This window comes from Nocardia sp. NPDC058518 (assembly GCF_042719655.1).
In the GTDB taxonomy this organism is placed as follows: Bacteria; Actinomycetota; Actinomycetes; order Mycobacteriales; family Mycobacteriaceae; genus Nocardia.
The window spans coordinates 51547-108309 of the sequence record NZ_JBHXNJ010000017.1; the positions used below are offsets into that span (position 1 = coordinate 51547).

General features: G+C 67.1%; 54 protein-coding genes (1 of these 54 only partly in view). 28 read left to right on the top strand and 26 right to left on the bottom strand.

The features are described 5' to 3' along the window. Positions 1-223 precede the first annotated feature (223 nt). Positions 224-481 (top strand): hypothetical protein, encoded by a 258-nt coding sequence (locus ACFWPX_RS25985; protein ID WP_378929817.1) that lies wholly within the window; start codon positions 224-226, stop codon positions 479-481. Here ACFWPX_RS25985 and ACFWPX_RS25990 read toward each other — a convergent pair whose 3' ends face one another. From ACFWPX_RS25990 to ACFWPX_RS26025, 8 genes are all read right to left on the bottom strand, one after another. Continuing rightward, on the bottom strand, positions 482-1231 hold the full coding sequence (locus ACFWPX_RS25990) for a DUF427 domain-containing protein (protein WP_378929819.1): 750 nt from the start codon (positions 1229-1231) through the stop codon (positions 482-484). Positions 1232-1316: 85 nt separating this feature from the next. Next, a complete protein-coding gene (locus tag ACFWPX_RS25995; protein ID WP_378929821.1) occupies positions 1317-2537 on the bottom strand; it encodes an MFS transporter in 1221 nt (406 codons plus the stop codon). 16 nt (positions 2538-2553) lie between these two features. Further along, complete coding sequence (locus ACFWPX_RS26000; protein ID WP_378913793.1) at positions 2554-3006, bottom strand: MarR family winged helix-turn-helix transcriptional regulator; 453 nt, start codon at positions 3004-3006, stop codon at positions 2554-2556. Positions 3007-3136: 130 nt separating this feature from the next. After that, positions 3137-4186 carry an acyl-CoA dehydrogenase family protein gene (locus ACFWPX_RS26005; RefSeq protein ID WP_378929823.1) on the bottom strand — a complete coding sequence of 350 codons (1050 nt, stop codon included), beginning with the start codon at positions 4184-4186 and terminating at the stop codon, positions 3137-3139. A 10-nt stretch (positions 4187-4196) separates the two neighbouring features. After that, a complete protein-coding gene (locus ACFWPX_RS26010; protein ID WP_378929825.1) occupies positions 4197-5201 on the bottom strand; it encodes an acyl-CoA dehydrogenase family protein in 1005 nt (334 codons plus the stop codon). Positions 5202-5229: 28 nt separating this feature from the next. Then, positions 5230-6372 (bottom strand): acyl-CoA dehydrogenase family protein, encoded by a 1143-nt coding sequence (locus ACFWPX_RS26015; protein WP_378929827.1) that lies wholly within the window; start codon positions 6370-6372, stop codon positions 5230-5232. Then, complete coding sequence (locus ACFWPX_RS26020) at positions 6373-7248, bottom strand: enoyl-CoA hydratase (protein WP_378913797.1); 876 nt, start codon at positions 7246-7248, stop codon at positions 6373-6375. Beyond that, positions 7245-8798: a FadD3 family acyl-CoA ligase gene (locus ACFWPX_RS26025; RefSeq protein ID WP_378929829.1), complete on the bottom strand. Its 1554-nt coding sequence runs from the start codon at positions 8796-8798 to the stop codon at positions 7245-7247. The genes ACFWPX_RS26020 and ACFWPX_RS26025 overlap by 4 nt, the downstream gene beginning before the upstream one ends. Positions 8799-8877: 79 nt before the next feature. On the opposite strand from ACFWPX_RS26025, the gene ACFWPX_RS26030 reads away from it, so the two are divergent. The 5 genes from ACFWPX_RS26030 (at position 8878) to ACFWPX_RS26050 (ending at position 14870) form a co-directional block, all read left to right on the top strand. Continuing rightward, on the top strand, positions 8878-10065 hold the full coding sequence (locus tag ACFWPX_RS26030) for an acyl-CoA dehydrogenase family protein (protein ID WP_378929831.1): 1188 nt from the start codon (positions 8878-8880) through the stop codon (positions 10063-10065). Continuing rightward, entirely contained in the window at positions 10062-10883 is an 822-nt protein-coding gene (locus ACFWPX_RS26035; protein ID WP_378929833.1) for an SDR family oxidoreductase, read from the top strand. Before ACFWPX_RS26030 ends, ACFWPX_RS26035 begins: the two co-directional genes overlap by 4 nt. A gap of 46 nt (positions 10884-10929) precedes the next feature. Then, a complete protein-coding gene (locus ACFWPX_RS26040) occupies positions 10930-11550 on the top strand; it encodes a TetR/AcrR family transcriptional regulator (protein ID WP_378913801.1) in 621 nt (206 codons plus the stop codon). A gap of 46 nt (positions 11551-11596) precedes the next feature. Continuing rightward, positions 11597-12760 carry an acetyl-CoA C-acetyltransferase gene (locus tag ACFWPX_RS26045; RefSeq protein WP_378930010.1) on the top strand — a complete coding sequence of 388 codons (1164 nt, stop codon included), beginning with the start codon at positions 11597-11599 and terminating at the stop codon, positions 12758-12760. Positions 12761-12905: 145 nt separating this feature from the next. Continuing rightward, entirely contained in the window at positions 12906-14870 is a 1965-nt protein-coding gene (locus tag ACFWPX_RS26050; protein ID WP_378929835.1) for a molybdopterin-dependent oxidoreductase, read from the top strand. 120 nt (positions 14871-14990) lie between these two features. Here the strand turns inward: ACFWPX_RS26050 and ACFWPX_RS26055 are convergent, their stop codons facing one another. Genes ACFWPX_RS26055 through ACFWPX_RS26070 form a run of 4 tightly spaced genes read right to left on the bottom strand, consistent with a single transcriptional unit; the run spans position 14991 to position 18488 of the window. Further along, on the bottom strand, positions 14991-16076 hold the full coding sequence (locus ACFWPX_RS26055; RefSeq protein WP_378929837.1) for an NAD(P)H-dependent flavin oxidoreductase: 1086 nt from the start codon (positions 16074-16076) through the stop codon (positions 14991-14993). After that, positions 16073-16840: a CoA-transferase subunit beta gene (locus tag ACFWPX_RS26060; RefSeq protein ID WP_378929839.1), complete on the bottom strand. Its 768-nt coding sequence runs from the start codon at positions 16838-16840 to the stop codon at positions 16073-16075. Before ACFWPX_RS26060 ends, ACFWPX_RS26055 begins: the two co-directional genes overlap by 4 nt. Continuing rightward, positions 16837-17727 (bottom strand): CoA transferase subunit A, encoded by an 891-nt coding sequence (locus ACFWPX_RS26065; protein WP_378930012.1) that lies wholly within the window; start codon positions 17725-17727, stop codon positions 16837-16839. The genes ACFWPX_RS26060 and ACFWPX_RS26065 overlap by 4 nt, the downstream gene beginning before the upstream one ends. Further along, positions 17724-18488 carry an enoyl-CoA hydratase family protein gene (locus ACFWPX_RS26070; protein ID WP_378913807.1) on the bottom strand — a complete coding sequence of 255 codons (765 nt, stop codon included), beginning with the start codon at positions 18486-18488 and terminating at the stop codon, positions 17724-17726. The genes ACFWPX_RS26065 and ACFWPX_RS26070 overlap by 4 nt, the downstream gene beginning before the upstream one ends. A 70-nt stretch (positions 18489-18558) precedes the next feature. On the opposite strand from ACFWPX_RS26070, the gene ACFWPX_RS26075 reads away from it, so the two are divergent. The 5 genes from ACFWPX_RS26075 to ACFWPX_RS26095 all read left to right on the top strand — a co-directional run bounded on the left by ACFWPX_RS26075 (position 18559) and on the right by ACFWPX_RS26095 (position 23256). Further along, a complete protein-coding gene (locus ACFWPX_RS26075; RefSeq protein ID WP_378929841.1) occupies positions 18559-19338 on the top strand; it encodes an SDR family oxidoreductase in 780 nt (259 codons plus the stop codon). Positions 19339-19396: 58 nt separating this feature from the next. Then, entirely contained in the window at positions 19397-20308 is a 912-nt protein-coding gene (locus tag ACFWPX_RS26080) for an SDR family oxidoreductase (protein WP_378929843.1), read from the top strand. A 283-nt stretch (positions 20309-20591) separates the two neighbouring features. Next, positions 20592-21698 (top strand): hypothetical protein, encoded by a 1107-nt coding sequence (locus tag ACFWPX_RS26085; protein ID WP_378929845.1) that lies wholly within the window; start codon positions 20592-20594, stop codon positions 21696-21698. A gap of 11 nt (positions 21699-21709) precedes the next feature. Beyond that, complete coding sequence (locus ACFWPX_RS26090; protein ID WP_378929847.1) at positions 21710-22225, top strand: ImmA/IrrE family metallo-endopeptidase; 516 nt, start codon at positions 21710-21712, stop codon at positions 22223-22225. Next, on the top strand, positions 22222-23256 hold the full coding sequence (locus ACFWPX_RS26095; protein WP_378929849.1) for a hypothetical protein: 1035 nt from the start codon (positions 22222-22224) through the stop codon (positions 23254-23256). Before ACFWPX_RS26090 ends, ACFWPX_RS26095 begins: the two co-directional genes overlap by 4 nt. Positions 23257-23389: 133 nt before the next feature. Here ACFWPX_RS26095 and ACFWPX_RS26100 read toward each other — a convergent pair whose 3' ends face one another. After that, positions 23390-23806 (bottom strand): helix-turn-helix domain-containing protein, encoded by a 417-nt coding sequence (locus ACFWPX_RS26100; RefSeq protein WP_019044759.1) that lies wholly within the window; start codon positions 23804-23806, stop codon positions 23390-23392. Positions 23807-24171: 365 nt separating this feature from the next. Beyond that, positions 24172-25335 (bottom strand): steroid 3-ketoacyl-CoA thiolase, encoded by a 1164-nt coding sequence (locus ACFWPX_RS26105; protein ID WP_378929851.1) that lies wholly within the window; start codon positions 25333-25335, stop codon positions 24172-24174. 132 nt (positions 25336-25467) lie between these two features. Between ACFWPX_RS26105 and ACFWPX_RS26110 the strand changes: the two genes are divergently transcribed. Further along, the gene (locus tag ACFWPX_RS26110) at positions 25468-26757 is read left to right on the top strand and encodes a cytochrome P450 (protein ID WP_378929853.1); all 1290 of its coding nucleotides are present in this window, start codon (positions 25468-25470) and stop codon (positions 26755-26757) included. Between the two features lie 60 nt (positions 26758-26817). Here ACFWPX_RS26110 and ACFWPX_RS26115 read toward each other — a convergent pair whose 3' ends face one another. From ACFWPX_RS26115 to ACFWPX_RS26135, 5 genes are read right to left on the bottom strand one after another with little or no spacing between them, the layout of a single operon-like run. Beyond that, on the bottom strand, positions 26818-27237 hold the full coding sequence (locus ACFWPX_RS26115) for a nuclear transport factor 2 family protein (RefSeq protein ID WP_378929855.1): 420 nt from the start codon (positions 27235-27237) through the stop codon (positions 26818-26820). Further along, entirely contained in the window at positions 27234-28124 is an 891-nt protein-coding gene (locus tag ACFWPX_RS26120) for a TIGR03619 family F420-dependent LLM class oxidoreductase (protein ID WP_378929857.1), read from the bottom strand. Before ACFWPX_RS26120 ends, ACFWPX_RS26115 begins: the two co-directional genes overlap by 4 nt. After that, entirely contained in the window at positions 28121-29290 is a 1170-nt protein-coding gene (locus ACFWPX_RS26125) for a thiolase domain-containing protein (RefSeq protein ID WP_378929859.1), read from the bottom strand. Before ACFWPX_RS26125 ends, ACFWPX_RS26120 begins: the two co-directional genes overlap by 4 nt. Continuing rightward, entirely contained in the window at positions 29287-30282 is a 996-nt protein-coding gene (locus ACFWPX_RS26130) for a thiolase domain-containing protein (RefSeq protein WP_378930014.1), read from the bottom strand. The genes ACFWPX_RS26125 and ACFWPX_RS26130 overlap by 4 nt, the downstream gene beginning before the upstream one ends. A gap of 46 nt (positions 30283-30328) precedes the next feature. Continuing rightward, positions 30329-31294 (bottom strand): Zn-ribbon domain-containing OB-fold protein, encoded by a 966-nt coding sequence (locus ACFWPX_RS26135; RefSeq protein WP_378929861.1) that lies wholly within the window; start codon positions 31292-31294, stop codon positions 30329-30331. A gap of 60 nt (positions 31295-31354) precedes the next feature. Between ACFWPX_RS26135 and ACFWPX_RS26140 the strand changes: the two genes are divergently transcribed. Continuing rightward, a complete protein-coding gene (locus ACFWPX_RS26140; RefSeq protein ID WP_378929863.1) occupies positions 31355-32392 on the top strand; it encodes an LLM class F420-dependent oxidoreductase in 1038 nt (345 codons plus the stop codon). 21 nt (positions 32393-32413) lie between these two features. Next, a complete protein-coding gene (locus tag ACFWPX_RS26145) occupies positions 32414-33946 on the top strand; it encodes an acyl-CoA synthetase (protein ID WP_378929865.1) in 1533 nt (510 codons plus the stop codon). A 14-nt stretch (positions 33947-33960) separates the two neighbouring features. Here the strand turns inward: ACFWPX_RS26145 and ACFWPX_RS26150 are convergent, their stop codons facing one another. Then, positions 33961-34959 carry a sigma-70 family RNA polymerase sigma factor gene (locus ACFWPX_RS26150; RefSeq protein WP_378929867.1) on the bottom strand — a complete coding sequence of 333 codons (999 nt, stop codon included), beginning with the start codon at positions 34957-34959 and terminating at the stop codon, positions 33961-33963. 149 nt (positions 34960-35108) lie between these two features. Between ACFWPX_RS26150 and ACFWPX_RS26155 the strand changes: the two genes are divergently transcribed. Continuing rightward, positions 35109-35525 carry a VOC family protein gene (locus tag ACFWPX_RS26155; RefSeq protein WP_378929869.1) on the top strand — a complete coding sequence of 139 codons (417 nt, stop codon included), beginning with the start codon at positions 35109-35111 and terminating at the stop codon, positions 35523-35525. A 51-nt stretch (positions 35526-35576) separates the two neighbouring features. Here the strand turns inward: ACFWPX_RS26155 and ACFWPX_RS26160 are convergent, their stop codons facing one another. Next, positions 35577-36359 carry a crotonase/enoyl-CoA hydratase family protein gene (locus tag ACFWPX_RS26160; protein ID WP_378913823.1) on the bottom strand — a complete coding sequence of 261 codons (783 nt, stop codon included), beginning with the start codon at positions 36357-36359 and terminating at the stop codon, positions 35577-35579. Between the two features lie 60 nt (positions 36360-36419). Between ACFWPX_RS26160 and ACFWPX_RS26165 the strand changes: the two genes are divergently transcribed. Then, on the top strand, positions 36420-38063 hold the full coding sequence (locus tag ACFWPX_RS26165) for an acyl-CoA synthetase (RefSeq protein WP_378929871.1): 1644 nt from the start codon (positions 36420-36422) through the stop codon (positions 38061-38063). Here the strand turns inward: ACFWPX_RS26165 and ACFWPX_RS26170 are convergent. Continuing rightward, positions 38060-39052: a LysR family transcriptional regulator gene (locus ACFWPX_RS26170; protein ID WP_378913825.1), complete on the bottom strand. Its 993-nt coding sequence runs from the start codon at positions 39050-39052 to the stop codon at positions 38060-38062. The genes ACFWPX_RS26165 and ACFWPX_RS26170 overlap by 4 nt on opposite strands. Before the next feature lie 167 nt (positions 39053-39219). Here ACFWPX_RS26170 and dnaE point away from each other — a divergent pair, with 167 nt between their 5' ends. After that, a complete protein-coding gene (dnaE, locus tag ACFWPX_RS26175; protein WP_378930016.1) occupies positions 39220-42750 on the top strand; it encodes a DNA polymerase III subunit alpha in 3531 nt (1176 codons plus the stop codon). Between the two features lie 208 nt (positions 42751-42958). Here dnaE and ACFWPX_RS26180 read toward each other — a convergent pair whose 3' ends face one another. The 4 genes from ACFWPX_RS26180 to ACFWPX_RS26195 are packed head-to-tail and all read right to left on the bottom strand — an operon-like array spanning position 42959 to position 45950. Further along, on the bottom strand, positions 42959-43348 hold the full coding sequence (locus ACFWPX_RS26180) for a type II toxin-antitoxin system death-on-curing family toxin (RefSeq protein WP_378913826.1): 390 nt from the start codon (positions 43346-43348) through the stop codon (positions 42959-42961). Continuing rightward, positions 43345-43584, bottom strand: a complete 240-nt coding sequence (locus ACFWPX_RS26185) for a type II toxin-antitoxin system Phd/YefM family antitoxin (RefSeq protein WP_378929873.1) — start codon at positions 43582-43584, stop codon at positions 43345-43347. The genes ACFWPX_RS26180 and ACFWPX_RS26185 overlap by 4 nt, the downstream gene beginning before the upstream one ends. A gap of 52 nt (positions 43585-43636) precedes the next feature. Next, complete coding sequence (locus ACFWPX_RS26190; protein ID WP_378929875.1) at positions 43637-44734, bottom strand: acyl-CoA dehydrogenase family protein; 1098 nt, start codon at positions 44732-44734, stop codon at positions 43637-43639. A gap of 22 nt (positions 44735-44756) precedes the next feature. After that, positions 44757-45950, bottom strand: coding sequence for an acyl-CoA dehydrogenase family protein (locus ACFWPX_RS26195; RefSeq protein WP_378929877.1), 1194 nt, complete (start codon positions 45948-45950; stop codon positions 44757-44759). Between the two features lie 186 nt (positions 45951-46136). On the opposite strand from ACFWPX_RS26195, the gene ACFWPX_RS26200 reads away from it, so the two are divergent. From ACFWPX_RS26200 to ACFWPX_RS26250, 11 genes are all read left to right on the top strand, one after another. Further along, positions 46137-46325 (top strand): ferredoxin, encoded by a 189-nt coding sequence (locus ACFWPX_RS26200; protein WP_378929879.1) that lies wholly within the window; start codon positions 46137-46139, stop codon positions 46323-46325. A gap of 43 nt (positions 46326-46368) precedes the next feature. Then, on the top strand, positions 46369-47271 hold the full coding sequence (locus tag ACFWPX_RS26205; RefSeq protein WP_378929881.1) for a 3-oxoacyl-ACP reductase: 903 nt from the start codon (positions 46369-46371) through the stop codon (positions 47269-47271). Between the two features lie 325 nt (positions 47272-47596). After that, complete coding sequence (locus tag ACFWPX_RS26210) at positions 47597-48361, top strand: MlaE family ABC transporter permease (protein WP_378929883.1); 765 nt, start codon at positions 47597-47599, stop codon at positions 48359-48361. Positions 48362-48365: 4 nt separating this feature from the next. Continuing rightward, positions 48366-49217 carry an MlaE family ABC transporter permease gene (locus tag ACFWPX_RS26215; protein ID WP_378929885.1) on the top strand — a complete coding sequence of 284 codons (852 nt, stop codon included), beginning with the start codon at positions 48366-48368 and terminating at the stop codon, positions 49215-49217. A 4-nt stretch (positions 49218-49221) separates the two neighbouring features. Next, on the top strand, positions 49222-50424 hold the full coding sequence (locus ACFWPX_RS26220) for an MCE family protein (RefSeq protein WP_378929887.1): 1203 nt from the start codon (positions 49222-49224) through the stop codon (positions 50422-50424). Then, positions 50421-51449 (top strand): MCE family protein, encoded by a 1029-nt coding sequence (locus ACFWPX_RS26225; protein ID WP_378929889.1) that lies wholly within the window; start codon positions 50421-50423, stop codon positions 51447-51449. The genes ACFWPX_RS26220 and ACFWPX_RS26225 overlap by 4 nt, the downstream gene beginning before the upstream one ends. Then, the gene (locus ACFWPX_RS26230; RefSeq protein ID WP_378913836.1) at positions 51442-52509 is read left to right on the top strand and encodes an MCE family protein; all 1068 of its coding nucleotides are present in this window, start codon (positions 51442-51444) and stop codon (positions 52507-52509) included. Before ACFWPX_RS26225 ends, ACFWPX_RS26230 begins: the two co-directional genes overlap by 8 nt. Then, positions 52506-53771 carry an MCE family protein gene (locus tag ACFWPX_RS26235; protein WP_378929891.1) on the top strand — a complete coding sequence of 422 codons (1266 nt, stop codon included), beginning with the start codon at positions 52506-52508 and terminating at the stop codon, positions 53769-53771. Before ACFWPX_RS26230 ends, ACFWPX_RS26235 begins: the two co-directional genes overlap by 4 nt. Beyond that, positions 53768-54994 (top strand): MCE family protein, encoded by a 1227-nt coding sequence (locus tag ACFWPX_RS26240; protein ID WP_378929893.1) that lies wholly within the window; start codon positions 53768-53770, stop codon positions 54992-54994. Before ACFWPX_RS26235 ends, ACFWPX_RS26240 begins: the two co-directional genes overlap by 4 nt. Next, on the top strand, positions 54991-56394 hold the full coding sequence (locus ACFWPX_RS26245; RefSeq protein ID WP_378929895.1) for an MCE family protein: 1404 nt from the start codon (positions 54991-54993) through the stop codon (positions 56392-56394). Before ACFWPX_RS26240 ends, ACFWPX_RS26245 begins: the two co-directional genes overlap by 4 nt. After that, positions 56391-56763: the 5' portion of a hypothetical protein gene (locus tag ACFWPX_RS26250; protein ID WP_378929897.1), read on the top strand. 383 nt of this gene lie beyond the right edge of the window; the window shows 373 of its 756 coding nt (coding positions 1-373); its start codon is at positions 56391-56393; its stop codon lies off the right edge, out of view. Before ACFWPX_RS26245 ends, ACFWPX_RS26250 begins: the two co-directional genes overlap by 4 nt.

The following is a 56763-nucleotide window of genomic DNA, read 5'->3' on the forward strand; positions in this document are numbered from 1 at the left end:
GTTGTGCGCTATTTCTCTGGCCCCCCGCCACCATCCCGGGGCGGGGGGCTAATAATATCTGACCCGCCGCCCCCCTACCGCCGCGCGACGCCCGGCCCCCCCCCCCCCCGCGAAACCGGGGTCGGGCGATTCTCCGCAGCGTGCGGAGACTCGCCCGACCTGGGCCAAAGCGCCTGATTTCGCGGATCAGCCCGCGCGACAGGCCGCGGTGCGGGCGCAAACCGTGGTCGACAAACAGCATTATCTCGACACGGGTCTGACACCACTGCGGTGCCAGACGTGCTCGGCGCAGGTGCTGGTGCGCAAGGCGAGCCAGCACCAGACCTCGGTGCAGTGGACCGAACGCCCCGACGCGCACTGCCCGGTCTTCGCGCAGATGTCCGCACACGGTGCGCGGCCGGGTCGGCCGGAATCGTGTCCGTCACTGGAGAAGTCGATCAAATGGGCCGTCGATGAGGGTGTCCTCGAAGTCGGCGAATAGTCAGCTGAACGGTGTGTGCGGGCGATCCTGGAGCACACCGTCGAGGTAGATGTCGACCTTCTCGTTGTAGAAGCACGCCAGGCCTGCCACCTTCTGGCTCTCCGGCAGCGGTGTGCGATAGATCCAGACGATGTCGGAGTGTTCGGTGTCGTCGACGCGCACATTCCAGTAGTCGGCGGTGCCCTTGTACGGGCAGCTGGTGTGGGTGTCCGACGGGGTGAGCAGATCCATCCTGACATCGGTCAGCGGCAGGTAATACCGTGCGGGCAAACCGGTTTCGAACAGAATGCGCGGCGATTGCGAGTCCGCGACGGTGACCCCGTCGATCTCCACCCGCACGTTCCGTGAGCTGCCGAGAATGTCGACGCGCGAATACGGATCGCGCGGATGGACGAAGATCTGCTCGTCTTCCTCGAACCAGTCGAACGCGGCGATATCGAGTCGCACAGCGTCTTTCAGCTCCGACAGTGGCGAGTCGAGATAGCGCAGCGCCGCACCGTCGGCCCGCAGGCCCTCGACCGCCACGTCGTAGCCCGTCGCCTCGCCGCGGCTGGGGGAGTGCTCGGTGATCCCGTTCGGATCGAGATCGGCGTGCACATCGGTGAGTGGCACGTAGTAGGTCGGGTAGTAGGGGATTTCCCAGACCAGCAGCGGCCGCACGGTGTCGGCCACCAGTTTCCCGCGCAGATAGACCCGTACTCGCTTCTGCCCGGTCTCAACCTTGACACGTCCACGTCGGTCCTCGGTCATGCACCAACGCTACCCGAATTCCAAACCCCGAACCCGGACCGGCGGGGCCGCGAACTCGAGCGCGCCAGCGCTCCGAAAATAGAGTTCAATCGCCGACGGTGATGGCCTGTGCTTCCTCGACGGAGTGCGGGGCGGGGTCGTGGTCGTCGATGTGGGCGAGCGCGTCGCGGCCGATGAACAGGACCGCGACCGCGGCGGCCGTGCAGACCGCGCCGAGCCAGAACGGCAGCGACATATTGTGCTCGCCGAGCTTGCCCGCCACCCAGGGCGCGGCCGCACCGCCACCGAACCGGACGAAGCTGTAGGCCGCCGACGCGGTCGACCGCTCGACCGGCGCCGAGATCATCACGGCCTCGGTGATCAGCGTGTTGTTCACGCCGAGGAACGCACCCGCGATCACGACGCCGACGATCAGCACGATCTTGTGCTCGGTGAACATCCCCATCACCGCAAGGTCGATCGCGAACAGGGCAAGCGACAGGGCCATCATCGGCAGGGAACCGAAGCGCGCCTGCAGTTTCGGGGCGAGGAATACCGAGGACACGGCGAGCAGGATGCCCCAGCCGCAGAAGATGAAGCCGATCGCGTAGGTGCCCATGTCCAGCGGGAACGGGGTGAACGCGAGCAGGGTGAAGAAGCCGAAGTTGTAGAGCAGCGCGGTGACGCTGACGGTCAGCAATCCCCTGTGCCGCAATGCCTTGAACGGCGCGGTGATCGAGGTCGGATGCGCAGCCTTCGGCATCTCGGGCAGGAGCACGACGATCGCGATGAAGGCGACGGCCATCAGCACCGAAACCCCGAAGAACGGACCACGCCAGCTGATTCCACCGAGCACGCCGCCCAGCAGCGGGCCGGTCGCGATGCCGATTCCGAGCGCGGCCTCGTAGAGGATGATCGCCTTGGCGACACCGCCGGTGGCCGCGCCGACGATGGTGGCCAGCGCCGTCGCGATGAACAGTGCGTTGCCCAGACCCCAGCCCGCGCGGAAGCCGATGATCTCGCCGATGCTGCCGGACATACCGGCCAGCGCGGCGAACACGATGATGATCGCCAGCCCCGACAGCAGCGTCTTCTTCGCGCCGAAGCGGCTCGAGATCACGCCGGTGACCAGCATGGCGACGCCGGTGACGGCCATGTAGCTGGTGAACAGCAGCGACACCTGCGACGGCGTCGCGTTCAGCTGTTCACCGATCGGCTTGAGAATGGGATCGACGAGGCCGATGCCCATGAACGCGATGACGCTCGCGAAGGCGACGGCCCAGACAGCCTTCGGCTGGCCGGACGGGGAGATGGCCGCGGCGTTCATAGGCGCTCCTGTTGCATCACTGATGACCGCGGGCAACCGCGCGAAGGGCTGTCAGCAGGTCGTTCATGTCGGTATCGAGGCGGATCAGCCGATCGAGATCGAAATCGGCGAGTCCGGGTGCCATGGCGGCGGCGAACGCGCGCCTGGCCTCGGTGAGGCGGGACCGGCCGGCCGGGGTGAGCTCGACGAGCGCTGCCCGGGAATCGTGCGGGTCCTTGGTGCGGGTGGCGAATCCGTCGGTGACGAGTCGGCCGATCAGCGCCGTTGCCGCCGGTTGGGAACATCTGTCGATCCGGGCGAAATCGCTTACCCGCAGACCGCCGTGCTCGTCGAGCACGGCAAGGGCCCGCAGGACCGCGCGGGGCAGATCGTCGTTGCTGATCGCCCCGGCCAGTCGGGTGAGCCGACCAGCAGTGACCAACAGGTCGACCACGATGTCGTCCGCGGATGGCTGCTGTGTCTGCTTCACGAGGGGTAATATTACATAAGCTAACTATCTAATTCTAGGCGGGTCGGCCCCATGGGCTGGTGAAACGGCGCACAACATGCCGAAAGCCCCTGGTCGCGGGGCTGCGACCAGGGGCTTTCGGTGAATTCGGCTAGGCCGCGACGGGGCGTCTGCCGGTGCCGAACAGCTCGGCGGTGGCGTGCGCCCGCTTGAAGTACAGGTGGGCGTCGTGTTCCCAGGTGATGGCGATGCCGCCGTGCAGCTGGATGGTCTCGGCAGCCACCGTGGAGAAGGTCTCGGTGCAGTGCTTGCGGGCGACCCAGGCGTCCTCGGCGGCCGACGGGCTGTCCTCGGCGACCGCCTTGGCGGCGGCCTGTGCCACCGATTCGGCCGACTCGACCAGCACGTACATATCGGCCATCCGGTGCTTGAGCGCCTGGAAGCTGCCGATCGGGCGACCGAACTGCACGCGTGATGCGGTGTATTCGACCGTCATCTCGAGGCAGCGCCTGGCAGCGCCGACCTGCTCGGCAGCCAGTGCCGCCCAAGCGATTTCGCGCAACCGGCGGCGCAGCGCCACCGGGTCGCCGGTGCCGATCCGGGTGGCGGGGGCATCGGTGAAGGTGATGGTGGCGAGTTTGCGGGTGGGGTCGAGCGCGGGAGTCGCGGTGACGGCGACGCCGGGTGCGTCCGCTGTCGTCTCGAACAGCCCGTCGTCGGTGAGTACCAACAGCAGGTCGGCCTGCGCGCCGTGCAGTACGTAATGGGCTGCGCCGCTGAGCTTCCCATCGGTCACGCCGACTCCGGCCGAATCCCAGCCGTCGGCGTCGGCCCAGCACAGAGCCGCGGTGCGTGACCCGTCCGCCAGATCGGGCAGCAGCCGGGCGCAGGAGGGTTCGTCACCGGCCAGCAGAATCGCCTGCACCCCGAGCACCGCCGACCCGAGCATCGGCACCCCGCCCAGCGTGCGCCCCAATTCGCCGACGACCATGAGTGATTCGACCAGCCCGGCGCCCGCGCCGCCCCACTGTTCCGGCACCGCGAGCGCGGCTACCCCGACCTGCTCGCACAGCATCCGCCACAACTTCGGGTCGTACCCGAGGTCGGTGTCCATCGCGGTCCGCAGCGCGGCCGACGGGGCGTGCTTGTCGAGCAGGGCCCGCACCGAGGTCCGGAATTCGAGTAGTTCATTCGATGACATGGGTTCCTCCTCAGACCGCTGCGGCGTCGCGCAGGGCCGCGGCGATGCGGGCGCGATGGAAATCGGCGGTGCCCCACGCTGTCCGCAGCGCGGCGACCTTGGTCAGCCACAGGGACAGGTCGAATTCCGCGGTGTACCCGATGGCGCCGTGTACCTGAAGCCCCGCGCGTGCGGCACGGTGAGCCGCGTCGCCACAGGTCACCAAGGCTGCCGAGACGTCACGGGCGCGGTCGTTCGATTCCAGCGTGAGCGCCGCGCGGTACAGCAGCGGTTCGGCCAGATCCAGGGCGATCAGCACATCGGCGAGTTGCTGTTTCACCGCCTGGAATTCACCGATCGCGCGACCGAACTGCTTGCGCTGCTTGGCATAGGACGTGGTCTGTTCGAGAATCGACCGGCCGGCGCCGAGCAGCTGTGCGGCACAGGCCAGAACGCCGACATCGAAGGCGTAGTCGATAGCGGTTTCGACCTCGGGGCCATCGGCGATCAGTTCATCGGCCGTGACGGGGAACAGTTTGCGCGCGGGGTCGATCGAAGTCACCGCACCCGAGCCGGACGCGCCGAGTGTCAATCGACCGTCGGCGGCCACCAGCACCGGCTCGGCGCTGTCGGCGTCGAGGGCGATGCCGCGCTGCGGCTCGAAGGTGATGGTGCCGAGCGCGCCGCCGCTCGCGAGCGCGGGCAACCACCGCTGGGCTGGCGCGTCATCCGGAAGGCGTTGCAGCAGTGCCGGAATCACGGCGGCGGACTCGATCACCGGACCGGGCGCGGCGCCGCGGCCGAGTTCGATCAGCGCGACGACGAGATCGACGGGCGTCGCGTCCGCCCCGTCGTACTTCTCGTCGACGATCAAGCCGAACACGCCCATGTCGGCGATCTGCCGCAGCAGCGCGCGCCCCTTGGTGGTGTCGCCATCCGCCCAGGCCCGCACCGCGGCGGGCACCTGTCCGGCATCGAGAATCTTGCGGAGCTCGGTGGCGAAGTCGAGCTGTTCGGTACTGAGCGCGAATCTCATCGCAGACCTCCTGTGTTGAAGTACGCGTTCATCGCTTGCTCTCGCGAGGCAAGCCGAGAATGCGCTCGGCGATGATGTTGCGCTGGATCTCGTTGGTGCCCGCGTAGATCGGGCCGGAGAGCGAGAACAGATACCCGTCGGTCCAGTTGCTGCGCTGCTCGGCGGCCGAGCCCAGCAGGTCGAGCGCTGTCTCGTGCATCGCGATGTCGAGTTCGGACCAGTACACCTTGGTGATCGACGATTCCGCGCCGAGCTGGCCGCCGTCGGTGAGCCGGGTGACGGTCCCGAAGGTGTGCAGGCGGTAGGCCTCGGCGCCGAGCCAGGCGTCGACCACCGAGTTCCTTGCCGCGGTGTCGCTCGGGTCGGCCGTCTCCTCCCACAGGTCGATGAGCCGCTGCGCGGTGGCGCTGAACCGGCCGGGGCTGCGCAGCGAGAGGCCACGCTCGTTGGACGAAGTCGCCATCGCGACCCGCCAACCCTCGTTCACCCCGCCGATCACATCGTGGTCCGGCACGAAGACGTCGTCGAGGAAGATCTCGGCGAAGCCGGGTTCGCCGTCGAGCTGGGGGATCGGCCGTACGCTCACGCCCTCGGCGGTGAGCGGGAACATCACGTAGGTGAGCCCGTGGTGACGTTGCGCGTCGGGGTCGCTGCGGAACAGGCCGAAGGACCAATCCGCGAAGGACGCGCGGGAACTCCACGTCTTCTGGCCGTTGAGCAGCCAGCCGCCTTCGGTGCGCCGAGCGGTAGAGCGCAGGCTCGCGAGGTCGCTGCCCGCCTCGGGCTCCGACCAGGCCTGCGCCCAGATGTCGTCACCACGCGCCATCCGCGGCAGGATCCGCGCCAGCTGTTCTGGGGTGCCGTGCTCGAACAGGGTCGGCGCGAGCAGGAAGATGCCGTTCTGCGCGACCCGCCCCGGTGCGCCGGCGGCGTAGTACTCCTGCTCGAACAGCACCCACTCGAGGATCGACGCGTCACGCCCGCCGAACTCGCGCGGCCACGACACCGCGGACAGGCGGGCCTCGGCCAGCTTCGCCTCCCACGCACGATGGGCGGCGAAGCCTTCCGCTGTATCCATCGACGGCAACGGTTCCGCCGGCACGTTGGCCGCGAGGAACTCGCGTACCTCCAGCTGGAATTCCCGGGCAGCCGGGTCGATCTCGAGATCCACTTACTTCGTCCCGTTCTGTTCGGTAGCGGTGGCGGCGCTCTTCATCGAGCGGGCGTTCATCCCGCCGAGGGAATCGGCGCCGACCTCGGCGTTGTGCGCGTGCGCGAAATGATGCAGCCCGAAGACCGAGTCCATGCCGGTGCGCATGCCCATCAGATCCTCGGCCTGGTTGACGGCCTTCTTGGTGAGCGCCAGCCCGAATTGCGGCATGGCGGAGATCTTCTCGGCGAGCCCGAACACCTCGGCTTCGAGGTCCTCGCGCGGCACGACACGGTTGACCATGCCCCACTCCTTGGCCTGCGCCGCCCCGAACCGATCGCCGGTGAACAGGAACTCCTTGGCCGCGCGCGGACCCATCACCCACGGATGCGCGAAGTACTCCACACCCGGAATGCCCATCCGGACCACCGGATCGGAGAAGAACGCGTCATCGGAGCAGACGATCAGATCGCACACCCAGGCCAGCATCAGCCCGCCCGCGATGCACGCGCCCTGCACCATCGCCACCATCGGCTTGGGGATTTCCCGCCAGCGCCTGCACATGCCGAGATACACCTCGGACTCGCGCGCGAATCGCTGATCGCCACCGGGGCGGTCGAGGTGGTCCCACCACAGCGCGGCCTTGTTCTCGTAGTGCACATCGTGGTCGCGACCGGGTGTACCGATGTCGTGCCCGGCGCTGAAGTGTTTTCCGTTGCCGGCCAGCACGATCACCTTGACCTCGGGATCCTCGACCGCGCGCACGAAGGCGGCATCGAGGGCGTAGGTCATCTTCGAGTTCTGCGCGTTGCGGAAATCGGGCCGGTTCATGGTGACGACGGCGACCGATCCGCGCACCTCATAGGTGACGACCTCGGTCTCGGTTTCGGAACTCACGACTTCTCCTCACGTAGCTCACGCTTGAGCACTTTGCCCGCGGCGCTGTAGGGCAGCTGGTCGCGGAACTCGACAAGCCTGGGCACTTTGAAATTCGCCAAGGTGCTCGCGGCGAAGGCGATCACCTCGTCCGCGGTCAGCGCCGATCCGGCCTTGCGGACGACAACGGCCTTGCCGACCTCGCCCATCCGCTCGTCGGGCACGCCGATCACCGCCGACTCGGCGACACCGTCGAGCCTGGCCAGGGTCTGTTCGATCTCGGCGGGATAGACGTTGAATCCGCCGGTGATGTACATGTCCTTGAGCCGGTCGGTGATCTTGAGGTAGCCGCGCTCGTCGACGATGCCGATGTCGCCGGTGTGCAGCCAGCCGTCGGCGTCGATGGCCTCGGCGGTGGCCTCGGGGTCGTCGAGGTAGCCGATCATCACGTTGGGACCGCGCAGCAGCACCTCACCGGCCTCGGACAGGCGCAGTTCGAACCCGGCGATCGGTCCGCCGCAGGTGTTGGCGATGGTTTTCGCGTCGTCCTCGGGCCGGCACATGGTGCCGAAACCCGCCGATTCGGACAGGCCGTAGGCGGTAATGACCACCTCGAAGGCGAGATCGTCGCGCATCCGCTCGATCAGTACCACCGGCACGGTCGCCGCGCCGGTCACCGCCACCCGCAGCGAGGTCAGGTCGCGCTCGGCGCGCTGGGGATGGGAGAGGATGGTCTGGTAGATCGTGGGCGGACCGGTGAGCACGGTGATCCGCTCGGACTCGATCAGCGCCAGCGCCGCGGGCACGTCGAAGGTGGCCTGCGGCACGATCGTGGCCCCGGTGACCAGGCACGCGAGAATGCCCGCCTTGTAGCCGAAGTTGTGGAAGAACGGGGGGATCACCAGGTAGCGATCGCCCGCGCGCAGGGTCGAGCATTCCACCCAGCCGCGCACCACATCGAGGGCCTGCCGGTGCGCGACGAGCGTGCCCTTGCTGCGGCCGGTGGTGCCGGAGGTGAACAGGATGTCGGCGATGTCGTCGGGGTCGACCTGGTCGGCCCGCTCCTCGCCGGTCGCTTCGGAGACCGTCTCGGCCTGCGCGAGCAACTCCGCCCACGTCACCGTTGTCGGTGCCGCCGCGCTGGGGGATGCCTCGACCGGGAGGACGACGACGGTGCCGATACCCAGCTCCGGTGCCGTCGCCACGAGTTCCGCGGCCCGATCGCGACCGAGGAACGGACCGGCGACGAACAGCGCCTTCGCGTCCACGCGGGTCAGCACATCGACGGCCTCGGCCGCCACATAGCGGGTGTTCAACGGAACCAGCGCGGCCCCGACGGAATGCGCGGCCAGCGCGGCGATCACCCAGTGGTGGGTGTTGGGCGCCCACATGGCGACCCGGTCGCCGGGGGCGATGCCGCGCGCGATCAGGGCACGCGCGGCGATGCGGACCTGGTCGAGCAGTTCGGCCCAGGTCAGGCGGGTCGCGCCGTCGACAAGGGCAGGCTCGTGCGGATGCGCCGCGGCGATGTGTCGCAGCGCCTGCGGGGTGGTTTGTGCAGGGGATGTCACGGGGTCCTCACCGTAGTGCGGTTCGCTGTTCTTCCGAAGCAGCTAACAAAGCAAGTGCTTGGTAGGTTATCCTATCGGCGTGGGCGTGATCCAGACCTCAGATTCCGATACCGCGACCTCCGACGCGGAGTTTTGCGCGGAAATACGCGATTGGCTCGCCGAAAATCTTTCGGGCGAGTTCGCTGACCTGCGCGGAACCGGCGGACCCGGCCGCGAGCATGAATTCTTCGAAGAGCGGCTGGCGTGGGATCGCCACCTCGCGAAGGCGGGCTGGACCTGCCTCGGCTGGCCGGTCGAATACGGCGGCCGCGGTGCGAGTGTGCGCCAGCAGGTGATCTTCCACGAGGAATACGCGAAGGCCGACGCTCCCGCGCGGGTCTCGCACGTGGGTGAGGAACTGCTCGGCCCGACACTGCTCGCCTTCGGCACCGAGGAGCAGAAGAAGCGCTTCCTCCCCGGTGTCCGCTCGGTCGGCGAGCTGTGGTGTCAGGGCTACTCCGAGCCGGGCGCCGGTTCCGACCTCGCCGCGGTGAGCACCACGGCCCGGCTCGAGGGCGACAAGTGGGTGATCAACGGCCAGAAGATCTGGACCTCGCTCGCCCACGTCGCCGACTGGTGCTTCGTGATCGCCCGCACCGAACGCGGCTCGACCCGGCACAAGGGCCTTTCCTACCTGCTGGTCCCGATGAACCAGCCCGGCATCGAAGTGCGCCCGATCGAACAGCTCACCGGCACTTCCGAATTCAACGAAGTGTTCTTCGACAACGCCGTGACCGATGCGGACCTGGTCGTCGGCGAACCGGGTGACGGCTGGCGAATCGCCATGGGCACCTTGACCTTCGAACGCGGTATCTCCACCCTCGGCCAGCAGATCCGCTTCGCGCGTGAGCTCGCCGATATCGAGGACTTCGCACGGCGGACCGGCGCCGCCGCCGACCCGCTGATCGCCGACCGCCTCGACCGCGCCTGGGTCGGACTCAGGGTGCTGCGCGCGCACGCGCTGCGCACCATGAGCGAAGACCACGACGATTCGGGCGGCGCCTCGGTGTCGAAGCTGTTGTGGGCCAACTGGCATCGCGACCTCGGCGAACTGGCCATGGCGGTGCAGGGCGCCGCCGGCCTGATCACCGGTCCCGACGACATGACCGCATGGCAGCGGCTGTACCTGTTCAGCCGCGCCGACACGATCTATGGAGGTTCGAACGAAGTGCAGCGCAACATCATCGCCGAGCGTGTGCTCGGCCTGCCGCGAGAGGCGCGCCCGTGAGCGAGCAGACCTATTCGGGCGCGAACAAGTCGCTGTCGATCGCGCCGGCCTCGATCCCCGGACACGGCCTGCTCGCAGGCCGGACGGCCGTGATCACCGCCGCCGCGGGCACCGGCATCGGTTCGGCCACCGCGCGCAGGCTCCTCGAAGAGGGTGCCGACGTGGTGGTCTCGGATTGGCACGAGCGCCGCTTGACCGAGACCGCCGAGCTGCTGGCCAAGGAGTTCCCGGAGCGCCGGGTCGGCGCAGTGGTGTGCGATGTCCGTGACAGCGCGCAGGTCAACCAGCTGCTCACCGATGCCGCCGCCGAACTCGGCCGGATCGACATCATGGTCAACAACGCGGGCCTCGGCGGTGAGACCCCCGTGGTCGACATGACCGACGAGCAGTGGGACCAGGTTCTCGACATCACCCTCACCGGCACCTTCCGCTGTACTCGTGCGGCGCTGGGATACTTCCGCGGCGCGGGCCACGGCGGCGTGATCGTCAACAATGCCTCCGTCCTCGGCTGGCGCGCCCAGCACGGCCAGGCGCACTACGCCGCCGCCAAGGCCGGAGTGATGGCGCTGACCAGGTGCAGCGCGGTCGAAGCCGCCGAGTTCGGGGTGCGGATCAACGCTGTCGCACCGAGCATCGCCCGGCATCCGTTCCTGGACAAGGTGAGTTCGACCGAGCTGCTCGATTCGCTCAGCGAGCGTGAGGCCTTCGGTCGCGCCGCCGAGCCTTGGGAAGTAGCGGCAACGATCGCCATGCTGGCCAGTGACTACACCTCGTATCTGACCGGCGAGGTTGTCTCGGTGAGCAGTCAGCGCGCATGATCGCCGTGGCGGGTTCCCGGAAACCAAGCAAGTGCTTGGTTGTACGATGACGGGTGTGACCGCTCCCGACACCGTGAAACGCACCCGCCGCGCCGAGCTGCTCGACCTCGCCGCCGGCCTGTTCGCCGAGCGTGGGTTGCGTGCCACGACAGTGCGCGACATCGCCGACTCGGCGGGCATCCTCTCCGGAAGCCTCTACCACCACTTCGATTCCAAGGAATCGATGGTCGACGAGATCCTGCGCGGCTTCCTCGATGACCTGTTCGGCCGCTACCGCGAGATCGCGGCCGCCTCGCTGAGTTCGCGAGACACCCTGGAGGCCTTGGTCATCGCCTCCTACGAGGCCTTCGACCGGCACCACGCCGCGGTCGCGATCTACCAGGCCGAGGCCAAGAACCTGCGCGACGTCGCACGTTTCGCCTACATCCGTGACTTCAACATCGAGTTCCGCGATCTGTGGCACCGGGTGCTCGCCACCGGCGTCGCCGATGGCAGCTTCCGCCCCGAACTCGACGTGGAACTCGCGTTCCGCTTCCTGCGCGACACCGTGTGGGTGGCGGTCCGCTGGTACACCCCCGGTGGTCCGATCACCGTGAAAAACCTTGCCCAGCAATATCTCACCATCGTGCTCGACGGGCTCACCCTGCCCGGGAGCACCACGCCATAGGAGTTCCCCGATGACCGCACCCGCCGAGCGCCGCCCCTACACCCCGTTGCGGGAGGCCTATGTGATCGATGCGGTGCGTACCGCGGTCGGCAAGCGCAATGGCGCGCTGGCCGGCGTGCACCCGGCCGACCTCGGCGCCGCCGCCCTGCGCGGGCTCATCGAGCGCACCGGCATCGACCCGGCCGTCGTCGACGACGTGATCGTCGGCTGTGTCGACAATGTCGGTCCGCAGGCAGGCAATATCGGCCGCACCATGTGGCTCACCGCGGGATACCCCGAAGAGGTTCCCGGGGTCACCGTCGACCGGCAGTGTGGTTCCAGCCAGCAGGCGGTGAACTTCGGCGCGCAGGCCATCATGAGCGGCACCGCCGAGGTGATCGTCGCGGCGGGCGTGCAGAACATGAGCGCCATCCCGATCTCGGCCGCCATGCTCGCGGGCAAGGAATACGGCTTCGACTCCCCGTTCGTCGGCTCCACCGGCTGGGACGAGCGCTACGGCACCGGCGAGGTCTCGCAGTTCCGCGGCGCCGAACTGATCGCCGAGAAGTGGGGTATCACCCGCGAGGACATGGAGCAGTGGGCGCTACGCAGCCACGAACGCGCCCGCGCCGCCATCGCCGAGGGCCGCTTCGAGGCCGAGATCGTGCCGGTCGGTGACTTCAAGGTCGACCAGGGCCCGCGCGAGACCAGCCTCGAGAAGATGGCGACCCTGCAACCGCTCGGCGAGGGCAGCCCGCTCACCGCCGCTGTCGCCAGCCAGATCTCCGACGGCGCCAGCGCGACCCTGCTCGCCTCCGAATGGGCGGTCAAGGAGTACGGCCTCACCCCGCGCGCCCGCATCCACCACGTCAGCGCGCGCGGCGCGGACCCGATCTTCATGCTCAGCGCCCCGATTCCGGCGACCCAGTGGGCACTCGAGAAGACCGGTCTGACCATCGACGACATCGACGTCATCGAGATCAACGAGGCCTTCGCGCCCGTGGTGCTGGCCTGGATCAAGGAGATCGGCGCCGATCCGGCGAAGGTGAATGTCAACGGTGGCGCCATCGCGCTCGGCCATCCGCTCGGCGCGACCGGCGCGAAGCTGTTCGCCACCCTGCTGCACGAGCTCGAGCGCGTGAACGGCCGCTACGGCCTGCTCACCATTTGTGAAGGTGGCGGCACGGCCAACGTGACCATCATCGAGCGCCTCGACGCCGACACGAAGTAGGTCAGCTGGTGGACCGGCTGCCCCACCACTGCCCGCACCGGATACGCACCTGATGCCGGACCCGGCCGACAACACTGCGAGTACGCCGCAGTGTTGTCGGCCGGACCGCATCCCGGCGGGCGCGGGTCGTCGGCCTACGATCGGCATGGTGAAGGTGCTCGGTGCATGCCCCCTGGACTGCCCTGACGCGTGCTCGTGGGTGGTGACCGTCGAGGACGGGGTCGCCACCGGGCTGCGGGGGAACAAGGAACATCCGGTCACGCGCGGCGCGCTGTGCGTGAAGGTGAACCGCTACCTCGAGCAGGTCGGTGCGCCGGATCGGCTCAGGTATCCGATGCGCCGGGTCGGGCCGAAGGGGTCGGGGCGGTTCGAGCGGATCAGCTGGGACACCGCGCTCGACGAGATCGCCACGCGGGTCACCGGCATCATCGACGAATTCGGTGGTGAGGCGGTCTGGCCGTTCCACGGCACCGGCAGTCTGGGCTATCTCCAAGGGCTGGAAGGCTTTCCGGGACGCAGGATGTTCAACCTGCTCGGCGCGTCGCACCACGCGCCGACCATCTGCTCGGTCGCGGGCGGCACGGGCCTGCGCTACACCCTCGGCACCTCCGGCGGCATGGACCCCGAGGACTTCGCGAAGTCGAAGCTGATCCTGCTGTGGGGCACCAATCCGCTCAGTTCCGGCCACCACCTGTGGAAATTCATCCAGGACAGTGGCGCCTACCTGGTCTCCATCGACCCCATCCGCACCAAGACCTCCGAGCGCTGCGACGAACACCTCGCCCCGCTGCCCGGCACCGATGCGGCGCTGGCGCTCGGGCTGCTGCACGTGGTGGTCTCGCTGGGCGCCCAGGACACCGAGTTCATCGCCGAGCACACCGAGGGCTGGCCCGAATTCCGGGACCGTATCGAGGAATTCACGCCCGAACGGGTCGCCGCGATCACGGGGCTGCGACCGGAGCAGATCATCGCGCTCGGTGAGCGGATCGCCCGCACCAGGCCGACTGCCATCCGCGCGTCGCAGGGTATGCAGCGGCATGCGGGCGGTGGCATGGCGCTGCGGGTGCTCGGCTGCCTGCCCGGTGTCACCGGCGACTGGGCCATACCCGGTGGGGGACTGCACTATTCGACGAGCGGCCACTTCCGCCTCGACGACGCCGCGCTGCGTCGCGACGACCTGCTGCCGCAGCCGGTCCGCACCCTCTCGATGACCAGGCTCGGCGAAGCCCTGCTCGAGGCCGACGGTCCGCCGGTCAAGGCACTGTTCGTGATCGGTGCCAACCCGGTGGGTTCGAATCCCGATCAGCGTCGCGTGATCGAGGGCCTGTCCCGCGAAGACCTGTTCACCGTGGTCCTCGAGCACTTCGGGACCGACACCGTCGACTACGCCGACATCGTCCTGCCCGCCACGATGCAGCCCGAGCACCTCGACGTGATCGCCGGTTACGGGCACCTCTATCTGATCTGGAACGAACCGGCCGTCGAGCCGCCCGGCGAATGCCTGTCCACCACAGAGACTTTCCGTCGGCTCTCGCAGCGCTTCGGCCTCACCGAGCCCGCGCTCTACGACTCCGACGAAGAGCTGGCCAGGCAGCTGTTGAAGGGTTACGACCTCGAACGCCTCCGCGCGGACGGGTTCCTGAAGGTGCAGGCCGGTCCGGTCCCGGCGGGCAAACTCCAGTTCGTCTCCGCCAGAGCGGAACTCGCCGGACACGACCCCCTGCCGTCCTACACCCCACCCGCCGACCCCGGCGACGGCTTGGTGCTGATCTCCGCCGCCTCGCACTACTTCCTGAACACCAGCTTCGGCTCCAATCCCGAATTACGGCGCCGTGCAGGCGAATCCAGCATCGCGCTGCACCCCGATGACGCCGCCGCACGCGGAATCGCCGACGGCGCCGCGGTGGTCGTGTCCAATGCCCGCGGTTCCTTCGAGGCCGTCGCCGAGATATCGGACCGGGTGCGCCCCGGCGTCGCGGGTACGACCAAGGGCCGCTGGGCCAAGTTCACCGGCGGCGCCACCGTGAACGCCACCATCGCCGAGCGCGATTCGGACTACGGCGGCGGCGCGGTCTTCCACGACAACCGGGTCAGCGTGACACCGCGATGACAGCGAAAAGCGCCGGACCCGGGCGCGTCTCGAGGACGTCGCACCTGGTCCGGCGCTTCGGTCACCCGGCGAGCTCGACGGTTGCTCCAGGCCGTCGAGTCGGGGCGAGTTCGGGCGCGGTCAGCGAGGGTCGGCAGCGGGCTCGCTGGTCAACGCGCTGACCGCCGCGATCCGGGCCACCGCGTCGGTGACGATCTGGTCGATCAGTTCCGCCACCGTCGGCAAGCTGTCGATGATGCCGGTGACCTGACCCGCGGGCAGCACGCCCGCATCGGTGCGTCCCTCGACGAGACCCGCCTTGGTCAGCATCGCCGAGTTCGCCGCCATCACGACCTGAGACCAGCTGAGGTCCTTGGTCTTGCGCATCGCCAGGCCGTCGCGCATCAGCGTCGACCACTTCATGCCGGTCATGCTCTTGAACTTGGCCGCGTTGCCCACCGCCGCCGACAGCCCGCGCCAGCCGCCGGAGTGTTCCAGCTTCTCGACCAGTTCGGTGTTCAGCATCCGGTGCGGCATCCCGTCGACCTTCACCGACACCACCGTGTCTCCGAGGCCGCGCGCCAGGTACTCCTGCTTCACGGCTTCGGGAACGGTGCTCTCCTGGGTGAGCAGGAAGCGGGTGCCCATCGCGACGCCCGCCGCACCGTAGGACAGCGCGGCGGCGAGGCCGCGACCGTCGAAGAAGCCGCCCGCCGCGATCACCGGAATGTCGACGGCGTCGAGCACCGACGGCAGCAGCAGCGTGGTGGCGACCGGGCCGGTGTGACCGCCGCCTTCGCCGCCCTGCACGATCACCGCGTCGGCGCCCCACGAGGCCACCTTCACCGCGTGCTTGGCCGCGCCGATCGACGGAACAACCACCACCCCGGCATCTTTGAGCCGGGCGATGAGTTCCTTCTTCGGCGCCAGCGCGAACGAGGCGACCCGAACCTTTTCCCGGATGAGCAGCTCGATGCGCTCGGGAGCGTCGGTGGCGTCGGCGCGGATGTTCACGCCGAAGGGCTTGTCCGTGAGCGACTTGGTCTTGGCGACCGCCGCCTCCAGCTCCTCGAAAGTCATGGTCGCCGAGGCGAGAATGCCAAGTCCGCCCGCGTTGGCGGTGGCCGCGACCAGGCGAGGACCGGCGACCCAGCCCATCCCGGTCTGCACGATGGGATGCTCGATCCCCACCAGCTCGGTCAGCGGGGTCCGCAGCCGCGCGCTCACGCCGCCACTTCCTTCTCACGGAAACCCTTGGGGTCGAGCACGGTTCGGATGATCCGCAGCTCTTCCTCGGTGGGCAGCCTGGTCTCGCCCGCTTCGCCCAATTCGGCGATCTCGAAGGAGGTGTTCTCGGCGACCTCGGCCGGACTCACACCCGGGTGCAGCGACAGTGCGCGCAGGGTGTGATCGGGGCCGTTGAAGTCGAACACACCCAGGTTGGTCACCACACGATGCAGGTGATGGAAGCGGTACGCCGGATTCTCGGGATCGATACGGTCGTAACCGATTCCGGAGATGATGTCGACCTTGTCGACGAACACCCGGTTGTTGTGCCTCGGCACGAAGTAGCTGGTCGCGTGGTTGATGGTGTTGCCCGGCGCGCCACGCACACCGAACATCTGCCGCGACGGCTGCTGGAGCGGACCGAAGGCCGACAGATTCTGGTTGCCGAACCGGTCAATCTGGTTGGCACCCATCACCACATGACGACGGCCCGAGGCGACCACATCGAACACCCGGGAGAACGGAATCCAGCCCTCCACAGGTGCTTTCGCCCCGATCGCCGGTACCTCGGCGAAGAACAGCGCCTCACCGTCGGACAACAGTAGATCGGGTTCGAAGGTGAGCCGGGCCAGCCGCGCACCGATGGTGGTGACGGTCGACATCGGGCTCGCCATGATCTCGCCCGCCCCACGGAAGATCTCCGCCGCCGCGACGACACAGATCTCGGCACGGGTAACGGTTCCGCTGTGCACTGCGGCATTCATAGCTTCTGCTCCTCGGCGAAAGTGGCGACGGCGGACTGGTATTCGTCCTCGGAGACGTCGAGGTAGCGAGCCTTGAACTCGGCCCACGACTCCGGCGTCTTCGCGGCCGCCACGTAGTGCTTCTGAAACTTCTCGTCGCGCCCGTAGCTGCCCGCGAAGGTGAAGTGCGCGCCGCCGGGCGACTCGACCACACCGTCGACCAGCATGCGGTTGAGGATGATCGCCTGTTGCGGAACGGCTTTCACCAGCTCCTCGGTCTCGACGATGCGATCCACCGAGACGTAGCGGCGCTCCGCGGCAAGGCAGTACAGATCGTCGAAATACGGATCGACGCCCGTGTACGCCGCGTTGCCGTGCTTGTCGGCCAGATCCAGGTGCACGAACGACGCGTCGAGATTCAGCGCGGGCATCGCGACCAGGGTTTCGACGCGACCGTCGGCGGCGGGGTACGGCGACGGGACGGTCTTCAGCTCGCCCTCCCAGAAGTCGAGCACCGCCGACCCGAGCCCGGCCCGGATCGGCAGGAACGGCAGCCGCGCCGCGGCCGCTTGCAGCCCGCACTTCACCATCCCCTCGTCCATCTCGCGCACGGTGATCGCGCCCTCGGTGCGTGCCTTCGCGAACCACGGGTCGTAGAACGGCGCCGAATCCAGCGACACGAACCCGTAGTACGCCTTGCGGACCTTGCCCGCCGAACACAGCAGACCCAGATCCGGGCCGCCGTAGGTGACCACGGTCAGATCGGTGACATCGGAACGCAGCAGCGCGCGTACCAGCGCCATCGGCTTGCGTCGCGAACCCCAGCCGCCGATCCCGATGGTCATGCCGCTGCGCAGCTCACCGACCACCTCATCGAGGGTCATTCTCTTGTCGCGCATGGCGTTCAGCTCTCCTTCTTCTGCGCGGCGAGATCGTCGTCGAAGCGCGCCCTGATCTCGTCGGCGACACCGGCGAGGTTGAGCTCCATCGTGAAGCCCTGTTCGTAGCGGTAGGAACGATGCACGTCCTGCACGTCGATGCCGTTGAGCGCGCGTTTGGCGGCACGGATCACGCGGCCGTCCTTGTTCGCGATGTTCTTCGCGACTTCCATCGCGGCGGCGTCGAGTTCGGCGCGCGGCACCACCTTGTACACCGAACCGAAGTGGTGCAGCTGCTGGGCGGTGAGCTTGCCCGCGGTATAGAACATGGTGCGCATCAGGTGCTGGGGGACCAGCCGCGCCAGGTGCGTGGCGGCGCCGAGCGCGCCACGGTCCACTTCGGGCAGACCGAAGGTGGCGTCGTCGGAGGCGACGATGACGTCGGAATTACCGACCAGGCCGATGCCGCCGCCGAGGCAGAAGCCGTTCACGGCGGTGACCACGGGCACCTCGCAGTCGTAGACCGCGGCGAAGGCCTCGAAGCAGCCGTGGTTGGCGCGGATCAGCGCGGTATGGCCGACGTCGGCGTTCATCTCCTTGATGTCGACGCCCGCGTTGAACCCGCGGCCTTCCGCGCGCAGCACGACCACCCGGGTCTCCTGGTTGCGGCCCGCTGCCCTGACGGCTTCGGCCAGTGCGAACCAGCCGTCCGAGGGCAGGGCGTTGACCGGCGGGTAGTCGACTGTGACGACCTCTACCCCGTCGGCTTCGGTGTGACGGTTTATCCCCATCGCGATGTCTCCTCGTGCACGCCTCGGCGAACCCGAGACAAAGCAAGCAATTGCTTGGTAGGTTAACACGGTGGCTGTAGAAATCGACCTTTCCGAGCAGATCGTTCTGGTGACAGGTGGTGTGCGCGGCGTCGGCGCCGGTATCAGCCGGGCCTTCCTCGCCGCGGGCGCGACCGTGCTGACCTGCGCGCGCAGACCGGCCGACGAGCCGATAACGGTGGCCGATCGCAGTACCGAACACCTCACCTGCGATGTGCGCGATGTCGACGCGGTGGCGGCGATGTTCGCCGAGATCGTCGCCAGGCACGGCCGGATCGACCATGTGGTGAACAACGCCGGTGGCGCGCCGTTCGCGATGGCCGACGCCGCGAGCCCCAAATTCCACACCAAGATCGTGGAGCTGAATCTGCTCGCGCCCCTGCTGATCTCCCAGCAGGCCAATGCGCTGATGCAAAAGCAGGATTCGGGCGGCTCGATCGTGATGATCACCAGCGTGAGCGGGCACCGGCCCTCGCCGGGCACCGCCGCCTACGGCGCGGCCAAGGCGGGCCTGGACAACCTCGCGTCCTCGCTGGCCGTCGAGTGGGCGCCGAAAGTCCGGCTCAACTGCGTCGTCGTCGGCCCGGTGGAAACCGAACTCAGCCACCTGCACTACGGCGACGCCGACGGAGTGGCCGCCGTCGCGAAGACCGTCCCGCTCGGCCGTCTCGCCCGCCCGACCGACGTCGGCAACGCCGCCCTCTTCCTGGCCTCACCCCTTGCCGCGCATATCAGCGGCGCGACCTTGCTCGTCCACGGCGGCGGCGAACGCCCGGCCTTCCTCGACGCCGCCAACGCGAACAATCAGTGACCTTCCCGACCGGACCGACCCCGCGGCGTCAGCTGCCGACAAGTACAGGAGTTTTGAGATGGACAACCAGTTGATCTGCGCCGGACGCACGGTGATCGTGACCGGCGCGGGCCGGGGAATCGGCCGCGCGCACGCGCTCGCCTTCGCCGCCGCGGGTGCCCGCGTGGTGGTCAACGATGTCGGCACGGCGCTCGACGGCGCCGCAACGACCGAGACCCCCGCGCAGCAGGTTGTCGACGAGATCGTCGCGGCCGGTGGCGAGGCCGTCGCCAACTACGACGACGTCGCCGATTGGGAAGGCGCTCGCCGCCTGATCCGGCAGGCCGTCGACACGTTCGGTGGGCTCGATGTGCTGGTCAACAACGCGGGCTTCGTGCGCGACCGCATGCTGGTCAACCTCGGCGAGGACGAGTGGGACGCCGTGGTTCGCGTGCATCTCAAGGGCCACTTCGCCACCATGCGGCACGCGGCCGAGTACTGGCGGGCCGAGTCGAAGGCGGGCCGCCCGGTGGACGCCCGCGTGATCAACACCAGCTCCGGTGCCGGGCTGCAGGGCAGCGTCGGCCAGGGCAATTACGGCGCGGCCAAGGCGGGTATCGCGGGTCTCACACTCACCGCGTCGGCGGAGTTCGGGCGCTACGGCGTGACCGTGAACGCCATCGCCCCCGCCGCCCGCACCCGGATGACCGAGACGGTCTTCGCCGACACCATGGCCGCTCCCGGCGCTGGCTTCGACGCGATGGCGCCGGAGAACATCTCGCCGCTGGTCGTGTGGCTCGGCAGCACCGAATCCGCCGGGGTGACCGGCCGGATGTTCGAGGTAGAGGGCGGAAAGGTCGCGCTGGCGCAGGGCTGGCTCCATGGTGCCCCGGTCGATCGCGGCGCCCGCTGGAACCCCGCCGAGCTCGGTCCGGTCGTCAAAGAACTGATCGAGAAGAGCACTCCGCCGGAGCCTGTTTACGGCGCATAGCTAACTCTGAGATGTGCAGGCCGGGAAAAGTCCCCGGCCTGCACTTATGGCATGTCACACACGTCCAGGGGGCTGGACGACTCTTGCTCTCCGCTGCGGGCATGTGGCCGTGGGTTTACTATGGGCTACTGTTCGTCGATCCCGGAATGTGTCGCGACCGGGGGTAATTCTGCGCTGAAAAACTAAGGGGATGATCTAGCGCATGGCCATTGGTCGCATGTTGCGCGTGTTTGCCGCTGCGAGTGTGCTGGCCGGCTGTGCGCTATTAGGGCCTGCTGTCGCTATGGCCGCCCCGGAAAAACCATCCACACCTGCCGCGCAGGCACCCGGCAGCGGAAGCAGCGGGCAGGGCAACGGAAGTGGCGGCAATGGCGGTCAGAGCACCCCGGCCCCCGAGCTCGGTGAGCTGAGCCTGCCCGGTCAAGGCCAGAACCAGGGCAACAGCGAGCAGGACGATCCGGGTAACCCGCAGTCGGGTGCGTCGGTCGCCGACGAATGGACCCCCCTCACCATCCCCGGCCGATCGAGCGATGACATCCCCAAAAAGGAAGTCGCGGGCCCCCTTTCCGGTTCGGCCGCCGCCGGCTCCGCCGCGGCAGGCGCGGGTTCGGCCGCCGCGGGCGTTGTCCTCGGAACCGGCTCGGCCGGCCTCGGCGTGCTCCTCGGCACCGGGTCGGCAGGTCTGGGCGTAGTCCTCGGCTCAGGCTCCGCGGGCGCGGCCGCCATCCTCGGTACCGGCTCGGCAGGCGCGGCAGCGGTTCTCGGTACCGGTTCGGCAGGTGCCGCAGCAGTTCTCGGTACCGGCTCGGCTGCCGTCGGCTCGGCAGCGGCAGGCACCGGTTCGGCCGCTCTCGGCGTGGGCTCGGCTGTGCTCGGAACTGGCTCTGCCGCAGTCGGGTCCGCCGCTGCCGGTTCCGCGGCGGTAGGTTCCGCGGGTGCGGGATCGGCCGCCGTGGGTTCTGCCGCGGTCGGTTCGGCGGCAGTCGGATCGGCCTCGCCACTGCTGTTGCTCCTGATCCCGATCCCCTCGGCCCCGGCCGCACCGGCCCTTCCCTCGATCGCCATCCCACCCGCGCCCGCCATCCCCGGTATTCCGAATATCGCTGTGGCAGTGCCTGTTCCGGTAGCCGCACCGCCAGCGGTCGAGGCTCCGGCCGCACCACCGCCCGCCGCGGCCGCACCGGTACCGGCGGCCAAGCCGAACCACGAGTTCAAGCCGACCAGTGACAACAGTGGCCTGCCCGAACCCGAACTCCTGTCGGTGATCGGCGGCCTGATCGCGCTCACCCTGGCCGGAACCGGTTCGGGCGCAGTGAGTTTCCAAGGTGCCGCGGCAGCCCAAGCGCGGGTGAACGCGGCGCGTGCCGAGTTCTTCGGACCGAGGTCGTGAGGGGATCTTCGATGAGTAAGAGCACGACCCAGAGCACCTCCCGGTCCTATCGCCGCGTCGCCGCCGCCGTCGACGCGGTGTGCGCGGTGGCCGCCGACGCCGACGCCACCACCCTCGACGAGGTGGTCTATGCCATCTCGTTGGAGCGCAAACGCGAAATCGAGATCACCAGCGCGAACCTCGGCCCCGGCGTGTGCGGTCAGCGCCGGTTCTATCCCGAACGCGACATCATCGTCCTCGCCGACGCCCTGCCGAGTCGCGATCACACCCTCGCGCACGAACTCGGCCACATCGTCTTCGACCACGAGGGCGCGCCCGCGGCGGAGACGACCCTGGAAGTCAGCGACGACCTGATCGCCTACATGCTCAGCCAGCGCGCCCACGCGCAGATCGTCGACGACGGCTCCGACGACCTCGCCGAATGGGAGGCCGAGACCTTCGCGGCCATGCTCATGACCCGACTGCGCGTATTCAGCAACCGGGGCGCAGGCGTCTCGGTCCTTCGATTCGATGAGGCACTCGGATGACACTCTGGTTGACAGCCCTGCTGGTCTGGGTTGCCGCGGGTGCGCGAGTGGGTCGCGTGCTGGTGAAGCCCGCGACGACCGCCCGCGTGGCCATCGTCGTCGCGGTCGCCGCCGTGGCACTCGCGGTCACCGTCGCCATTCCCGAGATGGCTGTTGCCATCGACAATCTGATGAAGGGCGGTGTGCACAGCGGCTGGCTGTCCACCGGCATCGTCATCTCCGCCTGGATCCTGTTCACCACGGCCACCTCGGTGGTGGCCTCGGCCGCGTGGCCGGTGGTCTCGCGGCGCAACCTGCGCCAGGTCGCGATGGTCGTGTACGGCATCGGCGCGGTGGCGATCGCGATCACCCTGGCGTGGTCGTTCACCTTCGGCTGGATGGTGGTCGCGCTCGGCGCGGTGTTCATCGTGACCACCGGGCTGCGCAACCTGGACTGGACCATCCTCGGTCGCGGCATCGCCGTCTACATCACCGGCACCGCGCTGGTCGCGGTGCTCGCCGTCGCCAATGTGGGTCGTGCCTTCCAGCAGGCCGCACCGACGCCGCCCAACGAGCCGCTGTGGGGATGGGTCGCGTGGGAGATCGCCGCGCTGCTGATCGCGCTGGGCGCGGTGTCGATCGTGATCGAGCTGTGGTGGCGGGCCAAGGTCCTGCTGCGCCGGATCCAGCCATTGCACAAGTTGATGGTCGGACGCTTCCCCGAGGTGGTCGCGCCCGAACAGAACGCCACCTCGGCGCAGCTCAAGGCCTCCGATCACATGGCACAGGTGATGGACGCGCTGTATCTGCTCTCGGGCAGCGGCATCGTCATCCCGGCGGCCGGTGAGCCGCCGAACTCGGTGCCGCAGCGGGCCGCGGTGGTGGCCGAGTGGGCGCGAAATCCGTTGGGGGACTTGTTCGTCGACGCGCGCTGGATCGCGCCGCCGCCCGGATTGAGCCCGCGGGGCTGGGTCCTCGCGCTCGCGAACCAGTACGAGAACGCGGTGGCGGCCGCGAAGACGGCACCGCAGAACGCCGCTACTTCGAGCTGACCGGCCGGTCACGGCCAGAAAACGGGCCTGAGCCGGTGGGTTTCACCGTCTCAGGCCCGTTGTCTGCGTATCCGATGTTTACAGCCGTACCCAGGACACCATCAGGTGCGTCAGGCCGGCCGATGCGTGGATCCTATTCCGTTCCGTCCGGAGGAATTTCGGGCAAGCCTTCGCTGGCCCGCAGCTTCTCCGCCATCGAGGTGAGCAGATTCTGTGATTCTTCGGACAGGTCGAATGCCCTACTCGACAGTCGACGAAGTCCGTAACCCTGCAGCTGCGCGAGCAGCTCCAGGTCGTGATCGATCTTGGCCGCGTAAATATCGTTGAAGAAGTAGTCAGGCTTGACCTTGAAGAACTTCGCCAGGGCGGCCACCGTCTCATCGGACGGATTCGTTCGTTGTCCCGACCGCAACTGCGAGAGATACGGCTTCGAGATCGGATGCCCGGAGGCAGTCAGCGCAGCCGCAACCTCTGCGTTGGTGTGCGGCTTGCGCCCCGGGGGATGCACGGTTTCGAACAGCTTGTTCAGCCGCGCCGCGAAATCAGCCATTGTGAGCCGCCCAATTCCCTTCACTGTACTAACAGTCGTTATCTCGGATACGTATCATTGATATTAGCGGCTCAGTAACTGAAAACCTACGCCTGATTGGGGATTTCTCTACGATTTCCGACGCTCACCTGCGTGCAGGGGTGGCGGTGGCCGCGTTTGCGGGTCACGCCAACGACTCTTGTGGAGCGCGCGGGTGCCCGGGTTCGTGCCCGTCGCAGGGCTCTTCCTCCCCAACCCTACGGTAGCCCAAAGATAGCTGACATCTCATCATCCCCCTGCCCCCCGTGACTTTGTGGCGTACGACACGTTCCGGGCGCCCTGGGATGAATCTTCAACCTGGGCGCCCGGTTTCGGTATGGATCAGTCTACAGGCGTTCGATGATGGTTCCGGTCGCGAGTGCGCCGCCGGCGCACATGAGCACCATGGCAGTGCCCTGACCTGTGCGTTCGAGTTCGTGTAGCGCGGTTGTGATCAATCGGGAGCCGGTGGAGCCGACAGGATGCCCGATTGCGATCGCGCCGCCGTTGACATTTACACGTTCCATGTCAGGTTGATGTACGGCAGCCCACGAAAGTGCGACCGACGCGAATGCTTCGTTGATCTCGAATAGATCGATATCGCCAATCGTCATTCCGGAGCGCTCGAGCAGCCGGGTGCACGCCTGTACCGGACCGTCGAGATGGAACTCCGGTTCGGCGCCGACGAGTACCTGGGTATGAATCCGGGCTCGCGGACGCAAACCCTTTCGGCGCGCGACGGTTTCGTCCATCAGCAGCACCGCGGCGGCGCCGTCGGAGATCTGCGAGGAGGTGCCCGCGGTGTGGATACCGTCGGCAACGACCGGTTTCAGTGCGGCGAGTCCTTCGATGGTGGTCGCGCGCAGGCCCTGGTCGCGGGCGACCTCCACCTTCTCGCCGGTGGCCACGCCCTCGCTGTCGAGCACCGGCGCCGAGATCGGGAGCACCTCACGGTCGTAGCGGCCCTCTGCCCACGCCTTGGCCGCCAATTGCTGTGAGCGCAAGCCGAATTCGTCGATGTCGGACCGGGTGATCCCGCGCCTGCGGGCGATGCGCTCGGCGGCGCCGAACTGGTCGGGCAGATCGATCGACCACGACGCCGGTCGTCGCGGACCCGCTTCGGTGCCGACATTGGCGCCGAGCGGCACCCGGCTCATCGCCTCGACGCCGCACGCGATGCCGACGTCGATCGCGCCGGTGGCGATGAGACCCGCGACGAGGTGGTTGGCCTGCTGGGCCGAACCGCACTGGGCGTCGATGGTGGTCGCGCCGGTCTGCCACGGCAGGCCCGCGTGCAGCCAGGCGACGCGGGTGACGTTGTTGGACTGCTCGCCGGCCTGGGTGACGCAGCCGCCGATCACCTGCTCGACCTCGGCCGGGTCGAGGCCCGCCCGGTCGAGTAGTCCGCGCTGGGCCAGGCCGAGCAGTTCGGCGGCGTGCAGTCCCGAAAGTTGCCCTCGCCGCTTGCCGATCGGGGTACGCACGGCTTCGACGATCACGGGTGTGCCCATCTGAATCTCCCTCATAACTGCAACAGGTTCTGATCTTGAGTCCAGGGTAAAACCGCGAGGTTCTTCCGTCGCGGCAACCCCTATGCTTGAATGATTGTAGAACGTGTTTCAGTTTGTCGAAGGAGACATCTGGTGGTAGATCCGAGCACCGAACACGCCGGCCCCGTGACGGGTGCCCGGCCGAACCTGCCGGACGGGTTCGACGTTACCGACCCGGCTATCTACGCCGAGCGAATTCCGGCCGAGGAGTTTGCCGAGCTGCGTCGTACGGCCCCGATCTGGTGGAACGAGCAGTCGCCGGAGGTGGGCGGGTTCCATGACGACGGCTTCTGGGTGGTGAGCAAGCACGCCGACGTCAAAGAGGTGTCGCGCCGCAGCGATGTGTTCTCGACCTTCGAGAACACCGCGATCCCGCGCTTCAACGACGACATCCAGCGCGAGCAGATCGAACTGCAGCGCTTCGTCCTGTTGAACAAGGACGCCCCCGAGCACACCAAGCTGCGCAAGCTGATCGCCAAGGGCTTCACCCCGCGCGCGATCAACGGCCTGCGCGCCGAACTCTCGGCCCGTGCCGAAGGCATTGTGAAGCGAGCCCTCGAGTCCGGCAGCGGTGACTTCGTCACCCAGGTGGCGTGTGAGCTGCCGCTGCAGGCGATCGCCGAACTGATCGGTGTGCCGCAGGAGGACCGGATGAAGGTCTTCGACTGGTCCAACGACATGACCAGCTACGACGATCCGGACAGCACTGCCGATCCGGTCGCCGCGTCGATGGAGATCCTCGGCTACGCCTACCAGATGGCCGAGGCCAGGAAGGCCGAGCCGGCCGACGATCTGGTGACCACGCTGATCGAGGCCGACGTCGACGGCGAGCACCTCACGCCGGAGGAATTCGGCTTCTTCGTGATCGTCCTGGCCGTCGCGGGCAACGAGACGACCCGCAACGCCATCACCCACGGCATGATCGCCTTCATGGAGAACCCCGACCAGTGGGAGTTGTTCAAGAAGGAGCGCCCGGCCACCGCGGCGGACGAGATCATCCGCTGGGCCACTCCGGTGACCTCCTTCCAGCGCACCGCGCTCGAGGACACCGAGCTCGGCGGCGTGCAGATCAAGAAGGGCCAGCGGCTCGTGATGCTGTACCGCTCGGCAAACTTCGACGAGGACGTGTTCGAGAACCCGGAGACGTTCGACATCACCCGCGCCGACAACCAGCATCTGGCCTTCGGCGGCACCGGCGCGCACTTCTGCGTCGGCGCGAACCTGGCTCGGCTCGAGGTCGATCTGATCTTCAACGCGATTGCTGATCATCTGCCCGATATCACCCAAATCGGTGATCCGAAGCGGCTGCGTTCGGGTTGGCTCAATGGGATCAAGGAGCTGCCGGTCGATTACAAGCCCGCCGGTTGCCCTGTCGCGCACTGAGTCGCCGACAACGAGAACAGCCCGGGACCGAAAGGTCCCGGGCTGTTCTCGCGTTTACCGCTATACGGGGCGCGTGGTAGCGACCGCGCGGTCTACTTCCCAGAAAGCGCGCAAAGCCGCGATCTTTCCCTCGGCGTCGACCTTGTAGGTGAACACACCTTCGGCGTCGATGATGTGGCCGGCCATGGTGGTGCGGATCAGGCCGGTGAAGGCGATTTCATTGCCGCACGCGAAGGAGTCTTCGAAGCGGAATTCGATGGATTCGGTGAGCGCGATGGCTTTGTCCCAGAAGCCGCCGATGGCCTCGTGGCCCCGGTGGCCGACGCCCTCGGGATCGAAACCCGAAGGGCCGACGGGGTCCTCGACAATGCCGTCCTCGGCGAACAGGGCCACCCAGGCGGCGCGGTCCTTGGCCCGGACCGCGGCCTGGGATGCCAGGCCTGCGGCGCGGGCGGAGTTCTCGACTGCGGTGTCGGTCATGGCGCTACCTTCGCGATGATGGGGTCGGCGATGTACTTCTCGGCGAAGCGGCGCAGCGAGTCCTGCTTGGCCGCCAGCTCGCCGTCGAACCCGATACCGTCGGCCAGCCAGGGCACCACGATGTTGTCGGTGACACCCGCGTCGGCCAGATCCTGATAGCCGTCGCGACCGAACTTGTCGATGCAGACGGACTGGATCTCGAACGGCTCCTCGGACCGGCCGTATTCCGCACGTAGGTCGCGCAGCGTGCCGATGGTGGTGACCAGGTCGTCGAACTTCATCATCGCCGAGGTCCAGCCGTCACCGATGCGGGCGGCCCGGCGCAACGCCGGACCGGTGTGCCCGCCGATGTAGAACGGCACCCGCCGGCTCGGCGCCGGACTCATCTGCAGCTGGTCGAAATCGAAGAACTCGCCGTGGAATTCGACCATGCCGCCGTCGAGAACGAGCCGGATGACCTCGATCATCTCGTCGACCCGCGCGCCACGGCGGGCATAAGGAACCCCGCACCATTCGAATTCCTCAGGTGCCCAGCCGATGCCGATGCCGAAGCCGAACCGGTTGCCCGACATATTGGCGATCGAGCCGACCTGGCGGGCCAGCAGCAGCGGATTGCGCGAGCCGAGCTTGAGGACATTGGTGTAGAAGCGCAGCTTCGTGGTGACCGCCGCCATGGACGCGGCGGCGATCAGCGGATCCACCCACGGAGTCTCCGGGCCCCAGAAGCGGCTGCCGTCCGGGGTGTACGGGTAGTCGGCGGCCTGCGACTTCATGTAGAACAGCGAATCGGGCAGGCCGATGGAGGTGAACCCGCATTCTTCGGCCGTCTTGGCCAGCTCGGTGAGCTGGTCCAAGGGGCTCAGTGCGACACCGAGGGTGAACTTCATGCCGGGCGCTCGCTTCCCACGACCCACATCGAAAAGTACTGGGAGCCGCCGCCGTACGCGTGGCCGAGCGCCTTGTGAGCGTTCGGCACCTGGTAGTCGCCCGCACGGCCCATCACCTGCTTAGCGGCTTCGGCGAAGCGGATCAGGCCCGAGGCGCCGATCGGGTTGGACGAGAGAACGCCACCCGACGGGTTCACCGGGATTCGCCCACCGATTTCCGTCTCACCCTTGTCGGTGAGTTTCCAGCCGTCGCCCTCGGCCGCGAAGCCGAGATTCTCGAGCCACATCGGCTCGAACCAGGAGAACGGCACGTAGATCTCGGCGACGTCGATCTCTTCCAGGGGATCGGTGATCCCGGCCGACTCCCACAGGGCCGCGGCCGCGACCCGGCCCGCCTGCGGATTCACCTGGTCGCGACCGGAGAAGGTGGTCGGCTCGGTGCGCATCGCGGTGCCGTGTACCCAGGCCACCTTCTTGCCCTCGGCTTCGACCACCGCGGCGGCCTCGGCATCGCCGATCACCACGGCGCACGCTCCGTCCGACGACGGGCAGGTCTCATCGAAACGGATAGGGTCCCAAAGCATTTGGGAGGCCAGCACCGACTCGATGGTGATGTCGGGCTGATGCAGGTGCGCGAGTGGGTTCTTCGCGCCGTTGCGCCGATCCTTCACCGCCACCATCGCACCGATGTGCAGTGGCGCGTTCGAGCGACGGATGTAGGAGCGCACGTGCGGAGCGAAGTAGCCGCCCGCGCCCGCGCCGACCGGCATGGTGAACGGCACCGGAATCGACAACGCCCACATGGCATTCGACTCCGACTGCTTCTCCCAGGCGATGGCGAGGACGCGCTTGTGCACCCCGCCCTGCACCAGGTTGGCGGCGACGACGCCGGTCGAGCCGCCGACCGAGCCCGCGGTGTGCACGCGGATCAACGGCTTGCCCGCCGCGCCGAGCGCCTCGGCCATGTACAGCTCGGGCATCATGACGCCCTCGAAGTAGTCGGGGGCCTTGCCGACGACGACAGCGTCGATGTCGGCGATGGTCAGACCCGCGTCATCGAGTGCGCGATCGATGGCCTCACGGCACATGCCCGCCATGGACACGTCCGTACGTTTTGTCACGTGATGGGTTTGGCCGGTGCCGAGCACCGCTGCGGGGAAGCTCACTTGACCTCCATGACGGCGACCAGATTCTGTTGCAGCGCAGGGCCGCTGGTCGCATGAGCGAGGGTCCGGTTCGCGGTGCCGGACATGATGGCTTTGGCGGCGCTGCCGATTCGTTCGAGACCCGCCGCGAACATCGGGTTGGCGGCGAGGGCGCCACCGGAGGGGTTGATGCGGGTGTCCGCGGACAGCCCGATCGCCTCCGCGAGGATCAACTGCTGATGACTGAACGGCGCGTGCAGCTCGGCGACGTCGAAGCTGGTATTGCCGCCGGTCGCCACCGCGGCCGCCTTGGTGGTGGAGGGAGAGCGCGTCAGATCGCGACTGCCCAGTGCCTGGGCGTCGATGTTGTGCGCGATTCCGGTGATCCACGCGGGTCGCTCGCAGAGCTCCCGCGCGCGATCGCCGACCGCGAGCACGATCGCGGCCGCACCGTCGGTGATCGGCGCGATGTCGTGGGCGCGCAGTGGGTCGGCCACATAGGGTGCGCCGAGGTCACCGCCCGCGACCGCCGCCATGTCCTGCTCGGTCCACCGGCCGGAATCCAGACCGGCACGCGCCTGCAAACCCGCGATCGAGACCGCGTCGGGCCACAGCGGCCCGACCAGATAGGGGTCGAGCTGCATGGTCAGCACCTGGCGCAGCGTGCCGGCCGACGACTTGCCGAAGCCGTACACGAGTGCGGTCTGCGCCTGTCCGGAACGCAGCTTCACCCACGCTTCGTAGAGCGCCCATGCGGCGTCCATCTCCACGTGCGACTCGTTGATCGGTGGGACGGCGCCGATCGCATCGATCGCCGAGATGAACGAGAACGCACGTCCGGCAAGGAAATCGGAGGACCCCGAGCACCAGAAGTCGATATCGGACTTGGTGATGCCGAGCTCGGCGTAGAGCTGCTGGAAGCACGGCACGAGCATCTCGACGCCGTTGGTGGTGCCGTGGGTTTCGGGTACGTGTGGTGCGTGGGCGAAGCCCACCACCGCGATCTCGGGCATGCTCGCGTCGCTGCCGGAGGATGCTGATGTGGTCAACGTCGCCTCTCTAGAGGTGGTGCTGGTAGGACTCGTAGGGAGCGTCGGGCTCCCCGGTGGGCCGGAAGTGGTCGATATTGGCCAGGGTGTGGCTCCACTCCTCGCGGGGCTTCCACACCGCCTCGACCTGCATGCCCATGCGCACCTCGTCGGCCTCGCAGCCGAGAATCAGGTGCAGGACCGGGATATCGGCGCCGTCGAGGAGCACGTAGGCGGCCACGTACGGCGGCTTGATCCGCTGGCCGAGGAACGGCACGTTGACGATGCAGAAGGTGGTCACCGTGCCCTTGTCGGACAGCTCGACCAGGTCGTCGGTGGGTCTGCCGTCGGTCGGGTTGGCGCCGCGCGGCGGGAAATACACTCGCCCGCCTGCTTCGGAACGGCCGCCGATGAGCTTGCCCTCGGCCAGCCCGCGCAGGTAGACGGTCTCCTGAGGGGAGGCGGTGTGCTTGTAGTCGAGGTCGACGGGTGTGGTCAGCATGGTGACCGGTTCTTGTTCGGAAGGGTTCGCGGTGCTGATGTTCTCGCCGGGCTCGAAGCAGGCGATGTCCTGGATGCGGCCGGTGCGCTCGTCCGCCCAGCGGGCACTGACCCGCATTCCGGTGCTGAGCTGACCGGGTTCGGTGACGTCGAGCGCGTGCAGCAGGGCGGTGTCGGCGCCGTCGAGCTGGATCAGCGCCCAGGCGAACGGGCGATCGAACGGCTGGCCGGGTAGCGGCTCCGACACCCAGGTCCACGACTTGACGGTGCCGGTCGCGGCGACCTCGACCAGCTCGTCCAGCGCCGCGCTGGTGAGCGGATCGTATTCGGGTGGTGGCACGAGTATCCGGCCGTCGCTGCCGCGAGCGCCGAGTATTCGGCCCTCGCGCAGTCCGGTCAGAAATGCACCGATGATGGGTCCGACGGACCTGGTGTAGTCGAATCGCACCCGGAGGGGTGCACTCAATACTTCCACTGCGGTATTCCCCTGGGTCACGATATCGAGTAGAACAGGTTCTTATTCTGCTCGCAAGGATTCGCCGAAAGGGCGCCGATCATGAAATTCGGACTGCAACTCGGATACTGGGGCGCACAGCCCCCCGCCGGCGTCGGTGAGCTGGTGATCGCGGCCGAGGAATCGGGCTTCGACGCGGTGTTCGCGGCCGAGTCATGGGGGTCGGATGCCTTCGCGCCCCTGGCCTGGTGGGGCTCGTCGACGTCGCGGGTGCGGCTGGGTACCTCGGTCGCGCAGATGTCGGCGCGCACGCCCGCTGCCACCGCGATGCACGCGCTCACGCTGGACCACCTCAGCGGCGGACGGGCCGTTCTCGGGCTCGGCGTCTCGGGTCCGCAGGTGGTCGAGGGCTGGTACGGGCAGCCGTTCGCCCAGCCGCTGCGGCGCACCCGCGAGTACGTCGACATCGTGCGCAAGGTGCTCGCGCGTGAGGCGCCGGTGACCTCGGACAGCGCGCACTACGGGCTGCCGTACGGCGGCCCAGGTGCGACGGGGCTCGGCAAACCGCTCAAGCCGATCGTGCACCCGCTGCGCGCTGATCTGCCGATCTGGCTGGGCGCGGAGGGGCCGAAGAACATCGCGCAGACCGCCGAGATCGCCGACGGCTGGCTCGCGATCTACTACGCGCCCCGACTGGCGGGCATGTACAACGAGTGGCTCGACGAGGGCTTCGCCCGGCCCGGTGCTCGCCGTTCGCGCGCGGACTTCGAGATCGCCGCGAGCGCGCAGGTGGTGATCACCGACGATCCGGCGGCGGAGATCGAGCGGATGCGCTGGGTGAGCGCGCTCTACATCGGCGGCATGGGCGCGCCCGAGCTGAATTTCCACGCTCAGGTGTACAAGCGGATGGGCTACGGCGCCGAGGTGGACGAGATCTCCGCGCTGTTCCAGGCGGGGCGCAAGGCCGAGGCCGCCGCGGCGGTGCCCGACGAGCTGATCACCGACACCGCGATCTTCGGTGACGAGGCGCATGTGCGCTCCCGGTTGAAGGAATGGGAAGACGCGGGCGTGACGATGATGCTGATCTCGGTCTCGGATGCCGAACAAATGCGTCGGCTCCAACCCCTTGTCACCATGTAGAACACGTTCTAAATTCGAGGGGTGAGCCAGCAGACAACGGAAGTCCTCGGACTGTGGAATATCGCCGAGGCCGATCCCGAACGGATCGCCCTCGTCGACCCGGACGGTAGAGAGATCAGCTATCGGGAATTGGCCACCCTCGCCAACCGGTACGCCAACGGCCTACGCGGCATCGGATTGCGCACCGGCGACGTGGTGGTCAGCATGCTGCACAACGGGGTCGAGGCGATCGCCGCGTACTTCGCCGCATACCAGGCCGGTTTCTATATCGTCGCGGTGAACTGGCACCTCACCGCGCCGGAGATCGCCTACATCCTCGGCGACAGCGAGGCGTCGGCGTTCCTGGCCAGTGAGCGGTTCGCCGACACCGCGGCCGAGGCCGCCGACCTCGCGGAACTGTCCGCCGATGCCCGCTTCTCGGCGGGCACCATCCCCGGCTTCCGGCCGGTTTCCTGGCTCGGCGCCGCCGACACCGGCCGTCCGGACAAGCGGTCGATCGGCGCGCCGATGCTCTACACCTCGGGCACCACCGGTCGGCCCAAGGGCGTTCGCCGTCCGCTGACCGGCGCCGATCCCGATGTCGTTCCCGCGGCGAACCAGGCCTACTTCAGCCTGTTCGGCCTCGGTCCCTACGACGATCACGTGCACATCTGCGGCTCGCCGCTCTATCACACGGCCGTGCTGAACAACTCGACGATCTCGATCCAGATGGGGCACAAGCTCGTGCTGATGGATCGCTGGGACGCCGAGGGCATGCTCGCGCTGATCGAGAAGTACAAGGTCACCCACAGCCACATGGTGCCCACGCAGTTCAACCGGCTGCTCGCCCTGCCCGACGAGGTGCGCGCCCGCTACGACATGTCCTCGCTGCGCAGCATGATCCACGGTGCGGCGCCGTGCCCGCCGGATACCAAGCGGCGCATGCTCGAGTGGTGGGGGCCGGTCGTCACCGAGTACTACGCCGCGACCGAGGGTGGTGGCACGGTGATCACCGGTGCCGAGTGGCTGGAAAAGCCCGGCTCGGTGGGCAAGGCGTGGCCGTGGTCGGTGGTGAAGGTGCTCGACGAGCAGGACGGCACCGAACTGCCCGCGGGCAAAGAAGGCCTGATCTACATGAAGATGGGCGCCTCCAGCTTCGAGTACCACAAGGCCAAGGAGAAGACCGAGGAGTCGCGCGTCGGTGAGATGTTCACCGTCGGCGACATCGGCTACTTCGACGCCGACGGTTACCTGTTCCTCTGCGACCGGCGTTCGGACCTGATCCTGTCCGGTGGGGTGAACATCTACCCGGCCGAGATCGAGGGCGTGCTGATGAGCCACCCGAAGATCGCCGATGTGGCGGTTCTCGGCGTGCCCGACCCGGATTGGGGTCAGCAGGTGAAGGCATTCGTGCAACCGGTGCCCGGCACCGAGGGCAGCGACGAACTCACCACCGACATCCTCGAATTCGCCGCGAGCCAGCTCGCGAAGTACAAGCTGCCCCGCACGGTGGAATACCGTGCGGAGCTGCCCCGCGATCCCAACGGAAAGCTGTACAAGCGCCGCCTGCTCTGAATTGGCGTTCCCGCTCAGACGGGCTCGCGCCACTCCGGCTCGAGCCCGAAGAGCGGGAACAGGCGCTGGGTGTCGAGGAAGAAGTTGAGGCCGGCGATGGTGTCGCCCTCGAGTTCGAGCACCGTGATCGACCACGGCACCCAGACGCCGGGCTCCTCGCTCGGCTTGTAGTGGCCGAAGGCGGGCGAACCGTTGGCGCCGCCCAGCGGCACCATCCGCGAATTGCGGCACGCGCTGCCCGTGCTGAGCATGAACGCGGCCACGTTCTCCGGGCCCGAGATCCAGAGATCGAACGGCGGCATCGACAGCGCCACATCGGCTTTGAGCAGGGTGGTGAGCGCATCCATGTCGTAGGCCTCGAACGCCTTGACGAAGTCGTCGATCAATTTGCGCTGATCGGGATCGGTCTCGTCGAAACTGTCGGCCACGGTCGGCTGCACCTTCGACATGGTGGCCCTGGCCCGCTGTAGCGCGCTGTTCACCGACGCCGGCGACATCATCAGCGCCTCGGCGGTCTCACCCGCGGAGAAGCGAAGCACCTCGCGCATGATCAGGATCGCGCGCTGGGTGGCGGGCAGATGCTGGCAGGCCGCGACGAAGGCAAGGCGCAGCGTGTCTCTGGTGGAGGCGTGGTCGGCCGGGTCGGCGCCGAAAGCGAGCGCGTTCGGGATCGGCTCGATCCACACGTAATCGGGCTGTGGCATGGGCAGCGGTGAATCCGGGCGGCCCGGCCCGTTGAGATCCATCGGCCTCGCGCGGCTCTGTGGACGATCCAGCATGTCCAGACAGATATTGGTGGCGATCTTGTAGAGCCACGAGCGCAGGCTCGCGCGACCCTCGAAGGAATCGTAGGAGCGCCAGGCGCGGGTGAAGGTTTCCTGCACCGCGTCCTCGGCCTCGAACGAGGAGCCGAGCATGCGGTAGGCATACGCGCACAACTCGCGCCGATGGGACTCGAATTCGGCCAGCACGGCGGGATCGGGGCCGGTGGTCGCGGTTGTGGCGTCGGTCATAGCCTCACGATGCCACAGGGGTCCGACACTCGACAGGGGCGAAAACGAACTATCGCGATTTCGCGAACTTTGCGTGGATGCGATGAATCCGCGCCCATCGTCGCGTCTACATGTTCGAGACCGCAACGACGCCCCGAAAGGCTGATCCCATGAGCAACAAGATGATCTTCATCAACCTCCCCGTCGCCGACCTCGACCGCTCCAAAGGCTTCTACGAGGCGCTCGGCTGGAAGGTGAACGAGGACTTCACCGATCAGAACGCGGCATGCATCGTCGTCGACGACAACATCTGCCTGATGCTGCTGACCAAGGACTTCTTCACCACGTTCAGCAAGCGCCCGATCGCTGACACCGGGGCTGCTATCGGTGCCGCTTACGCGTTGTCGCTCGGCAGCGCGGCGGAGGTCGACGCGCTCACCGAGGCGGCCGTGGCGGCGGGAGCCACCGAGGAGACCAATGACGACAAGAAGGCCCAGGAGGCCCAGGTCGGCATGCACGGCCGCACCTTCATCGACCCCGACGGCCACCAGTGGGAGCCGTTCTACATGGACTACCCGGGCGCGTAGGCCTCACCGCAGTCAGGGCGCCGGGCGCCGAGCCCGGCGCCCTGAGGCGTGTCAGGAGCCGGTGAAGTTCGGCTTGCGCTTCTCGGCGAAGGCTCGCGGCCCTTCCTTGGCGTCGGCTGATCTGAACACCTCGATGCCGATCTTCGCCTCGATGGGAAACGCCTCGTTCTCCGGCATGGCCTCGGTTTCACGCAGGGTGCGCAGCATCGCCTGGACGGCGAGAGGGCCGTTGTCGGCGATCTGGCCGGCCAGCGCCATGGCCTTGTCGAGGGCGGTTCCGTCGGGGACAACGTGTCCGATCAGGCCGATCTCCTTGGCCTCGGCAGCGGTGATATGCCGACCGGTCAGCAGCAGATCAGCGGCCACCGTGTACGGGATCTGCCGGGCCAGCCGCACCGCGGAACCACCGAGCGGGAACAGGCCCCAGCGGGCCTCGGAGACGCCGAACTTGGCGCTTTCCCCGGCCACGCGCAGGTCGGTGCCCTGCAGGATCTCGGTGCCACCGGCGATAGCCGGGCCCTCGACGGCCGCGATCAGCGGCTTGGCCAGTCGCCGCCCCTTCAGCAGCGCGGGGAGGTAGGCGGGGTCCCAGCTGCCGGAGGAGGCGGTGTCGCCCGGATGCTGCGAGCTCATCGCCTTCAGATCCATCCCCGCGCAGAAGGCCCCGCCCGCACCGGTGAGGATCGCGACGCGGATGTCGGGATCGCTGTCCACCTGGTCCCAGGCGTCGCGCATGATCGCCATCATCTCGCCGGACAGGGCGTTGCGCGCCTCGGGCCGATTCATGGTGACGATGAGGACATGGTCGCGCTTCTCGACCAGGCAGTGGGCCATTTCGATACTCCTGACAAGTTGAGTCTTGTCAGAAACAGTAACACGTTCTATTTTTGTCCTGTGAGCTACAACATAGCCGATCTCGTCGAACATGCCGTCGACTTGATGCCCGACCGGATCGTGCTGGTCGGCGAGCATCGAGAGTCGACCTACGCCGAACTGGAGGAGCGGGCCAACAAGTTGGCCCACTACCTGCTGGAACAGGGTGTGCGTCCCGGCGACAAAGTCGGAATCTATTCCAGGAACACCGTGGAGGCCGTCGAAGCGATGGTGGCCGTCTTCAAGGCGAGGGCGGTGATGATCAATGTCAATTTCCGCTATGTCGAGAACGAGCTGCTGCACATCTTCGACAACTCCGACATGGTGGCGCTGATCCACGAGCGCCGCTACACCGACAAGGTGGCGGCGGTGCGGGAGAAGGTGCCCGCCCTGAAGACGGTGATCGTCGTCGATGACGGCACCGACGAACCGACCGGCGCCGATACCGTGGAATACGAAGCAGCGCTGGCCGATGCGTCGGGTGAACGCGACTTCGAGGAGCGCTCGCCCGACGACATCTACATGCTCTACACCGGTGGCACCACGGGTCTGCCCAAGGGTGTGATGTGGCGGCACGAGGATGTCTGGCGGGTGCTCGGCGCCGGCATCAACTTCGTCACCGGCGAGTACACCAAGGACGAATGGGAGCTGGCCAAGATCGGCGCGGCCAACCCGCAGATGGTGCGCTTCCCGATCCCGCCGATGATCCACGGCGGCTCGCAGTGGGCCACTTTCCACAGCCTGTTCGGCGGTGGCAAGGCCGTGATGATCCCCGAGTTCAGCGGGCACGGTGTCTGGCAGGCCGTCGACAAGCACGGCATCAACCTGATCTTCATCACCGGTGACGCGATGGCCCGCCCGATGCTCGACGCCCTCGCCGAAGGCAACCCGGAAACCGGTGAGCCCTACGATCTTTCGACCCTGTACGTGCTGGCCAGCAGTGCGGCGCTGTTCTCGCCGTCGCTCAAGGACAAGTTCCTCGAAGTGCTGCCCAACCGGATGATCTCCGACTCCATCGGCTCCTCGGAGACCGGATTCGGCGGCCTGTCCCTGGTCGCCAAGGGTGCCACGCACACCGGTGGCCCCCGGGTGAAGATCGACGCGGCCACCCAGGTGCTCGACGAGGAAGGCAACCCGGTCGAACCGGGTTCCGGCGTCGTCGGCCTGCTGGCCCGTAGCGGGCACATCCCGCTCGGCTACTACAAGGACGAGGTCAAGTCGGCCGCGACGTTCAAGGAGTTCAACGGGGTCCGCTTCGCGATCCCCGGCGACTACGCGCGCGTCGAGGAAGACGGCTCGGTCACCATGCTCGGCCGCGGTTCGGTGAGCATCAACAGCGGTGGCGAGAAGATCTACCCCGAAGAGGTGGAGGGCGCCCTCAAGGCCCACCCCGAGATCTTCGACGCCCTGGTCGTCGGTGTCGAGGACGAGCGCTGGGGCCAGCGGGTCTGCGCGGTCATCCAGTGCCGCGGCGAGAACCGCCCCACCCTGGCCGACCTGAAGCCGATCCTCGCCCAGGAGATCGCGTCCTACAAGCAACCACGCAGCCTGTGGTTCGTCGACGAGATCAAACGCTCGCCCGCCGGCAAGCCGGACTACCGCTGGGCCAAATCCCAGACCGACGAGCGCCCTGCGGACGAGCACGCGGAGGCAGGCTCGGCCTAACGTCGAGCGATGAAAGTCGTGGCCCGTCCAGCGTTTTCGCTGGGCGGGCCATTGTCGTGCCCGGCGGCGAACAGGGCGCGGTCGGTCGCCGGGATCCAGCATCCGAGGGCGGCATCGCGGTTGTAGGTGCCGCGCACGTGGTCGACAAGGTGGGCGAGTTCAGGGTGGCGGTTGGCCGTCTTCCACAGCAGGGCGAAGGGATAGGCCGGGACCGGGTCGGTGATCGGAATCTGGCGGCTGTCCGGGTGCCATGGCGTGCTTGTCGCCTCGCCGGTGAAGGTGGCCAGAGTGCGGGAGGCCGTCACCTGCTCGACGATGCGCGCCATCGGCACGGCTCTTGGACCGGTCTCGACGCGGATGCCGCTGAATCGGCTGAGGTGGTCGTAGAAGTCGGCCCACTCGGAGTGCACGGCGGCGCCGGGGACCCAGGCGGTGAACGGGCGCAGGTCGTCGAGGGTGACGTGGGCGCGGGTGGCGAGCGGATGGTCCTTGCCGACAAGCAGCCGCAGTGGTTCGAGGTAGGCGGGGATGGCGGTGATGTCCCTCGGCAGCGGCGCGGCGGCCCAGTGCGCCCGGGCGAAGGCGGCGTCGACCTTGCCTTCGATCACGGCGTTGCGCGGCGTTGTGCTCGCGATGACCGTCTCGACGTCGGCAACCGGTCGCTGGCTCCGATAGAACCGCATCACCTCGGCGTCGGCGATCCGGTCGCCGTGCACCGCGACCCGCAACGGCGTGCGGACCGCGCGTATCGCGGCGTCGGCGGAAGCCAGGATGGCCCTCGCGTGCGGTAGGAAGCGCAGCCCGATGGGCGTGAGCACGGCCCCGGTCGGTGTCCGCTCGAACAGTGCCGTCCGCAGTTGCGCCTCGATCTTGGCGACGCGTTTGGAGACCGATTGCTGGCTGATGCCGAGTAGGTCGGCGGCATAGCTGAACTGACCTTCCTCTGCCACGGCGACGACTGTGCGCACAGCAGCGAGATCGAGATCCATCTCCACCTCCTCATACAGGCATTGGGTGTGCACCAGGGCGCGTCGGTTGTTCGACCTACCACCGTGACACGGGTTCGAATGCAGCACGATCCGGTCGTATGCCCCTGGACCACAGCGCTACCGAGGGTAAACGAGCCGGCGCGACAGTCGACAGCGTGAGGCGGTTCCTGGTGGGCGATTCAGCTTCCTTCGTGCATCTGCACAACCATACGGAGTTCTCGATGTTGGACGGGATGGCCAAGGTCGGCCCGATGTTCGCCGAGGCGCAACGGCTCGGAATGCACGCGGTGGGGATGACCGATCACGGCAACATGTACGGGGCATCCGACTTCTTCCGGCAGGCGCAGCGGTCCGGTATCAAGCCCATCATCGGCATCGAGGCATACGTGGCGCCGGGTTCGCGACGGTCGACCGATCGGGTGCGGTGGGGTGATCCGTCGCAGAAGGCCGATGACGTGTCGGGATCGGGTGCCTACGTCCACATGACGATGGTCGCGGCGAACGCCGTCGGCCTGCGGAATCTGTTCACCCTGTCCTCGCTCGCCTCGTTCGAGGGTCAGCTGGGCAAGTGGCCGCGGATGGACGCCGAGCTCATCGCCGAATACGCCGACGGAATCATCGCGACTACCGGTTGCCCTTCGGGAGAGGTGCAGACCCGATTGCGCCTCGGCCAGTTCGACGCGGCGTATCAGGCCGCCGGAACCTGGCGTGAGATCTTCGGCCACGGCAACTTCTACCTCGAACTGATGGACCACGGCCTCGCCATCGAGCGCCGAGTCCGCGAGGATCTGCTCGCAATCGGGGCCAAGGCAGGCATCGCACCGCTGGCGACGAACGACTGCCACTACGTGCTGCGGGGTCAGTCCGCGGCGCACGAGGCGATGCTGTGCGTGCAGACCGGCAAGACGCTCTCGGACCCCACCCGCTTCCGGTTCGGCGGCGACGGCTACTACCTGAAATCGGCGGCCGAGATGCGCGCCCTGTGGGACGACGAGGTGCCTGGCGCGTGCGATGCGACGCTCGCGATCGCCGAACGCGTCGAACCGTACGACGAGGTGTGGGCGTTCCAGGACCGGATGCCGGTGTTCCCGGTCCCCGACGGACACGACCAGGACAGCTGGTTGCGCGTCGAGGTGGATGCCGGACTGCGGTGGCGGTTCCCTGGCGGTGTCCCCGACAGCTACCGCGACCGTGCGCGATTCGAGCTGGATATCATCCGGGACAAGGGATTTCCCGCCTATTTCCTGGTCGTCGGCGACCTGGTCGCGCACGCGCGAGAGGTCGGTATCCGGGTGGGACCCGGGCGCGGATCAGCAGCCGGTTCGCTCGTTGCCTACGCCCTTGCCATCACCAATATCGATCCGATCGAGCACGGGCTGCTCTTCGAACGCTTCCTCAACCCCGAGCGGCCGTCTGCGCCCGATATCGACATCGACTTCGATGACCGGCGGCGCGGCGAGATGATCCGCTACGCCACCCAGCGTTGGGGCGCCGACAAGATCGCGCAAGTGATCACCTTCGGCACCATCAAAACGAAGGCTGCGATCAAGGATGCCGCCCGCGTCCAGTTCGGCCAGCCCGGATTCGCACTCGCCGACCGGATCACGAAATCCCTGCCGCCGACAGTGGCGGCCAAGGATATTCCCGTTGCCGGGATCATGGATCCCGCCCACGAGCGCTACGGTGAGGCCGCCGAGGTACGCACGCTGATCGAGTCCGATCCGGACGTGCGCACCATCTACGACACGGCGGTCGGGCTGGAGGGAATGGTTCGAGGCGCCGGAGTGCACGCATGCGCGGTGATCATGTCGTCCGAGCCGCTGCTGGGGGTGGTTCCGCTGTGGCGGCGCCCGCAGGACGGAGCCGTCATCACCGGGTGGGACTATCCGTCGTGCGAAGCCATCGGCCTGCTCAAGATGGACTTCCTCGGCCTGCGCACACTCACCGTGATCGGCGACAGCCTGGACAACATTCGCGCGAACCGTGGCATCGAACTCGATCTGGACACTCTCGGTCTCGACGATCCGGCCGCGTACGCCATGCTCGCCCGTGGCGACAACCTCGGTGTGTTCCAGCTGGATTCGGCGGGGATGCGGGAACTGCTGCTGAAGATGGCGCCGACCGAATTCAACGACCTGGTCGCCTCGAACGCGCTGTACCGGCCGGGGCCGATGGGCGTCGGCGCGCACTGGTCCTATGCCGATCGTAAGAACGGGCGCGAGGCCGTCACTCCGATCCATCCGGAGCTCGACGGCGCGCTACAAGAAATTCTGTCCGAGACCTACGCACTCATCGTCTATCAGGAACAGATCATGCAGCTCGCGCAGCGGGTGGCCGGGTACACCCTCGGTCAGGCCGATCTGCTGCGTCGTGCCATGGGCAAGAAGAAGCCCGAAGTGCTGGCGATGGAGTTCGAGAACTTCCGTAACGGTATGCACCGCAACGGGTACGGCGACGATGCCGTCACCGCGCTGTGGGAGGCGGTGCTGCCGTTCGCCGGTTACGCCTACAACAAGTCGCACGCCGCCGGATACAGCCTCATCATGTACTGGACCGCTTATCTCAAGGCGAACTATCCCGCGGAATTCATGGCGGCATTGCTGACCTCGGTCGGTGACGACAAGGACAAGACAGCGATCTACCTTGCTGATTGCCGCAAGCGCGGGATCCGGGTGCTACCGCCGGACGTCAACGAATCGGTTGCCACCTTCTCCCCGGTGGGTACCGACATCCGCTACGGGCTCGAAGCGGTTCGCAATGTGGGTGCGCCGGTGGTCGCGGCGATAGTCCGGGCGCGCGAGACCGGTGGCGCGTTCACGGGATTCTCCGACTATCTGGACAAGGTCGACATCGTGGCCTGCGCCAAGAAGGTCATCGAATCACTGGTCAAGGCAGGGGCATTCGACTCGCTCGGCCACAGTCGACAGGGCCTGTACAAGGTGCATTCGGAGGCGATCGATGCGGTGGTCGGAATCAAGAAGGCCGCTGCAGCAGGGCAATTCGATCTCTTCGTGACCGCTGAAACGTCGGTCGGCAGCTTCGCTGTACCGGTCCCCGAGCAAGAATGGGACGAGCGGCAGCGTCTGGCCCACGAGCGGGAGATGCTCGGGCTCTACGTCTCCGGGCATCCGCTCGACGGAGTCGCGAACACGCTGGCCGCGCTCGCGGACACGTCGATCACCGCAGTGCTAGAAGGCCGGATTCCGCACGGCCGCACCGTCGTTCTCGGCGGCATCGTCGTCGCGATCGATCGGCGGGTGAACAAGAAGGGGGAGCCGTGGGCGATCGTGCAGATCGAGGACCTCGAAGCGGGCTCTGAGGTCCTGTTCTTCCCCGCGCCCTACGCGGCCGTCGCCACCAGGCTGACCGAGGATGCCATTGTTCTGATCACCGCCCGCATCACCGTGCGAGACGGGCGGACTTCCTTGTTCGGTGATGACCTGACCGTCCCGGATATGAGTGGTCACGGCGTGCCGGTCGTCCTGAAGATCACGACCCAGGCCTGCACGAAGAGCAATGTCGTAGCGCTACGCGAAGCGCTGCGGCGCCACCCCGGCGGCACCGAACTGCACATCGAATTCCACGGAAGCAAGGGCCCGAAGAAGTACTCGATCGACCCCAGCTTCCGGATCAGCAGTACGCCGGCGCTGATGGGCGAGCTCAAAGCGATCTTCGGCCCCGGCTGTCTGGTGGGTTAGCGGTTGCCGAGTTCTGCCAGTTGGTAGGCCAGTTTGGTGCGGATTGCGGGGATGCGGGTGAGGAGGCGGATGGCGGTGGCTGCGGGCAGTGAGATGGCGGCCGTTTTCGACTCCTGGTCAATGCTTGTTTGCCAACGCTTGTAGGCAAAACGGCAACGTGCCAGGATACGGCCGATCGGAATCGTCCGGGATTCAGCCAGGCCAATGGTCAGTGCTTCAACGCGGAAGCGAGGCGGAATGCGATCTCGGGAACATCGTCGACTATGCCACTGGCCACGTCGATCATGAGGTCGTAGGTGAGGTCTTCGTCGAGAGCGCTGGTGTCGATGCCGTTGTAGGCCAGGAAAACGATCGCGCCTGCGATGGCAAGGCGTTTATTTCCGTCGACGAGCGGATGATTGGCCGCGATCGAATGCAGGAGCGCTGCCGACTTCTGCCAGATGCCGGGGTAGGCGTCGGTGCTGAACACCGTGGTTGCCGGTCGCGCGGCCGCCGAGGCGAGCAGGCCCGCGTCGCGAACGACATACTTCCCTGCCACATCCTCGGCGATCGCTCGCAGGTCGGCGACAGTGAGGTAGTAGATCTCCGCTTCGCTCACTCGGCGAGCCTGTCGAGCAGGCTCCTGTGACGCTCGGCGAATTGTCGCGATAGTGCGCGGACTTGGTTGTCTGCGGTCTCGGCCATCGAGTCCGGCACCACGGCCGCTACGCGGCGGCCATGGCGGGTCAAGTGCACGACGGTGCCGCCCTCGGCAGCCGCAATCACTTCGGCGAGGCGCTCCCTGGCCTCACTTACCGGGAGCTCCCAGTTCTCGGGCGCGGGGGCTGCAGTCATGCCATGAATTGTACATCTTTGCCGACAGTTCGTACGAACTGTCGGCAAAGGGTTAGCTCGCCAGTTCTGCGCCCAACGCGAGGAGGTGGGGGGTTGCTCCGCCGAGGGCGAATTCGTTGTGCTTGGCGGCGGTGAAGTAGTTGTGGGTGATGTGGTCGCGGTCGATGCCGAGGCCGCCGTGGACGTGGACGACGGTGTGGGCGACCTTGTGTCCCGCCTCGGCCGCCCAGAACTTGGCGATGTGGATGGCTTCTGCGGCGGGGAGGTCCTCCGAGAGGCGCCAGGCGCCCTGGGTGACCGTGAGGCGCAGGCCGCCGATGTCGATGTAGGCGTCGGACAGGCGCTGGGCCACCGACTGGAACGAGCCGATCGGCTTGCCGAACTGTTCGCGGGTGCGGGTGTGCTCGGCGGTCAGCTCGAGCGCGCGCTCCAGGGTGCCCAGTTGCAGGGCCGACAGGCCGAGCCAGGCGTGTTCACGCAGCCAGGTGAGGATGTCGGCGCCTGCCTCGATGGTGCCGAGCAGCTCGCCCGGAGTGGCCGCGAGCTCGACGGCGAACTCGGGGCTCAGGTCGACGACCTGCTGGGCGGTACGGGTGACCGAAGCGTGCTCCGGATCGACCACGAAGACGCCGACACCGGTGGAGGTGATGGCGGGCACCAGGATTCGTTCGGCCCGGTCGGCACAGGCGACGGTGGTCGCGGTACCGGTCAGCGCCCATGCGGCACCGGCGGCCTCGGCGACGATGCCCGGCGCGCTGGTGGTGGCGCGCAGTTCCTCGGCGAGCGCGGCGGTCAGCACGATCTCGCCCGCGCCTGCCCGCGCGGCCAGCTCCTGCTGGCCCGCATTGCCGAACTTCGCCAGCGCGCCCGCGCCGAGGACGATCGACCACAGGTAGGGCACCGCGGCGACCACGCGGCCGAGTTCACGCAGGATCGCGGTCTGCTCGAGCATGCCGAAATCGCTGCCGCCCAGTGCTTCTGGCAGCGCGGCGGCCAGCACGCCGGTCTCGGCGAGCGCCTTCCAGAGCTGCTCGTCGAAGCGGCCGGCGGTGTCGAGTTCACGCAGGCGATCGGCGGTGACGAGCTTGGCGCAGACCTCGCCGGTCAGCCGGGCGAGATCGGTCTGGGCTTCGGTGGGAGTGAAATCCATGGGGAGATACCGGCTTTCGGGATCAGCGGGCGGAGGCGGGCTGGCGCAGGGCGGTCATGGCGATGATGTCGCGCTGCACCTCGTTGGTGCCGCCGCCGAAGGTGAGGATCAGCGCGGCACGGTGCATCCGCTCTAGCCTGCCGAGCATGTGCGCGCCGGGAGAGTCCTGGCGCAGGTAGGCGTGCGGGCCGACGACTTCCATCAGCAGGCGGTAGGTCTCGGTGGCGAGTTCGGTGCCGTAGACCTTGCACGCGGACGCGTCCCACGGCTTGGGCGCCGCTTCCCCGCCCAGATCGGCGCGACTGGCGATCTCCCAGTTCAGCAGCTTGAGGTATTCGACCTTGGCGTACACGCGGGCCAGATTGAGCCGGACCCATTCCTGGTCGATCACGCGCTTGCCGTCGGACAGGGTGGTTTCCCTGGCCCACTCGACGGTCTGCGCGACCGCGAGGCTCAGCGGACCCGCCGAGGTGAGGGCGACGCGCTCGTGATTGAGCTGGTTGGTGATCAGCGACCAGCCGCCGTTCTCCGGACCGACCATCGCCGAGGCGGGCACCCGCACGTCCTGGTAGTAGGTGGCGCTGGTGTCGGGCCCGGCCATCGTGTGCACCGGCGTCCAGGAGAACCCTTCGGCGTCGGTCGGCACGATGAGCATCGTGATGCCCTTGTGCTTCTTGGCGGTCGGATCGGTGCGCACGGCCAGCCAGATGTAGTCGGCGTAGGCGATGAGGCTGGTCCACATCTTCTGGCCGTTGATGACGAAGTCGTCGCCGTCGCGGACCGCGGCGGTGCGCAGCGAGGCGAGGTCGGTACCGGCACCCGGCTCGGAGTAGCCGATGGCGAAGTGCAGCTCACCGGAGGCGATCTTGGGCAGGAAGAACTTCTTCTGCTCCTCGGTGCCGTACTGCATGATGGTCGGCGCGACCGAGTTGAGCGTGAGGAACGGGACCGGCGCGCCCGCGATGGCCGCTTCCTCGACGAAGATCAGCTGATCCATCGTGGTGCGGTCCTGGCCGCCGTACTCCTTGGGCCAGCTCAGGGTGAGCCAGCCGTCGCGGCCCATCTCGCGCACGACCTCGCGGTAGACGTTGCCGGAGCCGTATTCGCCGGTCGTCATGCTCAGCGCCGCGCGTCGTTCCGGTGTCATCAGCTTCGCGAAATATTCGCGCAGCTCGGCGCGCAATTCTTCCTGCTGCGGCGTATACGCGACGCGCATGCTTCCTACCTCGGTGTCGAGCTGAAAGGGCGGGTGGCGGGGCGCAGGGGATGAGCCCCGCCGAAACCGATCATTGCATATTAACTGGAACATGTTCCAGTATTGAAGGTGATTCGGCGCCTGTTCCGCCTCGGGGGCCGGGCTGTCTGAGTTAGTGTCGCGGAGACCGTGTGGAAGGAAGTTCTCATGAAGATCATCGTCGATTTCGACCGGTGTGAAGCGAACGGCGTCTGTGTAGGAATCGCCCCTGACATGTTCGAACTCGATGACGACGACATGTTGACCGTCGCCGAGGGTGATGTCGAGCCCGATCGCCTCGCCGACGCGGAGGAAGCCGTGGCGCAGTGTCCCAAGGCGGCGCTGAGGTTGGCGTGATCCGCTCTTGTCGGATGGTGGAACACGTTCTAGAGTCGGCCGAATGAGTGTGACGCAGATTTCATTGGAGGGTCGGGTCGCCATCGTGACCGGCGCGGGCGCCGGGCTCGGCAGGGCCGAAGCTCTCGCGCTGGCGTCGGCCGGTGCGGCGGTGGTCGTCAACGACCTCACCGAGGACGCGGCGGCCGAGACCATCGCCGCGATTCGCGAGCTCGGTGGCAAGGCGGAATTCGTCGGCGGCTCCATCGCCGAGCGCTCGACAGCCGACGCGCTCGTCTCGGCCGCGCAGGAATCGCTGGGCGGGCTCGACATCGTCGTCAACAACGCGGGCATCACCCGCGACCGCATGCTGTTCAACATGTCCGACGAGGACTGGGACGCGGTGATCGCGGTCCACCTGCGCGGACACTTCCTGCTCACCCGCAACGCGGCCGCCTACTGGCGCGCGGCGTCCAAGGCGGCGGGCGCGCCGGTCTACGGCCGGCTGGTCAACACCTCCTCGGAGGCGGGCCTGCTCGGACCGGAGGGCCAGGCCAACTACGGCGCGGCCAAGGCGGGCATCACCGCCCTCACGCTGACCGCGTCGCGCGTGCTGTCCAGGTACGGCGTGCGCGCCAACGCGATCTGCCCTCGGGCCAGGACCGCGATGACCGAGGCGGTCTTCGCGGACGCGCCGGAGGGCGCGGTCGACCCGCTGGCGCCCGAACACGTGGCCAAGCTCGTCGCCTACCTCGCCTCGCCCGCCGCCGACGCGGTCAACGGTCAGGTGTTCGTCGTCTACGGCCCGATGGTGGCGCTGATGGCGGCACCGACGGTCGAGCAGCGCTTCGATGCCGCGGGCGCCGAATGGTCCGAGGCCGACCTCGCCGCCACCCTCGGTGGTTACTTCGCTGACCGCCCCGCCGACCACACTTTTTCGGCGCGCGACCTCCGCGATCTGGGCTGAGAAGTCCGGTCCGCGGTTTGCCCGATGTTGGCCCGCCGCGGACCCCGCCGGATTTGTCTCGCCTGTCGTGTTGATCACCAGTCCAGGTCTTGGTAGACATGACCGTCGGGGTGTGTGACGCCTCACAGGAGGGCCGCCGAATTGAATAAGTATCCGTTTCAGTTTTGACAGCGATTTACGAGAAAAAGTCCTGTTCTGAGTCTATGAAAATGGCAGACGTTAGCAGGAACATGTTCTAGTCTTTGGGCAGTCTTCAGATCGGGGTGGCAGTGCAGTACGGCTACGCGGACAAATCGGTCCGCCCGTCGAAAGAGGAGGTTTCGGAATGAACAACCTCCTTGCTGTCCCGTTGCGGGCGGTCGGCGGATTCTTCGAACTCGGCGCCGACGTGGCTCGCGCCACCGTCCGCAAGCCGTTCCAATGGCGCGAATTCGTCGACCAGGCCTGGTTCGTGGCTCGCGTCTCGATCGTGCCGACCGTGCTGGTCGCTATCCCGTTCACGGTGCTGGTGGTCTTCACCCTCAACATCCTGTTGCGCGAGATCGGTGCCGCCGACCTCAGTGGAGCGGCCGCCGCGTTCGGCGCCGTCACCCAGGTCGGGCCGATCGTCACGGTGCTGATCGTGGCGGGCGCAGGCGCCACCGCGATCTGTGCCGACCTCGGCGCACGCACGATTCGCGAAGAGATCGACGCGATGAAGGTGCTCGGCATCGACCCGGTCAGCCGACTGGTCGTGCCGCGCGTGTTCGCCTCGATGTTCGTGGCACTGATGCTCAACAGCCTGGTGTGCACCATCGGCATCGCCGGCGGTTTCGTGTTCTCGGTCTTCCTTCAAGGCGTGAACCCCGGCGCGTTTGTCAATGGCATTCCGCTGCTGACGAGTCTGCCCGAGCTGATCCTCTCCGAAATCAAGGCGGGGTTGTTCGGCCTGATCGCCGGAATGGTCGCCTGTTATCTCGGGCTCCAGGTCAAAGGCGGACCCAAGAGCGTCGGTGACGCGGTGAACCAAACAGTGGTTTTCGCATTCATGGCGCTGTTCGTGGTGAATGTCGTTGTCACCGCGATCGGCCTGAAATTCACGGTGCGGTGACACGATGGCATTCATAGTTCGCAGCAAGTTCCCGCGCACGGTCCGCCGTTTCGACCGGATGTCGAAATCGATGGATTCCCTGGGCGATCAGGCCATCTTCTTCGTCAAGGCGCTCGGCTCGGTGCCGCGTGCGCTGGTGCACTACCGCACTGAAACCATCCGGCTCATCGCCGAGATCAGCATGGGCAGTGGCGCCTTGGCCGTGATCGGCGGCACCGTGGTGATCGTCGGCTTCCTGACCCTCATGGCAGGCGGCACCATCGCGGTGCAGGGCTACAGCTCGCTCGGCAATATCGGCGTCGAGGCCCTGACCGGATTCTTCGCTGCCCTCATCAATGTGCGCATCGCGGCACCGGTGATCTCCGGTATCGGACTGGCCGCCACTATCGGCGCAGGCGCGACCGCGCAGCTGGGCGCGATGCGCGTGGCCGAGGAGATCGACGCGCTGGAATCGATGGCGATTCGGCCGATTCCGTTCCTGGTCGGCACCAGGGTGCTGGCGGGCATGATCGCGATCGTGCCGCTCTACGCACTCGCGGTGATCGCCTCGTTCATCGCCAGCCGCTTCGCGACCGTGGTGATCTACGGGCAGTCGGCCGGTGTGTATGACCACTACTTCTCGACCTTCCTTATCCCGAGCGACATCCTGTGGTCGTTCGGGCAGGCGATCGTGATGGCACTGGCCGTGATGCTGATCCACACCTACTACGGCTTCCACGCCGCTGGTGGTCCGGTCGGCGTCGGCATCGCGGTCGGTAACGCGGTGCGCTCGTCGCTGATCGCGGTCGTCACTGTGACGCTGCTGATCTCACTGGCCATCTACGGCACCTCCGGCAACTTCCACCTCTCGGGATAGCGTGATGGACACTTCACGATTCGTTGCCGCATTGCAGGGCGGGCTCGGGCGCAAGCTCGCCGCGCTCACGATGGTCGGCTTGCTCGTCGGGCTCGCGGCCTTCGCGTTCGCCCTCTTCCAAGGTGCGTTCACCACCACCGCGAAGGTGCTGGTCGACGCGCCCCGCGCCGGCCTCGTGCTCGACCCTGACGCCAAGGTGAGGGTGCGCGGTGTCGAGATCGGCCGGGTCGCCGAGATCAACCTGCGCGACGACGGCGCACAGATCCTGCTCGAGGTCGACCCCGAACAGCTGAAGCTGGTGCCGGCGAACGCGGGTGTCGACATTCGTTCGACCACGGTGTTCGGCGCCAAGTATGTGAATTTCATTGTCCCCGAACAGCCTGCGTCGAACTCGCTGAAGCCGGGCGCCACCGTCGCGGCCAGCGCCGTGACGGTGGAGTTCAACACGCTGTTCCAGCACCTGTCCGATGTGCTCGCCCAGGTGGAACCGGAGAAGCTCAATGCCACACTCGCCGCGCTCGGCACCGCATTGCAGGGCCGCGGCGACAAGCTGGGTGAACTGCTGGTGAGCTCGGACCGCTACCTGCGTGAGATCAACCCGTATCTGCCCACGCTGCAACAGGATCTGGACAAGACGGCCCAGGTGTCCGACATCTATGCCGATGCTTCCGGCGCGCTGTTGCGCACCGTGGACAACGCCACGGTCACCGCGAAGACGCTGTCGGAGTTGCAGGCGCAGCTCGACGATGTGCTGGTGAACGTGATCGGACTTTCCGACACCACGGGTTCGGTGTTGCGGGAGAACGAATCCAACCTTGTCACCGCGCTCGACCTGCTGCGGCCGACGACCAGCCTGCTGTTCGAATACGCGCCGGCGTTGACCTGCATCATCGACGGACTCGGCCCGCTCATGCCGTTGGCCGACGAAGTATTCGGCGGCGTGGTGCCGGGTGTCGGCATGCATGCCTCGTTCATGCCCGGCCAGAAGCCCTACAGCTACCCCGAGGATCTGCCCAAGGTGAACGCAACTGGTGGGCCGCACTGTGAAGGCGTGATCGACCGGGTGCCGGACAGCCACTCGAACTATGTGGTGACCGATACCAGTCAGGGCGCACCGTTCACGCCGCGTACCGCGCCGCCCGAATTGAACAGCGCACCAAAGGTTTTCCAGCTCTTGCTGGAGGGACTGCCGGGAGTGACACGGTGAAGAATACGGCGACGACGGTCAAGCTCGCGATCTTCACCGTGGTGATGACGCTGGTGTTCGCCGGCTTGGCGATCGTGCTGAGTCAGGCGCGATTCTCCAGCGAGAACGGCTACAAGGCGGTGTTCACCAGCTCCTCGGGCATGCTGCCGGGGTCGAAGGTGCGCATCGCGGGCGTGCCGGTGGGATCGGTGACCTCGGTGAAGGTCGGTGACGACGATCTCGCACACGTCGAGTTCGACGTGGACACCAAGTACTCCGTGCTTTCGAGCACCCGCCTGGCGATCAAGTACGAGAACCTGGTCGGTGACCGGTATCTCGAGCTGAAGGAGGGTCCGGGCTCTGCCCGCGAGCTGCCCGACGGCGCCACCATCGGCAAGGAGCAGACCACGCCCGCACTGGACCTGGACCTGCTGCTCGGCGGGTTCAAGCCGCTGCTGCGTGGCCTTGACCCAGGTCAGGTCAACGACCTGACCTCGGCGCTGCTGCAGATCTTCCAGGGCCAGGGCGGCACGCTGGTCTCGCTGCTCAACAGCGGCGGCAGCTTCGCCAAGACCCTCGCCGACCGCGATGCCCTGATCGGCAGCGTGATCGACAACCTGAACACGGTGCTGGCCACCATCGACGATCGAGACGAACAGTTCGCCACCACGATCGAAGAATTGCAGCGCATGGTCAGCGGATTGGCCGCCGAACGCGACCCGATCGGCGCCGCATTGCCCCGAATCGCCGGTGCGACAAAGGAACTCAACGACCTCCTGACCACCGCCCGCCCGGACCTGCGCAACACCATCGAGCAGACCGGGAGGCTGGCCACCAACCTCGACAACGGCTCCGACGATCTCCAATGGGTGATCGAGAAGCTGCCGGAGACCTACAAACAACTCATCCGCGTCGGCTCTTACGGCTCGTTCCTGCAGCTGTACATCTGCGGCACCACCATGCTGGTCGACGGCCCGGACGGTCAGATCATGGAAGTGAAGTTGCCGGCTCGACAGGCGACCGGAAGGTGTGCGCCCAATGAGTGAGAAGAAATCATCGGCGGTCACCATCGGCATCGTCGGCATTGTGCTGGTGGTGACGATCTCGCTCGCCACGCTGCAATTCACCAAGTTGCCGTTCATCCGCTCCGGCGCGACCTACACGGCATTCTTCGTCGACGCGGGCGGGTTGGTGCCGGGCGACCCGGTGCATGTGGCCGGCGTGCGTTCCGGCGAAGTCGGCGAGGTGTCGCTCGATGGTCCCAAGGTGCTGGTGAAGTTCACCCTCGACGAGTCGATTGTGCTGGGCCAGAAGACATCCGCCGCGATCAAGACCAACACGGTGCTCGGTCGCAAGTCCCTGGATGTGGTGCCGACCGGACAGGGCGCGCTGCGTACCTCCGACACCATCCCGCTCGACCGGACCACGTCGCCGTACTCGCTCAACGAGGCGCTCAGCGATCTCGGCGCGACCGTCCGCGATCTCGATCTGGATCAGGTCGACAAGACACTGGACACGCTCTCGGCCGCCTTCGCGGACACACCGGGACCGCTGCGCAACGCCCTCGACGGCGTCAGCGCACTCTCGCGCAGCATCAATACGCGCGACCAGGCGCTGACCGATCTGCTCGGCCGGGCGCAGAACGTCACCAAGATCCTGGCCGACCGTAGTTCGCAGCTCAACGTGCTGCTGCTCGACGGCAACAACCTGCTCGGCGAACTCGATAACCGTCGCGCCGCCATCAACCAGCTCATCGTCTACGTCGACTCGGTGGCCAAGCAGCTCTCCGGGCTGGTCGCCGACAACGAGGCGCAGATGAAACCGACACTGGACCGGCTCAATTCGGTGCTCGGCCTGTTGCAGCGCAACAAGCAGAACCTGACGCAAGCGCTCGAGAACATCGGCCCCTACGCCTCGGCGCTGGGCGAGCAGGTCGGCAGCGGTCCGTGGTTCAACGCCTACGTGGTGAACGCGACGAGTACCGGGCTGCGCCCGCTGGTCGACGCGCTGGTCTGGCCTGAGCACCTGCCGCAGGACGTGATCGACATCTTCACCAAACCGGACCTGCCGGCCATCATCCCGTCCGAGGAGGATCCGCCGCGATGAGCATCGCATCGAAAGTTCGTGGCGTGCCACGTTGGACGCTCGCGGTCGCTGTGGTGGTGATCGTCGCACTGGTCGCGGTCGGGGTCTACTTCAGCCTCGGCATCGGAAAGACCAAGATCACCGCCGCCTTCGTGTCGACCACCGGCCTGTACGAGGGTGACGAGGTGCGGATGCTGGGCGTGACGATCGGCAGGATCGACGCGATCGAGCCCGGCGAAGGTCGGGTGCAGGTGCGGATGTCCGTCGACAGCGGCATCGACCTGCCCGCGGACGCACGCGCCGTGCTGATCGCGCCCTCGCTGGTGTCGGCCCGGTTCATCCAGCTGGCGCCCGCCTACGACGGTGGCCCGAAGCTGGCCGACGGTGCGCAGATTCCGATCGAGCGCACCGCGGTGCCAGTGGAGTGGGACGACATCAAGGCCGAATTGACCAATCTAGCAACGGCTCTCGGGCCCGTCGGGGACGACGAGCAGGGTTCCTTCGGGCGCTTCGTCGACACCGCCGCGAACAACCTCGACGGCAACGGCCAGAAGTTCCGCGACACCCTGCGTGAACTGTCGGCGACGCTGAATACGTTGTCCGACGGGCGAACCGACCTCTTCGGCACCATCCGCAACCTGCAGAAGTTCGTCGAGGTGCTCTCGGCGAGCAACGAGCAGATCGTGCAGTTCGGCGGCCGCCTGGCCTCGGTGGCCTCAGTGCTCGCCGGTGCGTCGGAGGAACTCGGTGCGGGCCTGGACAGCCTGGATGTGGCGCTCGCCGACGTGAAGCGCTTCCTCGAGGGCAGTGGTGCCGAGCTCACTGACGGTGTCGAGCGGCTTGCCGATGTCACCCAGACGCTGGTCGACAAGCGGCCGGAGATCGAACGGCTGCTGCATTCCGCGCCGACCGCGCTGGTGAACTTCTACCAGATCTACCAGCCGGCCCAGGGCGCGCTCAGCGGCGCTGTGACACTGAACAATACGGCAGACCCGTTGAGTTTCCTCTGCGGTTCCATCCGGGCGATCGAGGACAGCGACTCGGACCGGTCGGCGGATCTGTGCGCGGAATTCCTGGCCCCGGTGATCAGCTCGCTGGCGATGAACTACGTGCCGATCATGCTCAACCCGGTCACCGGCACGACGGCCCTGCCCGGGCAGCTGACGTACAGCCCGCCGAGTGTGGAGGCGCAGGTGGATCGCAGTGAGGTGCCCGAGGCGACGGCTCCGATCGCTGTGCCGAACGGTCTCGCCGGACTTGCGGTTCCAGGAGGACAACGATGAGGCCCCAACGAATGTTCGCCGGGCTGGCGGTGGGCGTCGCGGTGACACTCGGCGTGACCGGCTGTCAGTGGGACGGACTGAACTCCCTACCCATGCCCGGCTCCGAGGGCTCCGGCCCCGGCTCGTACACCGTGCGGATCCAGATGCCCAATGTCACCACGCTGACCCGGAATTCGCCGGTGCGGGTGGACGATGTCGAGGTCGGCAATGTCACCGGAATCGATGTCGAGGGCTGGCACGCACTGGTCACGGTGTCACTGAATCCCGAGGTGAAACTACCCGCCAACGCGATCGCCAAGATCGGCCAGACGAGCCTCCTCGGCAGCAATCACGTCGAGCTGTCCGCGCCTACCAACACACCCGCCCAGGGTCAGCTGCGAAACAACGACGTGATCCCGCTGGAGCGGGCCGGAGCCTACCCGACCACCGAGCAGGTGCTTTCCTCGCTGTCGGTCGTGCTCAACGGCGGCGGCATCGCACAGCTCGAGACCATCACCAGGGAGATGAACGCGGCGCTCAACGGCCGCGAGGCCGAGATCGCCGATCTGCTGCCGCAGCTCGACCAGCTGGTCACCGGTCTGGACAAGCAGACCGGCAGCATCATCGCCGCGATGGAGGGCCTCGACCGGCTCGCGGGCAACCTCGCCGACCAGAAGGACGTGCTGGCCCGCGCGATCGATGAGATCCACCCGGCACTGACGGCGCTCGCCGACCGCACCGCCAACATCACCAGGGCGGTCACCGCTCTCGGCGAGCTCAGCGATGTCACCGAGCGGATCATCCAGACCAGCGGCGACGACCTGAAGGCCAACCTGGCCAGCCTCGGCCCGGTGCTGGAAACCCTGGCGAACACCGGCACCAACCTCATCGCGTCGATGGGCATTCTGCCGACGTTCCCGTTCCCGATGCGCAACATCGGCAAAGCGATCAAGGGCGACTACCTCAACCTCTTCATCACCTTCGACCTGACCGGTAGGCGACTGGACACCAACTGGCTCACCGGCACTCCGCTCGGGGGTCGTTTCGGTGGTGTCGAGGGGGTGCTCGGTACCTTCGCGCCTTCTTCCGCGACCGACGCCGGCGACCCGACCAAGGTCCCGGAGACGCCCGCGCCCAGTGCGGCACCGACGCCGACACTGCCCGGACTACCGTCGATCCCCGGCCTGCCCGCCATTCCCGGAATCACCGTGCCGCTGCCCGGCCAGGAAGGAGCGGGTCGATGAAGCTCACCAGGTTCGTCCACATTCAGCTCGCGATCTTCTCAGTCCTCACCGTGATCGGTCTCGTCGTAATGGGCGGGACGTACATCCAGCTACCCGCGATGTTCGGTATCGGCCGCTACGGTGTGACGGTCCAGCTCGCCGCCACCGGCGGGCTGTACCCGACCGCGAATGTCTCCTACCGCGGCACCAACATCGGCAAGGTGGAGGCGGTCCGCCTCACCGCGGCCGGGGTCGAGGCCGATCTGTCGATCGACAGCGATTACAAAGTGCCGTCGGACTCGATCGCCTGGGTTCGCAGTGTTTCGGCGATCGGTGAGCAGTACGTCGACCTGGTGCCCGAGGTCGACGCGGGCTCCGGCGATCTGCACGACGGCTCGGTGATCCCGGTGGAGCGCACCAAGCTGCCCCAGGATGTCGGTTCGATGCTCGACCAGGCCGACAAACTGCTGGCGACGGTCGCCGACACTCGCCTGCGCCAGGTGATCGACGAGGCGTTCCTGGCCTTCAACGGCGCAGGCCCTGATCTGCAGCGGTTCATCGACTCGGCGTCGCTGCTGGTGCAGCAGGCCGAGACCGATGTGGAACCGACCAAGAAACTGCTCGATCAGATCGGTCCGCTGCTGGACACCCAGATCGAGTCCGATGCCAATATCCGTTCCTGGACAACAGATCTCGCTACCGTCACCGATCAGCTCCGCGAGCACGATCCGTCGTTGCGAAACCTGTTGCACAACAGTCCTTCCGCGATGCAGAAGGTGAACGAGCAATTCCAGAGTCTGCGTCCGACGCTGCCGCTGCTGGCGAGCAATCTGGTGGGTCTCGGCCAGGTCGGGGTGACGTATCACGCTGGTATCGAACAGCTTCTGGTTGTTTTCCCGCCGATGATCGCGGCCTTCAGGACCATTTTGCGCGGACCGACCAGGTACGGCGCGATGGTCAACTTCATGACCGTGATCAACGACCCACCCGCCTGCACCACCGGCTTCCTGCCCCCCGACCAGCGGCGTTCGCCGAGCGACTTCACCCCGATCGACACCCCCCCGGGGCTGTACTGCAAGGCGGCTCAGGATTCTCCGATCGAAGTGCGCGGTATCCGCAACTCGCCGTGCATGGAGTATCCCGGCGTCCGGGCGCCTACTCCCGAACTGTGCCGGACCGGGTACGTGCCGGAAGGCACCAACCCAGCGTTCGGCGCGCCGCAGCCGGTAGCCCCGGCTTCGGCCCCCACCGGCGCGTCCACCGGCGGAGTCACCCCCGCCGCCGCGCGCCCCTATGATCCGTCCACGGGCAGCTATCTTGGCCCGGACGGACGCATGTACCGCCAAGGTGATATCGCCTCCGATGGTTCGGGCACTGTCCCGGCCAGCTGGCAGGCGATGTTGGAGGAGCAGCAGAGATGAGTGAGAGCAACAACGGCCGTCCGCGTCGGCGGGCAGGCAGGTCGGCGGGTCCGCCGGTGGAGGATGTGCAGGTCGTCGACGTGACTGTCGACGGGGGTGCGGTTGAATCGGCCGAGGTGGTCGATGCCGAGGTGGCTTCGGACGAGGATGCCACGGTGGTCGCGGCTACCGTCGAGCTGACGAAGTCCGCAGTGGTGGACGAGGCAGTGGTGGACGAGGACGCCGACGATGATTCGGCCGAGCTCGACGAAGAAGACGCGAAGCTGACGAAGCTCGGGCAGATCATCGGGCTCGCCGCCGCCGCGGTGCTGGTGTTGGCGCTGGTCGTCGGTGCCACGTTCGCCGCGCTCGCGGCACGGTCGGGGAGTC

Coding starts and splice junctions, on each gene's coding strand:
- ACFWPX_RS25990 (WP_378929819.1), bottom strand. CDS start 1,231: ATGACCGAGGACCGACGTGGACGTGTCAAGGTTGAGACCGGGCAGAAG.
- ACFWPX_RS25995 (WP_378929821.1), bottom strand. CDS start 2,537: ATGAACGCCGCGGCCATCTCCCCGTCCGGCCAGCCGAAGGCTGTCTGG.
- ACFWPX_RS26005 (WP_378929823.1), bottom strand. CDS start 4,186: ATGTCATCGAATGAACTACTCGAATTCCGGACCTCGGTGCGGGCCCTG.
- ACFWPX_RS26010 (WP_378929825.1), bottom strand. CDS start 5,201: ATGAGATTCGCGCTCAGTACCGAACAGCTCGACTTCGCCACCGAGCTC.
- ACFWPX_RS26040 (WP_378913801.1), top strand. CDS start 10,930: ATGACGGGTGTGACCGCTCCCGACACCGTGAAACGCACCCGCCGCGCC.
- ACFWPX_RS26050 (WP_378929835.1), top strand. CDS start 12,906: ATGGTGAAGGTGCTCGGTGCATGCCCCCTGGACTGCCCTGACGCGTGC.
- ACFWPX_RS26060 (WP_378929839.1), bottom strand. CDS start 16,840: ATGAATGCCGCAGTGCACAGCGGAACCGTTACCCGTGCCGAGATCTGT.
- ACFWPX_RS26070 (WP_378913807.1), bottom strand. CDS start 18,488: ATGGGGATAAACCGTCACACCGAAGCCGACGGGGTAGAGGTCGTCACA.
- ACFWPX_RS26080 (WP_378929843.1), top strand. CDS start 19,397: ATGGACAACCAGTTGATCTGCGCCGGACGCACGGTGATCGTGACCGGC.
- ACFWPX_RS26085 (WP_378929845.1), top strand. CDS start 20,592: ATGGCCGCCCCGGAAAAACCATCCACACCTGCCGCGCAGGCACCCGGC.
- ACFWPX_RS26090 (WP_378929847.1), top strand. CDS start 21,710: ATGAGTAAGAGCACGACCCAGAGCACCTCCCGGTCCTATCGCCGCGTC.
- ACFWPX_RS26095 (WP_378929849.1), top strand. CDS start 22,222: ATGACACTCTGGTTGACAGCCCTGCTGGTCTGGGTTGCCGCGGGTGCG.
- ACFWPX_RS26100 (WP_019044759.1), bottom strand. CDS start 23,806: ATGGCTGATTTCGCGGCGCGGCTGAACAAGCTGTTCGAAACCGTGCAT.
- ACFWPX_RS26105 (WP_378929851.1), bottom strand. CDS start 25,335: ATGGGCACACCCGTGATCGTCGAAGCCGTGCGTACCCCGATCGGCAAG.
- ACFWPX_RS26115 (WP_378929855.1), bottom strand. CDS start 27,237: ATGACCGACACCGCAGTCGAGAACTCCGCCCGCGCCGCAGGCCTGGCA.
- ACFWPX_RS26120 (WP_378929857.1), bottom strand. CDS start 28,124: ATGAAGTTCACCCTCGGTGTCGCACTGAGCCCCTTGGACCAGCTCACC.
- ACFWPX_RS26130 (WP_378930014.1), bottom strand. CDS start 30,282: ATGCCCGAGATCGCGGTGGTGGGCTTCGCCCACGCACCACACGTACCC.
- ACFWPX_RS26140 (WP_378929863.1), top strand. CDS start 31,355: ATGAAATTCGGACTGCAACTCGGATACTGGGGCGCACAGCCCCCCGCC.
- ACFWPX_RS26150 (WP_378929867.1), bottom strand. CDS start 34,959: ATGACCGACGCCACAACCGCGACCACCGGCCCCGATCCCGCCGTGCTG.
- ACFWPX_RS26155 (WP_378929869.1), top strand. CDS start 35,109: ATGAGCAACAAGATGATCTTCATCAACCTCCCCGTCGCCGACCTCGAC.
- ACFWPX_RS26160 (WP_378913823.1), bottom strand. CDS start 36,359: ATGGCCCACTGCCTGGTCGAGAAGCGCGACCATGTCCTCATCGTCACC.
- ACFWPX_RS26170 (WP_378913825.1), bottom strand. CDS start 39,052: ATGGATCTCGATCTCGCTGCTGTGCGCACAGTCGTCGCCGTGGCAGAG.
- ACFWPX_RS26185 (WP_378929873.1), bottom strand. CDS start 43,584: ATGACTGCAGCCCCCGCGCCCGAGAACTGGGAGCTCCCGGTAAGTGAG.
- ACFWPX_RS26190 (WP_378929875.1), bottom strand. CDS start 44,734: ATGGATTTCACTCCCACCGAAGCCCAGACCGATCTCGCCCGGCTGACC.
- ACFWPX_RS26195 (WP_378929877.1), bottom strand. CDS start 45,950: ATGCGCGTCGCGTATACGCCGCAGCAGGAAGAATTGCGCGCCGAGCTG.
- ACFWPX_RS26200 (WP_378929879.1), top strand. CDS start 46,137: ATGAAGATCATCGTCGATTTCGACCGGTGTGAAGCGAACGGCGTCTGT.
- ACFWPX_RS26205 (WP_378929881.1), top strand. CDS start 46,369: ATGAGTGTGACGCAGATTTCATTGGAGGGTCGGGTCGCCATCGTGACC.
- ACFWPX_RS26210 (WP_378929883.1), top strand. CDS start 47,597: ATGAACAACCTCCTTGCTGTCCCGTTGCGGGCGGTCGGCGGATTCTTC.
- ACFWPX_RS26215 (WP_378929885.1), top strand. CDS start 48,366: ATGGCATTCATAGTTCGCAGCAAGTTCCCGCGCACGGTCCGCCGTTTC.
- ACFWPX_RS26220 (WP_378929887.1), top strand. CDS start 49,222: ATGGACACTTCACGATTCGTTGCCGCATTGCAGGGCGGGCTCGGGCGC.
- ACFWPX_RS26230 (WP_378913836.1), top strand. CDS start 51,442: ATGAGTGAGAAGAAATCATCGGCGGTCACCATCGGCATCGTCGGCATT.
- ACFWPX_RS26235 (WP_378929891.1), top strand. CDS start 52,506: ATGAGCATCGCATCGAAAGTTCGTGGCGTGCCACGTTGGACGCTCGCG.
- ACFWPX_RS26240 (WP_378929893.1), top strand. CDS start 53,768: ATGAGGCCCCAACGAATGTTCGCCGGGCTGGCGGTGGGCGTCGCGGTG.
- ACFWPX_RS26245 (WP_378929895.1), top strand. CDS start 54,991: ATGAAGCTCACCAGGTTCGTCCACATTCAGCTCGCGATCTTCTCAGTC.